This is a genomic window from Rhodococcus gordoniae, from assembly GCF_001646655.1.
Taxonomy (GTDB): domain Bacteria; phylum Actinomycetota; class Actinomycetes; order Mycobacteriales; family Mycobacteriaceae; genus Rhodococcus; species Rhodococcus gordoniae.
Genome location: NZ_LPZN01000019.1, coordinates 1 through 55,930, shown reverse-complemented (window position 1 = coordinate 55,930; position 55,930 = coordinate 1). Strand labels below are relative to the sequence as shown.

The 55,930-nt window shown below is 67.7% G+C and carries 55 protein-coding genes (1 of these 55 cut by a window edge); 26 read left to right on the top strand and 29 right to left on the bottom strand.

Annotated features, from left to right (window positions below; genetic code table 11):
* A protein-coding gene (locus A8G18_RS11230; RefSeq protein ID WP_064063938.1) for a PQQ-dependent sugar dehydrogenase crosses the window boundary here: on the top strand, positions 1-1,052 show its 3' portion. It extends 58 nt beyond the left edge of the window; 1,052 of the gene's 1,110 nt are visible here — the last part of the coding sequence; its start codon lies off the left edge, out of view; its stop codon occupies positions 1,050-1,052.
* A gap of 3 nt (positions 1,053-1,055) precedes the next feature.
* Here A8G18_RS11230 and A8G18_RS11225 read toward each other — a convergent pair whose 3' ends face one another.
* The 3 genes from A8G18_RS11225 to A8G18_RS11215 are packed head-to-tail and all read right to left on the bottom strand — an operon-like array spanning position 1,056 to position 3,461.
* Positions 1,056-1,508 carry a MaoC family dehydratase gene (locus tag A8G18_RS11225; RefSeq protein WP_064063937.1) on the bottom strand — a complete coding sequence of 151 codons (453 nt, stop codon included), beginning with the start codon at positions 1,506-1,508 and terminating at the stop codon, positions 1,056-1,058.
* Between the two features lie 28 nt (positions 1,509-1,536).
* Entirely contained in the window at positions 1,537-2,283 is a 747-nt protein-coding gene (locus A8G18_RS11220) for a GntR family transcriptional regulator (protein WP_064063936.1), read from the bottom strand.
* A gap of 26 nt (positions 2,284-2,309) precedes the next feature.
* Positions 2,310-3,461: an acyl-CoA dehydrogenase family protein gene (locus A8G18_RS11215; RefSeq protein WP_064063935.1), complete on the bottom strand. Its 1,152-nt coding sequence runs from the start codon at positions 3,459-3,461 to the stop codon at positions 2,310-2,312.
* Between the two features lie 240 nt (positions 3,462-3,701).
* On the opposite strand from A8G18_RS11215, the gene A8G18_RS11210 reads away from it, so the two are divergent.
* Both A8G18_RS11210 and A8G18_RS11205 read left to right on the top strand, forming a co-directional pair.
* Complete coding sequence (locus tag A8G18_RS11210; RefSeq protein ID WP_064063934.1) at positions 3,702-4,553, top strand: HpcH/HpaI aldolase/citrate lyase family protein; 852 nt, start codon at positions 3,702-3,704, stop codon at positions 4,551-4,553.
* A 5-nt stretch (positions 4,554-4,558) separates the two neighbouring features.
* Entirely contained in the window at positions 4,559-5,626 is a 1,068-nt protein-coding gene (locus tag A8G18_RS11205; RefSeq protein ID WP_064063933.1) for a MaoC family dehydratase, read from the top strand.
* A 69-nt stretch (positions 5,627-5,695) separates the two neighbouring features.
* Here A8G18_RS11205 and A8G18_RS11200 read toward each other — a convergent pair whose 3' ends face one another.
* A complete protein-coding gene (locus tag A8G18_RS11200; RefSeq protein WP_064063972.1) occupies positions 5,696-6,109 on the bottom strand; it encodes a hypothetical protein in 414 nt (137 codons plus the stop codon).
* Positions 6,110-6,152: 43 nt separating this feature from the next.
* The gene (locus A8G18_RS11195) at positions 6,153-7,202 is read right to left on the bottom strand and encodes an enoyl-CoA hydratase/isomerase family protein (RefSeq protein ID WP_026002749.1); all 1,050 of its coding nucleotides are present in this window, start codon (positions 7,200-7,202) and stop codon (positions 6,153-6,155) included.
* Between the two features lie 58 nt (positions 7,203-7,260).
* Between A8G18_RS11195 and A8G18_RS11190 the strand changes: the two genes are divergently transcribed.
* The 4 genes from A8G18_RS11190 (at position 7,261) to A8G18_RS11175 (ending at position 11,115) form a co-directional block, all read left to right on the top strand.
* Positions 7,261-8,484, top strand: coding sequence for a CoA transferase (locus tag A8G18_RS11190; RefSeq protein WP_064063932.1), 1,224 nt, complete (start codon positions 7,261-7,263; stop codon positions 8,482-8,484).
* Positions 8,481-9,875: an amidohydrolase family protein gene (locus A8G18_RS11185; RefSeq protein ID WP_064063931.1), complete on the top strand. Its 1,395-nt coding sequence runs from the start codon at positions 8,481-8,483 to the stop codon at positions 9,873-9,875. The genes A8G18_RS11190 and A8G18_RS11185 overlap by 4 nt, the downstream gene beginning before the upstream one ends.
* Before the next feature lie 113 nt (positions 9,876-9,988).
* Complete coding sequence (locus A8G18_RS11180) at positions 9,989-10,618, top strand: helix-turn-helix domain-containing protein (protein WP_064063930.1); 630 nt, start codon at positions 9,989-9,991, stop codon at positions 10,616-10,618.
* A 26-nt stretch (positions 10,619-10,644) separates the two neighbouring features.
* A complete protein-coding gene (locus A8G18_RS11175) occupies positions 10,645-11,115 on the top strand; it encodes a hotdog fold domain-containing protein (RefSeq protein ID WP_064063929.1) in 471 nt (156 codons plus the stop codon).
* A gap of 75 nt (positions 11,116-11,190) precedes the next feature.
* Here A8G18_RS11175 and A8G18_RS11170 read toward each other — a convergent pair whose 3' ends face one another.
* From A8G18_RS11170 to A8G18_RS11160, 3 genes are read right to left on the bottom strand one after another with little or no spacing between them, the layout of a single operon-like run.
* Entirely contained in the window at positions 11,191-12,261 is a 1,071-nt protein-coding gene (locus tag A8G18_RS11170; RefSeq protein ID WP_064063928.1) for a 2-oxoacid:ferredoxin oxidoreductase subunit beta, read from the bottom strand.
* Positions 12,258-14,192 (bottom strand): 2-oxoacid:acceptor oxidoreductase subunit alpha, encoded by a 1,935-nt coding sequence (locus A8G18_RS11165; protein WP_064063927.1) that lies wholly within the window; start codon positions 14,190-14,192, stop codon positions 12,258-12,260. Before A8G18_RS11165 ends, A8G18_RS11170 begins: the two co-directional genes overlap by 4 nt.
* Before the next feature lie 58 nt (positions 14,193-14,250).
* Positions 14,251-14,964, bottom strand: a complete 714-nt coding sequence (locus A8G18_RS11160) for a dienelactone hydrolase family protein (protein ID WP_064063926.1) — start codon at positions 14,962-14,964, stop codon at positions 14,251-14,253.
* 114 nt (positions 14,965-15,078) lie between these two features.
* On the opposite strand from A8G18_RS11160, the gene A8G18_RS11155 reads away from it, so the two are divergent.
* Positions 15,079-15,771: an SDR family NAD(P)-dependent oxidoreductase gene (locus A8G18_RS11155; RefSeq protein WP_064063925.1), complete on the top strand. Its 693-nt coding sequence runs from the start codon at positions 15,079-15,081 to the stop codon at positions 15,769-15,771.
* Positions 15,772-15,773: 2 nt separating this feature from the next.
* Here A8G18_RS11155 and A8G18_RS11150 read toward each other — a convergent pair whose 3' ends face one another.
* Together A8G18_RS11150 and A8G18_RS11145 are read right to left on the bottom strand one after the other, a co-directional pair.
* The gene (locus A8G18_RS11150; RefSeq protein ID WP_242496622.1) at positions 15,774-16,049 is read right to left on the bottom strand and encodes a WhiB family transcriptional regulator; all 276 of its coding nucleotides are present in this window, start codon (positions 16,047-16,049) and stop codon (positions 15,774-15,776) included.
* A 202-nt stretch (positions 16,050-16,251) separates the two neighbouring features.
* Positions 16,252-17,472 (bottom strand): CaiB/BaiF CoA transferase family protein, encoded by a 1,221-nt coding sequence (locus A8G18_RS11145; protein ID WP_064063924.1) that lies wholly within the window; start codon positions 17,470-17,472, stop codon positions 16,252-16,254.
* A 202-nt stretch (positions 17,473-17,674) separates the two neighbouring features.
* Here A8G18_RS11145 and A8G18_RS11140 point away from each other — a divergent pair, with 202 nt between their 5' ends.
* The gene (locus tag A8G18_RS11140) at positions 17,675-19,090 is read left to right on the top strand and encodes an MFS transporter (protein WP_064063923.1); all 1,416 of its coding nucleotides are present in this window, start codon (positions 17,675-17,677) and stop codon (positions 19,088-19,090) included.
* A 52-nt stretch (positions 19,091-19,142) separates the two neighbouring features.
* Here the strand turns inward: A8G18_RS11140 and A8G18_RS11135 are convergent, their stop codons facing one another.
* Positions 19,143-20,039: a LysR family transcriptional regulator gene (locus tag A8G18_RS11135; protein WP_064063922.1), complete on the bottom strand. Its 897-nt coding sequence runs from the start codon at positions 20,037-20,039 to the stop codon at positions 19,143-19,145.
* Positions 20,040-20,110: 71 nt separating this feature from the next.
* Here A8G18_RS11135 and A8G18_RS11130 point away from each other — a divergent pair, with 71 nt between their 5' ends.
* The 3 genes from A8G18_RS11130 (at position 20,111) to A8G18_RS11120 (ending at position 23,022) form a co-directional block, all read left to right on the top strand.
* On the top strand, positions 20,111-21,028 hold the full coding sequence (locus A8G18_RS11130) for a CoA transferase subunit A (RefSeq protein WP_064063921.1): 918 nt from the start codon (positions 20,111-20,113) through the stop codon (positions 21,026-21,028).
* Positions 21,025-21,801 carry a CoA-transferase subunit beta gene (locus A8G18_RS11125; protein ID WP_064063920.1) on the top strand — a complete coding sequence of 259 codons (777 nt, stop codon included), beginning with the start codon at positions 21,025-21,027 and terminating at the stop codon, positions 21,799-21,801. Before A8G18_RS11130 ends, A8G18_RS11125 begins: the two co-directional genes overlap by 4 nt.
* A 150-nt stretch (positions 21,802-21,951) precedes the next feature.
* The gene (locus A8G18_RS11120; RefSeq protein ID WP_064063919.1) at positions 21,952-23,022 is read left to right on the top strand and encodes a DICT sensory domain-containing protein; all 1,071 of its coding nucleotides are present in this window, start codon (positions 21,952-21,954) and stop codon (positions 23,020-23,022) included.
* 15 nt (positions 23,023-23,037) lie between these two features.
* Here A8G18_RS11120 and A8G18_RS11115 read toward each other — a convergent pair whose 3' ends face one another.
* Complete coding sequence (locus A8G18_RS11115) at positions 23,038-24,255, bottom strand: EAL domain-containing protein (protein ID WP_064063918.1); 1,218 nt, start codon at positions 24,253-24,255, stop codon at positions 23,038-23,040.
* Positions 24,256-24,529: 274 nt separating this feature from the next.
* Here A8G18_RS11115 and A8G18_RS11110 point away from each other — a divergent pair, with 274 nt between their 5' ends.
* Complete coding sequence (locus tag A8G18_RS11110) at positions 24,530-24,946, top strand: STAS domain-containing protein (protein ID WP_084421715.1); 417 nt, start codon at positions 24,530-24,532, stop codon at positions 24,944-24,946.
* Positions 24,947-24,959: 13 nt separating this feature from the next.
* Here the strand turns inward: A8G18_RS11110 and A8G18_RS11105 are convergent, their stop codons facing one another.
* The 7 genes from A8G18_RS11105 to A8G18_RS11075 form a co-directional block, all read right to left on the bottom strand.
* Positions 24,960-26,000 (bottom strand): acyl-CoA dehydrogenase family protein, encoded by a 1,041-nt coding sequence (locus A8G18_RS11105; RefSeq protein WP_064063917.1) that lies wholly within the window; start codon positions 25,998-26,000, stop codon positions 24,960-24,962.
* Entirely contained in the window at positions 25,997-27,142 is a 1,146-nt protein-coding gene (locus tag A8G18_RS11100; RefSeq protein ID WP_064063916.1) for an acyl-CoA dehydrogenase family protein, read from the bottom strand. The genes A8G18_RS11105 and A8G18_RS11100 overlap by 4 nt, the downstream gene beginning before the upstream one ends.
* Positions 27,139-27,747, bottom strand: a complete 609-nt coding sequence (locus tag A8G18_RS11095; protein ID WP_242496621.1) for a TetR/AcrR family transcriptional regulator — start codon at positions 27,745-27,747, stop codon at positions 27,139-27,141. The genes A8G18_RS11100 and A8G18_RS11095 overlap by 4 nt, the downstream gene beginning before the upstream one ends.
* Complete coding sequence (locus A8G18_RS11090; RefSeq protein WP_064063914.1) at positions 27,744-29,312, bottom strand: acyl-CoA synthetase; 1,569 nt, start codon at positions 29,310-29,312, stop codon at positions 27,744-27,746. The genes A8G18_RS11095 and A8G18_RS11090 overlap by 4 nt, the downstream gene beginning before the upstream one ends.
* Before the next feature lie 2 nt (positions 29,313-29,314).
* Entirely contained in the window at positions 29,315-30,472 is a 1,158-nt protein-coding gene (locus A8G18_RS11085) for an acyl-CoA dehydrogenase family protein (RefSeq protein WP_064063913.1), read from the bottom strand.
* A 31-nt stretch (positions 30,473-30,503) separates the two neighbouring features.
* Entirely contained in the window at positions 30,504-31,313 is an 810-nt protein-coding gene (locus tag A8G18_RS11080; RefSeq protein WP_064063912.1) for a crotonase/enoyl-CoA hydratase family protein, read from the bottom strand.
* Positions 31,314-31,424: 111 nt separating this feature from the next.
* Positions 31,425-32,924 (bottom strand): ABC1 kinase family protein, encoded by a 1,500-nt coding sequence (locus A8G18_RS11075; protein WP_064063911.1) that lies wholly within the window; start codon positions 32,922-32,924, stop codon positions 31,425-31,427.
* A 140-nt stretch (positions 32,925-33,064) separates the two neighbouring features.
* Between A8G18_RS11075 and A8G18_RS11070 the strand changes: the two genes are divergently transcribed.
* Complete coding sequence (locus tag A8G18_RS11070; RefSeq protein ID WP_064063910.1) at positions 33,065-34,084, top strand: sigma-70 family RNA polymerase sigma factor; 1,020 nt, start codon at positions 33,065-33,067, stop codon at positions 34,082-34,084.
* Positions 34,085-34,099: 15 nt separating this feature from the next.
* Here A8G18_RS11070 and A8G18_RS11065 read toward each other — a convergent pair whose 3' ends face one another.
* Together A8G18_RS11065 and A8G18_RS11060 are read right to left on the bottom strand one after the other, a co-directional pair.
* Entirely contained in the window at positions 34,100-34,564 is a 465-nt protein-coding gene (locus tag A8G18_RS11065) for a VOC family protein (RefSeq protein WP_064063909.1), read from the bottom strand.
* 117 nt (positions 34,565-34,681) lie between these two features.
* The gene (locus A8G18_RS11060; protein ID WP_064063908.1) at positions 34,682-35,215 is read right to left on the bottom strand and encodes a hypothetical protein; all 534 of its coding nucleotides are present in this window, start codon (positions 35,213-35,215) and stop codon (positions 34,682-34,684) included.
* 115 nt (positions 35,216-35,330) lie between these two features.
* On the opposite strand from A8G18_RS11060, the gene A8G18_RS11055 reads away from it, so the two are divergent.
* From A8G18_RS11055 to A8G18_RS11040, 4 genes are all read left to right on the top strand, one after another.
* Entirely contained in the window at positions 35,331-36,536 is a 1,206-nt protein-coding gene (locus A8G18_RS11055; protein WP_064063907.1) for a sensor histidine kinase, read from the top strand.
* Positions 36,533-37,189: a response regulator gene (locus A8G18_RS11050; protein ID WP_064063906.1), complete on the top strand. Its 657-nt coding sequence runs from the start codon at positions 36,533-36,535 to the stop codon at positions 37,187-37,189. The genes A8G18_RS11055 and A8G18_RS11050 overlap by 4 nt, the downstream gene beginning before the upstream one ends.
* Positions 37,190-37,241: 52 nt before the next feature.
* Positions 37,242-37,850, top strand: coding sequence for a DUF1707 SHOCT-like domain-containing protein (locus tag A8G18_RS11045; protein WP_016931679.1), 609 nt, complete (start codon positions 37,242-37,244; stop codon positions 37,848-37,850).
* Between the two features lie 77 nt (positions 37,851-37,927).
* Positions 37,928-38,851 (top strand): PaaI family thioesterase, encoded by a 924-nt coding sequence (locus A8G18_RS11040; RefSeq protein ID WP_016931678.1) that lies wholly within the window; start codon positions 37,928-37,930, stop codon positions 38,849-38,851.
* Between the two features lie 141 nt (positions 38,852-38,992).
* On the opposite strand, the gene A8G18_RS11035 is transcribed toward A8G18_RS11040, so the two are convergent.
* Positions 38,993-40,198, bottom strand: coding sequence for a serine hydrolase domain-containing protein (locus A8G18_RS11035; protein ID WP_064063905.1), 1,206 nt, complete (start codon positions 40,196-40,198; stop codon positions 38,993-38,995).
* Between the two features lie 111 nt (positions 40,199-40,309).
* On the opposite strand from A8G18_RS11035, the gene A8G18_RS11030 reads away from it, so the two are divergent.
* A complete protein-coding gene (locus A8G18_RS11030) occupies positions 40,310-42,280 on the top strand; it encodes a M13 family metallopeptidase (RefSeq protein ID WP_064063904.1) in 1,971 nt (656 codons plus the stop codon).
* 83 nt (positions 42,281-42,363) lie between these two features.
* Here the strand turns inward: A8G18_RS11030 and A8G18_RS11025 are convergent, their stop codons facing one another.
* Positions 42,364-43,086, bottom strand: coding sequence for a M23 family metallopeptidase (locus tag A8G18_RS11025; protein WP_064063903.1), 723 nt, complete (start codon positions 43,084-43,086; stop codon positions 42,364-42,366).
* A 335-nt stretch (positions 43,087-43,421) separates the two neighbouring features.
* Complete coding sequence (locus A8G18_RS11020; protein WP_064063902.1) at positions 43,422-44,756, bottom strand: cytochrome P450; 1,335 nt, start codon at positions 44,754-44,756, stop codon at positions 43,422-43,424.
* A 119-nt stretch (positions 44,757-44,875) separates the two neighbouring features.
* Here A8G18_RS11020 and A8G18_RS23660 point away from each other — a divergent pair, with 119 nt between their 5' ends.
* The 5 genes from A8G18_RS23660 to A8G18_RS10995 all read left to right on the top strand — a co-directional run bounded on the left by A8G18_RS23660 (position 44,876) and on the right by A8G18_RS10995 (position 48,760).
* Positions 44,876-45,283 (top strand): acyl-CoA synthetase family protein, encoded by a 408-nt coding sequence (locus tag A8G18_RS23660; RefSeq protein ID WP_064063901.1) that lies wholly within the window; start codon positions 44,876-44,878, stop codon positions 45,281-45,283.
* Positions 45,280-45,573, top strand: a complete 294-nt coding sequence (locus A8G18_RS11010; protein WP_064063900.1) for a DUF3263 domain-containing protein — start codon at positions 45,280-45,282, stop codon at positions 45,571-45,573. The genes A8G18_RS23660 and A8G18_RS11010 overlap by 4 nt, the downstream gene beginning before the upstream one ends.
* A 185-nt stretch (positions 45,574-45,758) precedes the next feature.
* On the top strand, positions 45,759-47,045 hold the full coding sequence (locus A8G18_RS11005) for an MFS transporter (protein WP_245207845.1): 1,287 nt from the start codon (positions 45,759-45,761) through the stop codon (positions 47,043-47,045).
* A gap of 237 nt (positions 47,046-47,282) precedes the next feature.
* Positions 47,283-48,575 (top strand): cytochrome P450, encoded by a 1,293-nt coding sequence (locus tag A8G18_RS11000; RefSeq protein WP_064063898.1) that lies wholly within the window; start codon positions 47,283-47,285, stop codon positions 48,573-48,575.
* Positions 48,572-48,760 carry a ferredoxin gene (locus A8G18_RS10995; RefSeq protein WP_016931668.1) on the top strand — a complete coding sequence of 63 codons (189 nt, stop codon included), beginning with the start codon at positions 48,572-48,574 and terminating at the stop codon, positions 48,758-48,760. The genes A8G18_RS11000 and A8G18_RS10995 overlap by 4 nt, the downstream gene beginning before the upstream one ends.
* A 72-nt stretch (positions 48,761-48,832) precedes the next feature.
* On the opposite strand, the gene A8G18_RS10990 is transcribed toward A8G18_RS10995, so the two are convergent.
* Positions 48,833-50,323, bottom strand: a complete 1,491-nt coding sequence (locus tag A8G18_RS10990) for an aminotransferase class I/II-fold pyridoxal phosphate-dependent enzyme (RefSeq protein ID WP_064063897.1) — start codon at positions 50,321-50,323, stop codon at positions 48,833-48,835.
* Between the two features lie 32 nt (positions 50,324-50,355).
* The gene (locus A8G18_RS10985; protein ID WP_064063896.1) at positions 50,356-50,796 is read right to left on the bottom strand and encodes a nuclear transport factor 2 family protein; all 441 of its coding nucleotides are present in this window, start codon (positions 50,794-50,796) and stop codon (positions 50,356-50,358) included.
* Positions 50,797-51,269: 473 nt separating this feature from the next.
* Here A8G18_RS10985 and A8G18_RS10980 point away from each other — a divergent pair, with 473 nt between their 5' ends.
* Positions 51,270-51,917 (top strand): TetR/AcrR family transcriptional regulator, encoded by a 648-nt coding sequence (locus A8G18_RS10980; protein ID WP_064063895.1) that lies wholly within the window; start codon positions 51,270-51,272, stop codon positions 51,915-51,917.
* A 235-nt stretch (positions 51,918-52,152) separates the two neighbouring features.
* Here the strand turns inward: A8G18_RS10980 and A8G18_RS10975 are convergent, their stop codons facing one another.
* On the bottom strand, positions 52,153-53,034 hold the full coding sequence (locus A8G18_RS10975; protein ID WP_084421711.1) for a DMT family transporter: 882 nt from the start codon (positions 53,032-53,034) through the stop codon (positions 52,153-52,155).
* Between the two features lie 37 nt (positions 53,035-53,071).
* Between A8G18_RS10975 and A8G18_RS10970 the strand changes: the two genes are divergently transcribed.
* Entirely contained in the window at positions 53,072-54,475 is a 1,404-nt protein-coding gene (locus tag A8G18_RS10970) for an aminotransferase-like domain-containing protein (protein WP_064063893.1), read from the top strand.
* A gap of 12 nt (positions 54,476-54,487) precedes the next feature.
* Here A8G18_RS10970 and A8G18_RS10965 read toward each other — a convergent pair whose 3' ends face one another.
* Together A8G18_RS10965 and pgi are read right to left on the bottom strand one after the other, a co-directional pair.
* Positions 54,488-54,787, bottom strand: a complete 300-nt coding sequence (locus A8G18_RS10965) for a WhiB family transcriptional regulator (RefSeq protein WP_064063892.1) — start codon at positions 54,785-54,787, stop codon at positions 54,488-54,490.
* Positions 54,788-54,791: 4 nt separating this feature from the next.
* Positions 54,792-55,930 (bottom strand): glucose-6-phosphate isomerase (gene pgi, locus A8G18_RS10960; RefSeq protein ID WP_064063891.1); only part of this gene is annotated, 1,139 nt, incomplete at its 5' end.

Here is a 55,930-nt window from a genome sequence, read left to right as displayed (position 1 = left end):
CATGCGCGTCCCCGTCGAGTCCGTCCGTCGACGAGGGCACCGCCCGAGTGAGCCGTACCGTCGCCGAGCCATCGACGCCCGGGGCGGGCACTCCGCGCGTGACCGGCATCGTCGCGTCCGGTCTCGACACTCCGTGGGGAGTTGCTTTTCTTCCCGGTGGTTCTGCACTGGTGACCGAACGCAACACCGGCCGGATCGTCGAGATCAGCGAGGGCGCGACCCGCGAGGTGGGCCGCATCGACGACACGCTCGCACAGGGCGAATCGGGACTGCTGGGGATCGCGGTCTCCCCGACCTTCGACACCGACCGATTCGTGTACCTGTATGTCACCACCGACAGCGACAACCGGGTACTGCGCACCACCTTCGACGGCACCGCCCTCGCAGAACCGGAGGTGATCCACGACGGCATCCCGGCCGGCCGGATCCACGACGGCGGGCGGATGATCTTCGGCCCCGACGGGATGCTGTACGTCGCCACCGGCGAAGCGGGCGAGCGCGAACTCGCCCAGGATCCGGAATCGCTGGGCGGCAAGATTCTTCGCATCACCGGCGACGGCGAGCCGGCACCCGGCAACCCCGATCCGGCGTCGCCGGTGTACTCGCTCGGCCACCGCAACGTGCAGGGACTCGCGTTCGACGACCGGGGACGGTTGTGGGCGTCGGAGTTCGGGCAGAACGACGTCGACGAGTTGAATCTCGTGACGGCCGGAGCGAACTACGGCTGGCCCGCGATCGAGGGAATGGGTGGCTCCGACGAATTCGTCGATCCGGTACTCACCTGGCCGGTCTCGGAAGCGTCCCCGTCCGGGCTGGCGTGGTTCGACGGCAGTCTGTGGATGGCGGGTCTGCGTGGAGAACGGTTGTGGCGGATCGGCGTCGGAGACGCCGGGGCAGAGACCGTCACCAGCCTTCTCCGCGGTGAATACGGGAGGCTGCGGACCGTCGTCGCCGCGCCGGACGGTTCTCTGTGGCTGACGACGTCCAACCGGGACGGTCGCGGCAGCCCGGCCGACGACGACGATCGCATCCTCCGGATCGAGATCTCCTGACGATCAGGGAACGAGAACGACGACCGTCTCGGCGACCAGCGCCGGACGCTCCCCACCCTCGATCTCGATGGTGTATCCGACCACGAGGTTCGCGCCCTTGGTGGTGCGCTCGAGCGACGTGAACTCCACACCGGCACGGATCCGCGAACCGACGGGGACCGGCGCGGGGTAACGAACCTTGTTGCTGCCGTAGTTGACCTTCATCTTCAGCCCTTCGAGGGAGAAGATCTGGGTGCCGAGGACCGGCAGCAGCGACAGGGTCAGGTAGCCGTGGGCGATGGTCCTGCCGTACGGGCCGTCCTCGGCACGCTCCGGGTCGACGTGGATCCACTGGTGATCGCCGGTGGCTTCGGCGAACAGGTCGATCCGCTTCTGGTCGATCTCGAGCCAGTCGCTGTGACCCAGGTGCTCGCCGACGGCCTTCTCGACCTCGTCGATTCCGTTGAAAACCCGCATTGTTGCTCCTGTCGATGTGCGGCGACGATCAGAGACCGGCTCGCCGGAGGGTGACGCGGTAGGTGTAGTGCTCGGGCAGAAAGTAACTCACCGACAGCTCGGTGAGGGCCCCGGCGTCGTCCGAGTACAACCGGTCGACGCGCAGTAGCGGATGCCCCACGGCACAGTTCAATTCCGTCGCCACCTGTTCGGTGGCGAGGGCGACCGTGATGGACTGTGCGGCTTCGACGATGGGACTGTCGAGATGGGGTTCGAGCAGGCCGATCATCGTGTTCCGGCTCGACGCGCCCGCGTGCAACTCGGGCGAATCGAGCACGTGTGCCGCGACGTGCTCGGGCAGATGAACGGTGGTGAGGACGAACGGGATTCCGTCGTGCAGACGCTTGAACACCGCGGTGTACAGCACGTCGGTGTCGAGGCGGAGCCGGCTCGCGGCATCGATGTCGACTCCGCGCCGCAACGGCGAGACGATCTGCATGACCGTATCGGCCGACAGAGCGAGCAGATCCTCGATCGAGCCGAGCTGGCGCCGATAGCGCCGGCCCGACTCGTTCGCGAAGGTGCCGCGTCCGGGCACGCGGTAGACGATGCCGTCGGCGACGAGATCCTGGAAGGCACGGCGCACCGTCTGCCGGCTCACCCCGTGTTCCTCGGCGAGTTCGGCTTCCGTGGGCAGCCGAGTGCCGTCGCTGTACCGTCCCGCCTCCACGGCCTCCCGGAGCAGGCGCGCGAGTTGCGCGTAGGCCGGTTCCGTTTCCCGCACCTTGTAGTCCATGACGGACCGATCCTAGCGGCCGGTCGTCACAGTCCGCCGCGTGCTACGAGCTGGCTCGCGATGACGTTGCGCTGGATCTCGTTGGTGCCCTCGCCGACGATCATCAGCGGTGCGTCGCGGAAGTAGCGCTCGACGTCGTACTCGGTGGAGTAGCCGTAACCGCCGTGGATGCGCACCGCGTTCAGGGCGATCTCCATCGCGATCTCCGAGCAGTACAGCTTGGCCATGCCGGCCTCCATGTCGCATCGCTCGCCGCTGTCGTACTTCTCCGCCGCGTAGCGCGCCAGCTGGCGGGCGGCAGTGAGCTTGGTGGCCATCTCGGCCAGGTAGTTGCCGATGGACTGGTGCTTCCAGATCGGCCGGCCGAAGCTCTCGCGCTGTTGCGCGTAGGCGAGCGAATCCTCGAGCGCGGCGGTTGCGACACCGAGGGCGCGGGAGGCAACCTGCAGGCGACCGGTCTCGAGGCCCTTCATCATGTGGGCGAAGCCCCTGCCGGGCTCGCCGCCGAGGATCGCGTCGGCGGAGATGCGGTAGTTGTCGAAGCTCAGCTCGCACGATTCGACGCCCTTGTAGCCGAGCTTGGGCAAATCGCGCGAGACGATCAATCCCGGACCGTGCTCGACGAGCACGACGGAGATGCCCTTGTGGCGCGGCTGCGCGGTCGGGTCGGTCTTGCACAACAACGCGATCAGCCCCGAGCGACGCGCATTGGTGATCCACGTCTTCGCACCGTTGATCACCAGTTCGTCGCCGTCCCGCTTGGCGGTGGTGGTCATCGCCTGCAGGTCCGAACCGCCGCCGGGCTCCGTGAGCGCCATCGTCGCGCGGATCTCGCCGGTGGCGAGCCGGGGCAGGTACTTGCTCTTCTGCTCCTCGGTGCCGAACAGGGTCAGCAGCTTGGCGACGACGGTGTGCCCGCCCATCGCACCCGACAGCGACATCCATCCGCGGGCGAGTTCCTCGGTGACCTGGACGTAGCAGGGCATCGACACCGGCGATCCGCCGTACTCCTCCGGCACGGCGAGCCCGTAGATGCCGATCTGCTTCATCTGCTCGATCCACTTCTCGGGGTACTCGCCTGCGTGCTCGACCTCCTGCACCGACGGCTTGACCTCCCGATCGATGAAGTCGCGGACTGTCTCGACCAGAAAGGTCTCTTCGTCGTTCAGGTAGCTCACGGGCGATCCTTCGCTGGGGACGGGCCACGCGGACCCGGGAAACTTTGTACGGCCATTTTGTGGACGAGGTTCCGGTGTTGTCAACGCGAACACCGCCATTCGACGCCGTGATTGCAGAGTTTTCGGTGATTCGAACGACTGCACCTTCCTATGACCACACCCTCCCGAGGGGTGGCATGTCACCAACAATGGCCGTACATTTAGCGCCGTCATTGCCGACCGAACTTCCCCGAGGTCCCCGTGTCTTCCGAGCAACACCTCCGCCGGCGCGCCGTTCTCGTCGCCCCCGGCTCCGACGAACGCAAAGCCGGTAAGGCCCTCGCCTCCGCCGCCGACGAGGTCGTCCTCGACCTCGAGGACGCCGTCACCACCGCACAGAAGGACGCCGCCCGCGAACTCGTGGCTCCACTGGTCCGCGAACACGGTGCCGCGCGCACTGTCTCCGTCCGCATCAACGGTCGCGGCACCCCCTGGTTCGAGGACGATCTGCGCGCCTGCGCCGCGCTCGGCGACGCCCTCTCCTCGATCGTGATCCCCAAGGTCGAGAGCGCCGACGATCTCGCCGAGGCCGACCGCATCCTCGGGACCGATTCGGCCGTCCCGGTGCAGGCCCTCATCGAGACACCCGCCGGCGTCCAGCGCATCGACGAGATCGTTGCCGGACCCCGGGTGGCCGGCGTGATCATCGGCTACGCCGACCTCGGCGCCTCCCTGGGCCGCGCCCGTACCGCCGCGCCCGAGCACTGGCTGTACGTGCAGGACCGCGTGTTGCACGCCGCGCGGGCCGCCGGCGTCCAGGCCATCGACGGACCGTTCCTCGGCATCGCCGACGACGACGCCTTCCGTCGTTCGGCGCAGTGGGTCGCCGATCTCGGATTCGACGGCAAGTGGGTCATTCATCCGGCGCAGATCACCTCCGCCGCAGCGGCCTTCACCCCCACGGACGATCAGGTCGACGCCGCCCGCAAGGTCCTCGCCGCACTCGAGGAAGCCGAGAACCGCGGCGCCGGAGCCGCTCGGCTCGACGGCCGGATGCTCGACGAGGCCGTCGCCGTCGCCGCCCGCCGCACCCTGTCGAAGATCGGAGCCTGACAACCATGACCACTTCGTACGTCGGCGGACCCTGCTTCGACGAACTGACCGTCGGACAGGTCTTCGACACCGCCCCCGCCGTGACACTCACCGACGGTCTCGCCGCCGCGCACCAGAGCATTCTCGGTGACCGCCTGCGCCTTCCGCTCGACAAGCACCTGTCCGCTGCCGTCGCGGGCGGACCGGTCGCCCATCCCGGCTTCGTCACCGACATCGCGATCGGCCAGTCCACGCTCGTCACGCACCACGTCAAGGCCAATCTCTTCTACCGCGGCCTGCGTTTCCATCGCTTCCCCCACATCGGCGACACCCTCTACACGACCACGGAAGTCGTGGGCCTGAAGGAGAATTCGGCGAAGCCCGGCCGGAAGCCCACCGGTCTTGCGGCGCTGCGCATGAACACCGTCGACCAGGACGGCCACACCGTCCTCGACTTCTACCGCTGCGCGATGCTGCCGCTGAGCGAGAATCCCGACCCCGACCGCGTCGTGTACTCCGACGATCTGTCGGCCATCGGACCCCAGGACGAGCCGCAGTGGTCGGCACCCGCCGACTGGGATCTGGGCGTCTACCGGTCGAAGGTGCCGGGCGAGCACTTCGACAAGGCCCTCGCCGGCGCCGTGCTGCAGTCCAGCGGCGACGTCGTCTCGAGCGCACCGGAACTCGCGCGCCTGAGCCTCAACATCGCGGCAACGCACCACGACGAGCGGGTCGGCGTGTCGGGTCGTCTCGTGTACGGCGGACACACCATCGGTCTGGCGTTCTCCCAGGCGACCCGCGCCCTGCCGAATCTCGTGACGGTGTTGGGCTGGAAGTCGTGCGACCACACCGGGCCGGTACAGGAGGGCGACACCCTCACCAGCGACCTGCACGTCGAATCCGCCGAACCCCTCGCCGAGGGTGGTGGCGTGTTGAACCTGCGGTCGCTCGTCTACGCGCACCGCGGCGGTGCCGCGAATGGTGACCGCGGCGGTGCCGCGAATGGTGACCGCGGCGGTGCCGCGAATGGTGACCGCGGCGGTGCCGAACCGGCACCGGTCCTGGATTGGCGGTTCACCGCACTCATGGCCTGACGGCCACAGTCGAGACCGACGTCGTGCGCGAAATCTTCCGGGAAATCGCACACCACGTCGGTGTCGTCGTTACGCATCGACGCGTTTGACGAGGCGCTCGTAGCGCTGCCGGGCAGCCTGAATGCTTCCCAGGCCGAGGCCGAACGCAATCTCCTGCCAGGTCATCCCACGCTCGCGCGCGATGCGGAGGATCAGCGCCTCGAGTTGGTCCATCTCGGCGCGCGCCTTGGGGACGAGGCCCAGCGCGGCGACGACGTCGGCATCGTCGACGTCGGGTTCGTCGGGACCGGGACTGTGCACGCCGCCCGCCAGTGCAGCGACGAGACGGATGGCGCCGAGCGGGTCGAGCATCTCGGGGTGCGACTGCCGTGCCCGTTGCTCGGGAGTGCTGCCGTGCCGTTCGGCGATCCGGAACAGCCCCGCGTACTCACGGTGGGCGCGTTCGCGACTCGGATTCGGTGGGGTGAAGCCGTCCTCGGGCATGATCCCAGGATGGCGTGTGAACAACTCATTGTCAACAATTTGTTCACATGCTGCGGATTTCGTCCACCAATCCCCAGTCGAGTGCACGGGAGACGTCGAGGGGCGCAGCCGTGACGAACAGGTGCAGCGACCGCCACCTGCCGATCCGTCGCGGAATGCTGACCGTTCCCCCGGCCCCGGGGATGAGGCCCATCGAGACCTCCGGGAGGCGGAAGACCGTGTCGGGAGTCGCGACCACCCGTCCCGCGAAGGCCGGGATCTCGATCCCCGCGCCGATGCAGTGACCGTGCAACCGCACCTCGATGCGACCGGCGAGCTGCGCGACGAGACGCCCCGCTCCCCCGCGTGTGCGGACGAAGTGCGCGAGCGTGATGTCGGGCGTGCGACCGAACTCGTCGAGATCACCGCCGGCGCAGAACGACGATCCCGCCCCGTCGAGCACCACCCGTTCGATGCTGTCGTCGAGGGTCGCGAGTCGCAATGCGTCGACCAGGGCGTCGCGCAGCACCGTTCCGTAGGCGTTGCGGCGCTCGGACCGGTTGAGCGTGATGTGCAAGAGGTCGCCGTCGCGCGCGATCAGCACCGGTTCGTCCGAGGGCGGCGGCAGGGGACGCGGGCCGCGTCCGGCGAGCCACGCGGCGAACTCTGGCCCGCCCTGCAGCGTCGAGTAGGCGAGCGACTCCACGTCGATCGCTTCCGGCACCGCGAGCGTCTCCGACGCCCGCACGACCTGCCGTGCCACCAGCGCGGCCTGCGGGTTCGCGGCGACCGCCTCGGCAAAGGCGGCGATGCTCGCATCCGGGTCCGGTGTCTCCACCACGCCACGGGATTGCGCGACCGGCGCGTAGGTGAGGTCGAGCGCGTCGATCAACGGACGAACCTCGGCGGGGATCTTGCGGGTCGCGCGGCCGACGAGGATCCGATCGGCCAGTGCGGCCTGTTCGACGGCACGTTCGATCAGGGGAACGCCTGCGTCGAGGTCGACGACGACCATCGGCCGGGACACGGCACCGCCCTCACCGAGAAGGGGCTCTCCCGCCACGCCGTTCGTCAGGTCCGCAGCAGAGACAAGCATCGCTCGTGCCGTATCCATGTGGTCCGTCCTTGTACTCCGCCAGGCCCCATCCGGCACGAAATGTAACATCACGGTCGTGGCCACCGACCTCGCCGCAGACCCGGCACGCGACTGGGCCCACAGCGGAATTGCCTCTCTGACCGGCAGAGTCGACGGTCCCCCACTGCTCCCTCCTGGCCGCGCCGCCACCGTCGCCCGCGAACGCTCCGCGTGGATCGCCACCGCCTCCGGTGGGGTCGTCGATGTCGACGGCGCGCGTCTGCTGTCCGAACGCGCAGCGTTCACCGGTCATCGTCGCGGCGGAGCGGTCTCCGCCGGAGGTGCGTGTCGCCTGTTGCCGACGATCGACGGCTGGGCGTCGGTCTCGTGCGCGCGTCCCGATGACCCGCTCCTGCTCGGCGCCCTGATCAGCGCGGAGATCCCCGACGATCCGTGGCCCGCTGTCGCTGACTGGCTCGTCGAACACACCGGGGCGGAGCTCGCCGAGCGAGCCGAACTGCTCGGGATCGCGGCGGGCCCGGTCGTCCACGGTGTGGCCGCTCCCCTGACGCCGGTGGAACCCCGCGCGGTCGACGGGTTGCTCGTCGTCGACTTCAGTGCGTTGTGGGCCGGCCCGCTGTGTGCGCACCTGCTCGGTCTTGCCGGTGCGCGCGTCGTCAAGGTCGAGACGCCGTCGCGGCCGGACGGTGCGCGTCGCGGCAATGCCGACTTCTACCGACTCCTGCACGGCGGGCACGAATCCGTCGTGCTCGACCCGAACGATGCCACACAGCGACGCGAACTCGCGGACCTGGTGGCAGCGGCCGACATCGTGGTCGAGGCGTCGCGACCGCGGGCGCTCGCCGGTTTCGGACTCGATGCTGCGAAGGCCGTGGACGACGGCACCACGTGGGTCTCGATCACCGCACACGGACGGGATTCGCACCGAGTGGGTTTCGGCGACGACATCGCCGCCTCCGCCGGATTGATCGCGTACGACGCGGAGGGTCCCGCCTTCGTCGGCGATGCGATCGCCGATCCCCTCACGGGTCTCACCGCCGCAGCTCTGGCCATGTCGACACCACCCGACGGACGCGGAAAGCTCTGGGACATCTCGATGTCCGCTGTCGTCGCGGCGACTCTCGACGAACCCACGACCATCTCGCAACCCGCCATCCGCGACGGCGAGCAGTGGGTGCTGCAGACAGCGGACGGTGTCGTTGCGGTCGCCGAACCGCAGAAGCGTGAAATCTCCGGTGAGGTCGCCGAATCCGGGCGCGATACCCAGCGAGTACTCGCCGATCTGGGCATCCGGCCGTGAGCGTCCTCGTTGTACGCGACCTCGAGGTCGACGGCGTCGGTGGAATCGATGTCCTCATCCGCGACGGAGTCGTCACAGCACTCGGGACGGACGTGCCGGTGCCCGTGTCTGCGGACGTCATCGACGGTCGTGGAGGCGCACTGCTTCCGGGCCTGCACGACCATCACATCCACCTGCACGCCCTCACGGCCGACCGCGCGTCGGTCCGCTGCGGTCCTCCTGCTGTCCGCACTGCCGACGACCTCGCCCGCGCACTCGCAACCGCGGCCGGCGGCGGATGGATCCGGGGTGTCGGGTACTCGGAAGATGTTGCGGGTCTGTTGGATCTGAATTCTCTCGACGCACTGCACGCCGAGTGTCCCGTGCGCATCCAACATCGAAGCGGCGCAGTGTGGTTCCTGAACTCCACCGCCGCCGCACTCACGAGCCTCGGAACGGCCGATCACCCCGGCGTAGAACGCGACGAGAAGGGACGGCCGACGGGGCGGGTGTGGCGCGCCGACACATGGCTCCGCGACCGGCTACCCGATACCGGCCCACCGTCGCTCGCAGATGTGGGCGCCGAACTGGCGTCCTACGGCATCACCGGCCTCACCGACGCGACACCCGACCTCACCCCGTCGACCCTCGAACACCTCCGCGCTTCCCACGTCGACGGATCAATCCCGCAACACATCCGACTTCTCGGTGCACCACTCGATTTCGCCGGATCCGAGACGTTCGCCGCAGGCCCGTACAAGATTGTGCTCGCCGACTCCGGGCTGCCCGACCTCGACGACCTCGCGGCGACGATCCACCGCGCCCACGCTGCGGGTCGCGCGGTGGCCGTGCACTGCGCCAGTCGCGAGGCGTTCGCGATCCTGCTCGCCGTCCTCATCGAGGTGGGCACCGTCCCCGGCGACCGCATCGAGCACGGCGCGCTCATCCCGGCCGAGTCGATCGACGACCTGTGTCGTCTCGGCCTGCAGGTGGTCACCCAGCCCGGCTTCCTCGCCGACCGCGGCGACGCCTATCTCCGCGACGTGCCCGCCGTCGACCTGCCCGACCTCTATCGCTGCCGAAGCCTCCTCGACGGCGACGTGCCGGTCGCGCTGTCCAGCGACGCCCCCTACGGCCCGGTCGACCCGTGGACGGTGATCTCCGCCGCGGCCTCCCGCGCGTGCCCGACCGGTGACGTCGTCGGAGTGGACGAACGCATCCCCGCCGCGACCGCCCTCGACCGGTATCTGGCCCCGCTCGACGACCCCGGTGGCGCTGCCCGTCGCGTGCGGGTCGGCGCGCCGGCCGATCTCGTCCTGCTCGCCCGCCCCCTGGTCGACGTCCTCGCAGCACCCACCGCAGAGATGGTCCGCGCGACCGTCATCGCCGGTCGCGTCGTCCACCACGCCTGACCCGCTACAACGTCGGTCATCCGCTACAACGATTGCCGTAGCGGATGACCAGGGCGGTAGCGGATCCACCTGTATCGTTATTCCAGAGCGCGCGCTCTGTTATTGTCTCGATCATGGCGCGCACACGCACCCACGACCTGGACCGACTGATGGATGCAGCCGAAGCGCTCGCGGTGGAGTCCGGCCCCACAGCCGTCACCGTCCGGGCACTCTCCGAGGCGACGTCGGTGTCCAACGGCGCGATCTACCACGCCTTCGGGTCGCGAGCAGGACTGATGGGGCACGTCTGGCTGCGCGCGGCCCGGCGCTTCCTCGATCTGCAACGAGACGCCGTCGACCGCGCACTCACAACCGGGTCGGCGCCGCAGAACGCAGTCGAGGCCGTCGTCGCCGCTGCGGATGCGCCCGCCGAGTATTCGATCCGCTACCCCGTCTCCGGACACTTCCTCCTCGCCGTACGTCGCGCGGACGTCCTCGGTTCCGGCGACGTCCCGAACGACGTCGCCACACAATTGAACGCCCTCGACGACGCACTCACGACCCTGTTCGTTCGACTCACCCGCGGCGTATGGGACCGCGCCGATCGCGAAGCGGTGGCGGTGATCCGCGACTGCGTCGTCGAGCTCCCCGCCGCCCTGCTCCTGCGGGGACGACGGGACCCCACTCCCGCCGTGCGCGACCGCCTCGCCGCGGCCGTCCGAGCCGTTCTCGCCCTCACCCCACCCGATCCGGCACCACGCTGATCACCCGACCGACAAGGACATCCGTCATGACGACCAACCTCGACATCTGGAACAGACTGCAGCGCGTGCCGTTCGGGAACTGGCTGTTCACCCAGGCAGTGTGTTTCAAGGCGCCCTACTTCCGCAGCATCCATCCCCTCATCCACGAACTGCGGCCGGGCCTGTGCCGGGTCACCGCACCGAATCGGCGCAGCGTGCACAACCACCTCGGCACCTATCACGCGATCGCGTCGTGCAACATGGCCGAGATCGCCGGCGGCATGATGACCGACGCCACCGTCCCCGCCACCCACCGCTGGATCCCCGTCGGGATGACCGTGGAGTACAAGTCGAAGGCGACCACCGCCGTCACCGCCGTCGCCCGGCTCGACGACGTCCCGGACTTCCCCGACGAGCCCACCGAACTCATCGTCCCCGTGGATGTCTCGGATGCCGACGGCAAGGTCTTCGTCACGGCGCGCATCACCATGAATGTCTCGCCGAAACCCCGCCGATAGACATCCGCTACAGCGTCGGTCATCCGCTACAACAATTGCCGTAGCGGATGACCGGGACGGTAGCGGATACAGGCCTCAGGGCACGGTCCACGTGTTGTCACCCCGCAGCAACTGCTGCAGGTCGGCGGTGCCGGACTCCTGCGCGGCCCGCACCCGGGCGCGCTCGGCGTCGTCGTAGGTCGTCCGCCCGACCTGCCGCACGATTCCCGTGACGACGTGGCGAAGACCCTGGTCCGACAGGCGCGACAGTGCGTACGCGTACTCGGGGTCGTCGGTGTGCGCGTCGTGCACGACGATGTCGTCGGCGGCGACCTCGGCGCGCTGCGCCACCCGCACGCCGAAACCTCTTCTGACGACGCACAGCTCGTCGTCGGTTCCGAAGATGATGGGTTCGCCGTGTCGCAGCGGGATGAGGTGCGACCGTGCTTCGTCCTTGCGCAGCACGTCGAACGATCCGTCGTTGAAGATCGGGCAGTCCTGCAGGATCTCGACGAAAGCCGCACCGCGGTGGTGTGCCGCCGCGCGCAGCACGTCCGTCAGACCGGCACGATCGGAATCCAGGGCGCGTGCCACGAAGCTCGCCTCGGCACCGAGTGCGAGCGACAAGGTGTTGAACGGAGCGTCGACCGAGCCCGAGGGCGACGACTTGGTGACCTTGCCGACCTCCGAGGTCGGCGAGTACTGGCCCTTGGTGAGTCCGTAGATCCGGTTGTTGAACAACAGAATCCGCATGTTCACGTTGCGGCGTAAGGCGTGGACGAGGTGGTTGCCGCCGATCGACAGGGCGTCGCCGTCGCCGGTCACGACCCAGACCGACAGATCCGGGCGGGTGACCGCGAGTCCGGTCGCGAGCGTCGGCGCGCGTCCGTGGATCGAGTGCACACCGTAGGTGTCGAGATAATAGGGGAACCGCGACGAGCATCCGATGCCGGAGACGAACACGAGATTCTCACGCCGGACACCCAATTCGGGAAGCAGACTCCGCACCGTCGCGAGGATGACGTAGTCGCCGCAGCCCGGACACCACCGCACCTCCTGATCGGACGTGAAGTCCTTCGCCTTCTGCGGGTCGTCGGTGCGGGGCACACCCTCGAGCGCGTCGATGTGCGGGCGGAGTCCGAGATCGTGGCCGACGAGTCCGGTCATGCTCGTGCCCTCTCTGCTGTGGGGTCGAGTTTCGTCGACGAGGCGACCGCGTCCGGCGTCCGGGATCGTTCGGTGTCGGCGAGCGTTCCGGCGAATTCGGCTTCGATGGCGTCGTGGAGCTCGTCGGCGCGGAACGCCATGCCCGATACCTTCGTCACCGGCTGGATGTCGGCGTCGAACCGAGACCGCAGCAGGAACGACAGCTGACCCAGGTTCATCTCCGGGACGAGCACGCGCCGGTAGCGGCCGAGCACGTCACCGAGGTTCTTCGGCATCGGCGCCAGATGACGTAGGTGCGCTCGGGCCACCCGGTGCCCGGCCCGTCGGGCACGGCGCACCGCCTCCCCGATCGGCCCGTACGACGATCCCCAGCCGAGCACCAGCACCTCGGCGTCACCGGTGGGGTCGTCGACCCCGAGATCCGGGACGTCGATGCCGGCCACCCGCGCGACCCGCAGCCGGGTCATCAACTCGTGGTTGGTGTGGTGGTACGAGATGTCGCCCGTTCCGTCGGCCTTCTCGAGACCGCCGATCCGGTGCTCACGACCTGCGGTTCCGGGAATCGCCCAGTCGCGGGCGAGGGTGTCGGCACGGCGGGCGTAGGGCAGGTAGCCGGGGTCGTCGTCCTCCGGCGACTGTGCGAAGCGCGGGTCGATGCGCGGCAGATCGTCGATGTCGGGGATCCGCCACGGTTCGGATCCGTTGGCGATCGCGCCGTCGGACAACACCATGACCGGGGTGCGGTAGGTGATCGCGATGCGCGCGGCCTCGAGCGCCGCGTCGAAGCAGTCGGCGGGCGATTGCGGGGCGACGATCGCGACGGGCGATTCGCCGTTGCGCCCGAACATCGCCTGCATCAGGTCGGCCTGTTCGGTTTTCGTCGGCAGTCCCGTGGACGGTCCGCCGCGCTGGACGTCGACGACGATCAGCGGCAGTTCGGTCATCACCGCCAGGCCGATGGCCTCGGATTGCAGCGCGATTCCCGGACCGGAGGTGCTGGTGACGCCGAGCGCCCCGCCGTAGGACGCGCCGATCGCGGCACCGATGCCTGCGATCTCGTCCTCGGCCTGGAAGGTGTGCACACCGAAGTGTTCGAGCTTGCTCAGTTCGTGGAGGATGTCGGAGGCCGGGGTGATCGGATAGGTGCCGAGGAAGACGTCCATCGCCGCCGCGCGACCTGCCGCGACGAGACCGTAGGCGAGCGCGGTGTTGCCGGTGATCTGCCGGTATGTCCCGGACGGCAGCGACGCGCGCGCCACCTCGTAGGTCGTGGCGAACGCCTCGGTGGTCTCCCCGTAGTTCCATCCGGCACGCAGCGCGAGGACGTTCGCGTGGGCGATGTCGGGTTTCGACGCGAACTTGCGCTCGAGGAACGTCTCGACCGGCGCGATCGGACGCCCGTACATCCACGACAGGAGACCGAGCGCGAACATGTTCTTCGAGCGCTGCGCGTCCTTCTTGCCGACGCCGGCGGGTTCGACGGCACCGGCGGTGAGCGTGCTCATGGGCAGGGCATGGACGGTCAGATGCTCCACAGCGTCGGTGCCGAGCGGATCGGCGGCGTAACCCGCCTTGTTCAGGTTCCGTTTGGTGAATTCGTCGCTGTCGACGATGACGGTGCCACCCCGGGGCAGGTCGCCGACGTTGGCCTCGAAGGCCGCCGGGTTCATCGCGACCAGCACGTCGGGCCGGTCGCCGGCGGTGAGGATGTCGTGGTCGGCGATCTGGATCTGGAAGCTCGAGACTCCGGGAAGGGTGCCCCGGGGTGCGCGGATCTCGGCGGGGAAGTTGGGCTGGGTGGCCAGGTCGTTGCCGAAGGCGGCCGCCTCGGCGGTGAACCGGTCACCGGCGAGTTGCATGCCGTCGCCGGAGTCGCCGGCGATGCGGATGACGACCTGTTCGAGTTTCGCGCTCGACGCCATGCGCTCCATCGTGGCCCTCACGCGCCCATGTGCAACCGTTTCTCCCGAAAAATTCTGCCCATTCGCGTCAGGAGCGGACGGTATCCCCGATGAAGCTCAGCGCCTGGGGCCACGACACGGCGTAGGCATCGGCATTGACGGGATTGCCGTGCCGGCCACGGGAGGAGAAGCCGTGTTCGGCGCCCGGATAGACGTGAGTGAGGGTCGCGCCGGTCTCGCGCTGCTGCAGCGTCGCCTGCAGATTCGCGAAGGTCTCGGCGCTCATGATCGTGTCGGCGCCGGCGTGCAGCACCATGACGGGTGCCGCGACGCGACCTGCCTGCTCGACGGCGTCGATCGTGTGATTCGGGGCGGGCGGCACCGTGATCGACGGGTGGTAGGCCACCACGTTCGTGACTCGCGTGTCGCGGGCGCCGAGGATGAGGGCGAGGCGTCCGCCGAGGCACCATCCGATCACGCCGACCTTCTCCAGTCGGAGTTCACCGAACGCGTGGTCGAGCAGGGTCGCCATCTCCTCGAGGCTCTTCTCGTCGTCGAGACCACGCATCGACTCCGCGAGCGCCTCGCGCGAGGTGTCGTCGGCGCTCGGTCCGTGCCACGGGTCCCAGACGAGTGCGGTCACGCCGGTTCCGGCGATGTCGTGCGCATATTCGCGAACCTGGGCGTCGATGCCGGTGATCATGGGCAGCAGCAGCATTCCTCCGGTGGCACCGCCGAGCGGCCTGGCCAGATAGGCACGCAGGCCTGCGATGTGAACGAATTCCGCCTCGATGTCGTCCATCGGCCGTCCTTCCCCTTCCTCCGATTGTTCGTCATGATCTTCGTACGAAGCCGTCTCTCGTGCGGCGGGTTTTCGGAGCACGACAGACGGCACGCTCGAAAGGGATACAGGCACATGGCTCGCACCGTATTGGTCAGTGGTGGCACCGGCGGCCTCGGCAGCGCCGTGACGAAACATCTCCTCGACACCGGATGGCGGGTCGTGGTGCCGTGGCTGGTCCGCGACGAGCTCGAGCGCGTGGGCACGCATCCGAACCTGCGGCTCGTGCAGGCCGACCTCTCCGACGAGCAGCAGCTCGGGGACGCCCTGAACCTGGCGTGCGACGACCCCGACGCTCCCCTGTTCGGCGTCGTCAACCTCGTCGGCGGATTCACGTCCGGCCCGCGGGTGCACGAGACCCCGATCGAGGTGCTCGACTCCCAGCTCGATCTCAACCTGCGCACCGCCTATTCCGTCAGCCAGGCCGCACTGCCCCACCTGATCCACCGCGGCGGTGGATCGATCGTCTGTATCTCCACCGCCGCGACGCTCAGCCCCTTCCCGGGCGGCGCGTCCTACATCGCCTCGAAGGCTGCGGTCTCGGCGCTCGTCGAGACGATGGCACTCGAGTACCGCGACAACCACATCCGCGTCAACGCGCTGCTGCCCGTCGTCATCGACACCCCCGCCAATCGCGCCGCGATGCCCGACGCCGACACGAGCCGTTGGTCCAAACCGGCCGACATCGCGAAGGTCATCGAGTTCCTGATCTCCGATGCGGGTGCCTCGATCACCGGCGCCCTGATCCCCGTCACCAACGTCGGCTGAGCTCAGACCGACTGGAGACGACCGAGTTTCACCGCGCGTTCGAACGCTCGCCGTTCGGCGTAGTTCATGCCACCCCACACGCCGTGCGTCTCTCCGGTACGCACGGCATGCGTCAGGCACGCGTCGATCACCGGGCAGGAGCGACAGACCTCCTTCGCCTGCCGCTCGGCCCGGAGTACCGCACCGCGGCCGTCCTCGGGCCGAGGGAAGAACATCGCCGTGTCCACCCCGCGGCACCGCGCCGCGACCACCCAGTCGCGGTCGCCGGATCCGTACATCGCCGCCTCCTTGCCCATCGGGCCATCGCCGACCCGCACTCGTCGAACGAGTATTTGTACGGCCATTTTTCGATACCCGGCGGGGATCGTCAATCGTTGAGCAGCGCGGATCCATCAGAATCGGCGATGGCAGTCGCTTCGGATACCTATAAGCACCGGAAGCTATGGCCGCACATTTGACGAGCGGCCGACGTGGAGCGGATCAGCCGACGATGCCGGCCCTCTTCAGGCCCGCGATCTGCTCGTCCGTGAGGCCGAGATCGGCGAGCACCGCCTCGGTGTGCTGACCGAGCCCCGGCACCGCGCCCATCGGCAATTCGACGTCGCGGAAGTTCATCGGCGGCAGGATGCCGCGCACCGGACCCGCCTCCGTCTGCACCTCGCGCCAGCGGTCGCGCGCCGCGAGTTGAGGATGCTCGATGAGCCCGCGCAGATCCCGCAGCTGCGCGGCCGGCACCCCGGCGTCGGCGAGCTTCTCGTCGAGCTCCGCGCTGGTGAACTGCTTGGTGGCCCGAGCGACCAGCGCATCGACCTCCTCGCGGTGACGCACCCGCTCGAGATTGGTGGTGAAGCGCGGATCGTCGCCCCGCTCGGGAATGCCGAGGACCTCGGTGAGCGTGCGCCAGCCCCGATCGTTCTGGACGCCGATGAGGATCTCCCCGTCCGCGGTGGGGTACTTGTCGTACGGCGCGATCGACGTGTGCGACAGGCCCATTCGCGGCACCTGCCGCCCCTGATACATCTGCAGGTACATCGGATAACCGAGCCATTCGGCGGTCGCGTCGAACATCGACACGTCGATCGTCGCGCCGACGCCCGTGCGGTGCCGGCGCAACAGCGCCGCCTGGATGGAGGTGAGCGCATACATGCCCGCGGCGATGTCCGAGGTGGGGATGCCCGTCTTCACCGCAGTCTCGGGCGTACCGGTGATCGAGCACAGGCCGGTCTCCGACTGCACGAGCATGTCGTAGGCCTTGCGGTCGCGCATCGGCCCGTCGGTGCCGTAACCGGACATGTTGACCACCACCAGTTCCGGGTGGTCCGCACGCAGGTCGTCGGCGCCGAGCCCGAGTCGCTCCACCGCGCCGGGGGCGAGATTCTGCAAGAAGACGTCCGCACCGCGGATCAGCGCCTTCACCGCATCGATGCCCTCGGGAGCCTTGAGATCCACCGCGAACGATTCCTTGCCGCGGTTGAGCCAGACGAAGTGTGCGGCCAGGCCGTGCACGGCACCGTCGTAGGCGCGCGCGAAGTCGCCGTCGCCGACACGTTCGACCTTGACGACACGGGCTCCGAGGTCTGCGAGATGGCGCGTCGCGAGGGGTGCGGCAACCGCCTGTTCGAGGCTCACCACGGTGATGCCCTCCAGCGGCAGGCCGGCAGAAACCTCCACCTCGGTCCGATCGGTTCGGTCGCTCGTCACCTGATGTCCTTTCGCGTTCGCGGTTCCCCCATCCGGCGTCGCTGCATGTCTACCAGGACGAACACGGACTCCCCAGTAATACCTCTGCGGTATCGATTCGGGTCCTATTAGGTATTGGACTGTAAAGCCGAGCCCTGACACCCTCTGCTGAGACGCAGACCACATTCCCCCGCCCCATCGGGGCGTAGCAGACGGAGGGCGCATGAGTTCGTCCACACCCACCGATCAGGAGATCGCAAAGAAGGCCCGCAAGGCCGGCATCGCCTCCTTCATCGGCACCACCATCGAGTGGTACGACTTCTACATCTACGGCACGGCCGCCGCACTGGTGTTCGGCCAGGTCTTCTTCTCGGACGAACTCTCGAGCGGTGTCGCGACCCTCCTCGCGTTCGTCACCCTGTGGGCAGGCTTCCTCGCCCGTCCGCTCGGCGGCGTCATCTTCGGCCACCTCGGCGACCGGATCGGCCGCAAGAACACACTCGTCATCACACTCGTCATGATGGGCATCGCCACGGTGGGTATCGGCCTGCTCCCCACCTACGCGCAGATCGGCATGTGGGCGCCGGTCCTGCTGGTCTTCCTGCGCATCGTGCAGGGTGTCGCGGTCGGCGGTGAATGGGGCGGCGCGGTCCTCATCGCCAGCGAGAACGCACCCAAAGGCAAGGGAATCATGTATTCGGCGTTCGCACAGCAGGGTTCGCCCGCCGGCAACCTACTGTCGACGATGGCGTTCTTCTTCCTCGCAGCACTGCCCACTCCGCAGTTCCTGATGTGGGGCTGGCGCATCCCGTTCCTGTTCTCGGCGCTGCTCGTCATCGTCGGTATGGTCATCCGGCTCAGGCTCGAAGAATCGGATGCCATGAAAGCCGTTCTGGCACGCAAGAAGACCGTCAAGTTGCCGATCAAGGAAGTGCTGCGCAAGCACTGGGTCCTGGTCCTGCTCGGCGCCGGCGCGCTGCCTCTCGCCCAGGTGACCTATTTCAAGAACACCTTCGCCCTGTCGTGGGCGACGAGCGAACTCGGTTACGAGCGTGGCACCTTCCTCGCGATCATCGCGATCGCCCTCGTCGTGCAGTTCATCGTGCAGCCATTCGGTGCCGTCCTCGTGTCGAGGATCGACATGCGCAAGGCAATGCTCCTGATGATCGTCCCGGAGCTGTTCCTCATGCCCGCCATGTTCTACGCCATCCGCACCGAGACCTTCGCGATCGCCGTGATCGGCATGTGTCTCGCGACGATTCCGCACTCGATGTTCTACGGCGCCATCGCCGGCATCCTGGCCCGGGCCTTCCCCGCGAACATCCGGTACTCGGGCCTGTCGCTGGCCTACCAGCTGTGCTCGCTGATCGTCGGTGGTGGCACACCGGTGCTCGCGCAGTACCTGCTCAACTCGTCCGGGGACGTCACCGGCGTGGCCATCGCGGCCGGTTGCTACGCCGCGGTCTCCCTCGTGTGCACCCTGGCCCTGCTCGAGCGCACCGGGTACGACCCGAAGGCACCCTCGGTCGCCGAACAGTCCGACGCCGAGGAACTCGCCCTCGAACAGTCCGAAACAGCCGAGCGCGACCGCCGTACTCCGGGAACCTACGACACCCCACGAGATCGCGTCCATGCCTAGGACGGATCGCTCGCACTCGGGGCCGGCCGGCGCAGTCGCCGGCCGGCCCCGGTCACTCCGGAGTGGGCAGTGCTTCCTCGGAGAGGCGGAGGACCTCTCGCAGCGCGGCACTGTCGTCGTCCTCCCGCCACACCAGCCGCACGTCGAGCGGCTCGGGGTGGTCGGCGAGGGGAACGAACACGACCTCGGGGTTGATGACGTTCGCCGCGACCGACGAGACCGTCAGCGAACATCCCACTCCGGCCGACACCAGGGCGATCAACGACAGCGAATCCGGGGCACTCTGAACGATTCTGGGTGTGAATCCGACGTCGTGGGCGAGCCGGAGCAGCAGTTCGCGCAACATGGATCCGGGTTCGGCGGGCAGCATCACCCACGCCTCGTTCGCGAGATCCTCCAACCGGACGCTCTCCCGGTCGGCGAGCGGGTGCTCCTTGGGCAGCGCCACGACGAGGTTCTCACGGGCCACCACACGCGACGCGATACCCGGCGGGAAGAACAACAGTCGCACGATGCCGATGTCGAGTCTGCTCGCCGCGAGCTTGTTGAGCGCCTCGCTCGCGTAGGCCGAACTGTCGAGCACGAACTCGATACCGGGATGAGTGCGCCGCACGAGCTTCGCCCAGCGACCCACCAGATAGTGCGAGGACGAACCGGCGAAACCGATACGGACCCGGCCGGTCCGGCCCGAGCCCGCAGCGGTCACCGCCATCTCCGCCGATCGGCAGGCGTCGAGGATGTTCCGGGCCGGTTCCACGAGCGCCCGTCCGCTCTCCGTCAACCGCACACTGCGGGTGTTGCGTTCGAAGAGTTCGGCACCGAGCTCCTTCTCGAGTCTGCGGATCGTGCGGCTGAGCGGCGGCTGGGCCATGTGCAACCTCTGCGCCGCCCGACCGAAATGCAGTTCCTCCGCCACCGCCAGGAACGCCTTCACCTGCTGGATCTCCACCCGTCGATTATCACGCCTGCAGGCGCCGGACACCCGACACCGCATCACCGACCACACGGAGGACGACCGGTATGCCGGACAAACTCATGACCATGCGCGAGGCGATCGCCACCTATGTCGAGGACGGGACGACCGTTGCCCTCGAGGGTTTCTCGCACCTCATCCCGTTCGCGGCGGCGCACGAGATCATCCGGCAGGGCAGGCGCGATCTGACGTTGTGCCGCATGACCCCCGACATCATCTCCGACCAGCTCATCGCCGCCGACTGCGTATCGAAACTCGTCGCGTCGTTCTTCGCGAGCGGCTCGGCGGGGTCGCTGTACGAGATCCGCCGGCGCATCGAGAACCACGACCCCGTCGCACTGGAGGTCGAGGAGTACAGCCACTACGGCATGGTCTGCCGCTACCAGGCCGGGGCGGCCGGGCTGCCTTTCTTCCCCCTGAGATCGTATGCGGGCAGCGACCTGCCGAAGATCAACCCGGACATCCGGCCGGTGGACGATCCCTTCGGCGGCGGCAGCGTGTACGTCGTCCCTCCGCTCAACCCGGACGTGACGATCATCCACGCCCAACGCGCCGACCGCGCCGGGAACGTCCAGATCTGGGGGATCGCCGGTGTCCAGCAGGAAGCGGTGTACGCGGCGAAGAAGGCCATCGTGGTGGTCGAGGAGATCGTCGACGACGACGTGATCCGCTCCGACCCGAGCCGCACGCTCGTCCCGTCGCACGCCGTGGACGCGGTCGTGCTGTGCCCGCGCGGAGCACACCCCTCCTATGCGCAGGGCTACTACGACCGTGACTGTGCGTTCTACCGCCGATGGACCGCGATCAGCAAGGACCCCCAGCAGCTGCGCACCTGGTTGAAGGAATGGGTCCTCACCACCGCCGATCACGCCGAATACCTCGAGAAACTGGGCGAGGAGTACTGGGCCGCCCTCGAGGTCGCGCCGCGCCCCTCCGGGACCGTCGACTACGGGAGCCGAAAGTGACTGCCACCGAAACCTTCTCCACCACCGAACTGATCGTCTCCGTCGCCGCGCGGGCCCTGGCCGGCAAGGCCCGGGTCTTCGCCGGGGTGGGCCTGCCGACCCTCGCCGTCGACCTCGCCGCCCGCACCTCGAACCCCGACGTCGAGCTGATCTACGAATCCGGCGTCTGCGGCGCGCACCCCGAGGCGATGGCCGAAGGAATCGCCGACTCCGTCGTGGTCTCCGGCGCCGAATCCGTGGTGTCCATGGCATCGCTGTTCGGGTACGTGCTGCAAGGCGGCAACGTCGACGTCGGCTTCCTCGGTGCGGCGCAGATCGACCGCTACGGCAGCCTCAACACCAGCGTCATCGGCGACTGGGACAAGCCCACCGTGCGTCTGCCGGGCGGCGGCGGAGCCGTCGAGATCATGCCCAACGCCGGCGAGGTGTTCGTGATCATGCGACGCCACGATCCGAGCGCTTTTCCCGCCGAACTGGACTTCTGCACGTCGCCGAGCCCGGTGCGCGCCCGCCAGGCCGGCGTCGGCATCATGCCGCGCGGCCGCGGGGTGACGAAGGTGTTCACGAGCCTGGGTGTGTTGTCCCGGCAGGATCCGTCCGGCGAACTCGTACTGACCAGCATCCACCGCGGTGTCACAGTGGACGAGGTTCGCGCGGCGACGGGCTGGGATCTGACGGTCTCCGACGACCTCACGCGCACCGAGGATCCCACCGCCGAGGAGATCGACCTGCTGCGCAACGAGATCGACAAGGTACGCCTGTATCTGCGGTGATCCCACCGGAGGTCGTCGACTGCGCCCACGCGGTGGCTGGCAGGATGTCCGCAACGGACGACGCACCGGACCCTGCCTTCGGCGGCCCGGCGTACGTCCCTGTGATGCCCGGCGGACCCACCGCCGCGTGATGCGGGAAGGCGGCACGTCATGCACGCGAGCGCGATCCACGACCTGGTGGACGGCACCGTGGTTGCTACCGCAGTGTCGTCGATCGCGGCGGATCCCGGTGCAGATCGGCACATCCCCGTCCTGGCCCCGTTGATCGAGCTCACCCACGGTGCGGCGGAGAATGCGTCCGTGCGTGATGCCGTCGCACTCGTCGACGAGGACGAGGTGTTCGCCGATCCGGCGGTGGTCCTGCGCCGGATCGCTGCCGTGCGCGAACGCGGAGTCGCCGTGGCCGTGCGCGTCGCGGAATCGGCGCCACGCGCCACGGTCGTCCTGGCACTGGTGGAACCGGAGGTGGTCGTCGTGCCGGCGGAGGCGCTCGTCACATCCGATGCGCGTGCCGCCACGACCCTGTTGTCCTTGCGGGCACACTGCGAGCGCACGAACTCGGTCGTCGTCGCCGAGGGCATCGACTCCGATCTGCATCGCCAGGCCGCGCTCGCTCACGGCATCGGCTTCGGATGCGGCGCAGCACTGTCTGTCCCGGAGGACGGCACAGAACCTTCGTCGCGGTGCAACCGGTTGTTCCGGGAGCCCACCTGGAGCGCGCCGCTCGACGCCGCAACCGCGTCCCCTTTCCGCATCCTGTCGGCGGGGCGGGAGTGCGTGCGGAGCGGGAAAGGTCTGTTGGTCTCCATGAGCGCTGATCTCGAGGCCCGAGCCACAGAGGCCGGTGCCGACGTGATCGCGCTGGGCACCTTCCAGCACCGCGACCATTTCACCGGAGCGGCGAGGAGACGCTGGATGTCGATGGCCGGCGCCCTCGCGCACGTCGCGGTCTTCGCGGTCGGCTTCGGCGCGGGCATGTCGGGCACGAACCTCGTTCCGATCGAGCCGCACGATCCCCTCGTCGACGAGTGGAACGTCATCCTGCTGGGAGCGTCGTTCGCGTGTGCGCTCTCCGCCCTCGACCTGCACCGTCGATCGGCGGATGGTGAGCGGGAGTTCGAGTACGTCGTCTCCTACGATCGCGGGGCCGTCGCCCGCGCGGCGCGCGCGACCCTGGTCCGTCCCCGGACGGCACCCGCCGAGGCCCCGCCGCCGTCCTGAACCGTGCCTCGCGGGTCACCCTTCGAAGCGCGCCAGAATGCTGTGGGCGCACCGGATGACGGTGCCACGGTCGTAAGACAGGACGTACTGGAATTCACGGTCGAGATCTGCTGCCTCGGTGTGCATGTCGAACGCGGCGAGCACACACGCGAAGTGCGGGCCGAGGACGACGACGTTCCATTCGTCGACCATCGGATCGTCCGGATCCAACGGCGCGTGGTGCACTGCGGAGTCGACGTAGGGATCGATCCCGACGCCGTAGACCCCGGTGTAGGCGACCTGTTCGGCGAGCTGCGCCCATCGCGCCCGTGAGGTCGGCGTGAAGTGCTCGGCGCGCTGGAAGGTGCCGAGGACGATCGTCTCCGGTCCGGCTCCCACCGCATTGGTCTCGAGCAGCTTGCTCATCGACACCAGCAACCGCTTGAAGCTGCTTGTGCGCCTGCGCCCTTCGGATGCCAGAGCGAAAGGAGTGAGTGCGGGATCGTCCGCGACACCCGGACGTGGATGCAGCGGCAGGGGATCGATATCCGAATCCGGGTGCGCAGCATCTCTGTTCGTCGCGCGCACCCGATACAGCTGCCCCATACCGTATCGGGCCGCCAATCCGAGAGCGCGGCGGCGATGCAGTTCCGAGTCGACGCCCTGCGCGATCACGACCGCATTGCTGGACTCGATATAGGCGGCGACGGCGTGCGCGACTCTCGCCGTCGAGGCGTCGGCGGCACGGCCGATCAACGCGGGCGACGTGATGATCACGTCCGGTTCGACGAGCGGCAGCAGCGCCAGCGCCTGGGCTCGCGCCCCCACCCCGTCCACCGCGACGAGCATGCCCGCCGTGCGCGCTGCGGCGATGGCGCGCAGCGTCCTGGCAGGGCTTGCGATCAGCGACTGCTCGGTGATCAGCACGACCCTCGCCGGTTCCGGGCGATCGCCGAGCTCGCCGAGCTCGTCGAGGGAATCGAGATCGACGGTGACCAGATGCGGCACCGCCGAGTCGGGGTACCTGCCGGCCCGCTGCCATTTGATGCGGTCCAGCACCGACTTCTCGTGCATGGCCCGGGCGGTCTCACTCAAAGCTGTCGCGTCGTGCAACGACGAACCTTCGGGACCCCGCAGCTGCACTTCGACGGCAGACAGGGCGCCATTGTCGAGCCGGTGGATCGGGGCGAACTCCGTCTCGACGACGAGGCCGCCGAACGCGGTCTCCGCGTCGGCGGCAGGAACAGCGCTCATCGGTCCAGCATCCCACCTCCGGGCACGGATCGCCCGCGCGGGCCGACGAATCTTACGTTCTCCATTGTTTCTGCAGTTCGGGGGGGATTAGTTATCGAACAGTGATCTTTCGTTACCATTCCGTTATGGAATGGATCGTAGGGAAGCAACATCCATCGGACAGTCTCTGTGCAAGCCCGACGCGAGTTCTCACCCCGACCCCCAGCAGGCCGCCCGCCTGCTCAGGATCCAGCCCGCACCGGACGGCACGAATCCACGCCGACAGGAGACCGCAGTGAGCACACGTACGAGCACCACCCGCCGGATCGTCACCCCGCCCGGCGCACTCTCACGAGCCGCTGCAGCGACCGTCGCCCGCGCGCCGCGCTACCGCCTCGACGTTCACTCGCCGTCCCGTCGCTGCAGTGTCCTGCGCGCGAAGGGCGATCTCGATATGACCGCTCGGGCGGAGTTCGCCGCGACGCTCTGCGACCTCGCGCACTCGGGCGATCACGTCGTCGTCGACCTGTCCGAGGTGACCTTCATGTACTCCGAGGTGGCCTCGACGCTGGCCGATGCCGGCCATACTCGCCCCGGCCTCTTCCGGATCGTCGCCCCCACCCGTCAGGTGCGCATGCTGCTCGACATCCTGGCCCCCGGTCTCGACGTCACGGACCGCGCCGAGAACGACACCGCGGGCCACGCCGCCTGATCCCGCACGATCGTCAGCGTGCCGGGCCACCCGTGATGAGGGCCCACACGTCCCCGGCCTCACCGGCCGCAGCGAGCAGTTCGGAATCCCACGCGGCGACGGTGCCGAATTCACTGCGCCACGACAGGATACGGTTGGCATGCCGGTGCAGTTCGTGTTCCATCGTGAAACCGATCGCACCGAGCGCCTGATGCGCGTTGCGGGCGACCACCGACGCCGCGTGACCTGCGCACGACGCCGCGGCAGCGATCGCGAAACGCGTCGACGCCTCCCCGAATCCTCCGGCGAGAACGGCATCGACCGCAGCGTCGGCGGCGGCGTGCGCGAGCGAGACCTCGGTGGCGATGTCGGCGACAAGCGCCTGCACGGCCTGGAACTTTCCCAGCGGGCGACCGAACTGCACTCGCGCCGTGGTGTGTTCGACGACGAGCTCGAGGATCCGGTCCATCGCGCCCGCGGAGGCGAGCGCCCGGGCCAGCGCGCCGCGGTAGCGGAACTCGTCGGCGACACCTGCCGGAACGTCACGCCCGGTGAGTGTGGAGAAGTCGACGCACAGGTGGTCGCGGGGCTCCGCCGCCAGATTCACGGCCTCGACGAGTTCGACGTCTCCGCGCGCGACCTCGGCGACCTGCCATCCCTGCGGCGACTCCCACAGCACGACGATGGAGTCCGCGAACCGGGCCCACGGCACGTGACGTGCCCGGCCGTCGGCGTCGAGGACCGCCGCGGTACGCACACCCGGCGTGACCTCGAGTCCGGCGGTCTCGAGCAACCACCCCGCGAGCAGGTCGTTCTCGGCCGTCGGTACGGCAGCAGCCGCACCGCCGGCGGCGTCGAGCAGCAGGGCGGCCTCGAGCCAGCCCGCACCGCTTCCGCCGTGCTCCTCCGAACCGGTGAGCCGATCGAGGCCGAGCTCGGTGAGGGTGTTCCACAGGGCACGATCGAGTTCGACGACCTCACCGATGCGGTGGTCGTCACCCGAGGTGAACACCCCGGACAGCATCTGTGCGAAGTCACGCAGTTCCGTCGACTGCAGTGCGTCCTGCCCGCTCATCTCATCCCCAATCCTCGTGCGATGACCCCGCGGAGGATCTCGCTCGTGCCGCCGCGCAGCGTGAAGCCCGGTCGTTGCATGACGCCGGACCGGACGAGCTCGGCCAGGTGCGCGTCGGCCGTGGTGTACCCCGCGATCTCGTCGGCGAGATCGGCGAGATCGCCCTCCGTCTTCGTGCCGAGCACCTTCACGACCGACGCCGCGAGCTCGGCGTTCTCGCCGCGCTCGAGTGATTCGGAGACCGCGGTGGACATGCGATGCATTCCCGCGATGCGTCCGATGGCCGCCCCGATACGGGTGTCCGGTTCGACGCTGCCGTCCACCACACCGTGCACGAGGGACTCGAGCACCCCGAAGGTCGACAGGAAACGTTCGGGACCGCTGCGCTCGTAGCCGAGTTCGCTCGTCACCTGCTCCCAGCCGGCGCCGATCTGCCCGAGCACCAGATCGTCCGGGACGAAGACGTCGTCGAGCAGCACCTCGTTGAAATGGTGGTCGCCGGACATCGACAGGATCGGCCTGATGGTCACACCGGGCGAGTCGAGCAGGACGATGAACTGGCTCAGTCCGTCGTGTCGGTGCGCCGGATCGAGCGGGGCGGAGCGGGCGAGACCGAAGAAGGCGTCGGCGTGGTGCGCCCCGGACGTCCACAGCTTGGTGCCGGAGATCCGCCACCCACCGTCGATGCGGGTCGCCTTCGTCTTCACACTCGCGAGGTCGGAACCGGAGTCGGGTTCGGACATGCCGATGGCCCAGCAGATCTCACCCGCCGCGATGCCCGGTAGGAACCGCTGCTTCTGCTCCTCTGTACCGTACTTCAGCAACGACGGAGCGGCCTGGCGATCGGCGACCCACTGGGCGGCGACCGGCGCTCCCACCGCGAGCAACTCCTCGGTGACGACGAACCGCTCCATGAAAGTTCGTCCGTGCCCGCCGTATTCGACGGGAATCGTCATGCCGACCCAGCCGCGGGCGGCCAGCGCACGCGTGAACTCGGGGTTCCATCGGGTCAACCAGGTGTCGATGCCCGGAGTGAACACTCCCGCGTCGATCTGTTCCTTCAGGAACGCCCGTACCTCGGCGCGGAGTTCGGTCAGTGCCGGGTCGGGGGTGCCCGCCCTCGGTACCGGTCGTGCACTCATCGTGAACCTCCTTCTCCACCGGTGACGGTGGGACACAGCAGCGCCAGCGACAGGTCCGCATAGCGTTCTGCGATCTCGTCCGAGGTGTCCGGCCCGGCAGGGTCGTACCAGTTGGCGATCGCCGAGACCATCGCCAGGATCGACCGGCGGCAGTCGTCGGGATACTTCGTGGTGAAGACGCCCTGTGCCACACCACGATCGATGATGTCGCGGATCCGCTTCCGACCGGCACGCCGGCGCTCCTCGTACAGGTGCGCACCCTCGGGTTCGAGGTTGCGCACCTCGGTGGCGATCATGCGTCCTTGTTCGGGGAACTGCGTGCGGAAGACGACGTTTCCCTTGACGAACGCACGGATCTGCTCGACCGGATGGTCGCCGACACGGGCAAGTTCTGCCTCGCAGACGGCATCGTAGGTGTCGACGCCGTCGAGCAGGATCGCCAGCAGCAGATCCTGTTTGTTCTTGTAGTGGTAGTACAAGGCGGACAGGCTCACGCCCGCCTCCTGCGCGATCGTACGGATCGACGACGAACCGTATCCGTTGCGCACGAATTCCTTCCGTCCCGCCTCGATGAAGACGCGTTGTTTCGGCGACAGCACTCTCACGACGACGCTCCCGTATCGGCGTACTGCGCGATCAGATCGCCGAGCCTGCCCATGACCATCTTGCCCGTCGGCGTGCGCGGCAGTTCGTCGACGAATCGCACGTGCCGGGGACACTTGAAGCGCGAGAGTCGCTCCCGGCAGAATTCGACGACGGCCTCTTCGAGCTCGTCGGATCCCTCTGCACCGGGGACGAGTTGCACGAATGCTTCGACGCGTTCGCCGCGGTCCGCATCCGGCACGCCGACCACCGCGACGTCGGCGATCGACGGGTGCAGCGCGAGGACGCTCTCGGTCTCCTGCGGGTAGATGTTCACCCCACCCGAGATGATCGTGAACTTGTCCCTCCCGGTGAGGAACAGATAATCGCCCTCGTCGAGATATCCGATGTCGCCGGTGGTGTACCAGTTCTCCTCGAAGGGGTGCCGCGTGGACGCCGTCTTCTCCGGATCCTTGTGGTACTCGAACGAGAAGTCGTCCCGTTCGAAGTAGACGGTGCCGATCTCGCCGGTGGGCAACCGGTTGCCACGCTCGTCACAGATCCGTGCGAGACCGAGAGTGCCGGGACCACCGGTCTTCCCGACCGTTCCGGGCTTGTCGAGCCATTCCTGCGGCGTGACGAGGGTATTGCCGATCGCCTCGGTCGCGGAGTAGTACTCGTAGACGATCTCGCCCCACCACCGCATGATCTCCTGCTTGACCTCGACGGGGCACGGCGCGGCCGAATGCAACGCGCACCGCATCGACGACAGGTCGTAGCGATCCCGGACCTCACGCGGCAGTTTCAGCAGACGCACGAAATGCGTCGGTACCCATTGGCTGTGGGTCACGCGGTAGTGCTCGATGCACTCGAGGCTGCGCTCGGGATCGAACCGGTCCATGAGCACGACCGTGCCGCCGAGCGCCTGCGTCGACACGCCGTACCGCAGGGGCGCGGCGTGGTAGATCGGTGCCGGCGACAGGTACACGGTGTTCTCGTCGAAACCGAACCGGCGCACCTGCTTCAGCAGAGGAGGACCGGGCTCGTCACCGACCTGGGCCCCGGAGAGAGCCGGCTCGATGCCCTTGGGGCGGCCGGTCGTGCCCGAGGAGTACAACATGTCGCTGCCGCGCGGCTGGTCCGCCGTCGGGGTGACCGGAAGGCCCGCTACCTCCTCCTCGTACACCAGATGTCCGGGCACCTCTCCCCCGAATGCGATGCGGTGCGCCACCTTCGGGGTGAGCGGCACGATCGCCTCGGCGAGGTCGGCGAGGGGTGACGAGACCACGAGCACCTTCGCGTCGCAGTCGTCGACGATGTACGCGGCCTCGGCCGGAGCGAGATGCGTATTGACGAAGGTGACATACACGCCCGACCTCACTGCACCCCAGTACAGTTCGAACGCCGTGGCGTCGTTGACGGTGACGACCGCGATATGGTCGCCCTTCCCGACGTCGTGTGCGCGCAGCCAGTGCGCGAACCGGACGGACGCGTCCTCGAGCTCTCGGTAGGTGAGCGTCCGACCGGTCGCGGCCTCGTGCACCGCGGGCCGGTCCGGGGCGACGGCGGCGTAACGTCCCGGGTACACCCCTACAGCCCCAGATCCTTGGAGATGATCGTCTTCATGACCTCACTGGTGCCGCCGTAGATCCGGGTCACCCGGGTGTCGGCGTACAGGCGGGCGATGGGGTACTCGGTGATGTAGCCGTAGCCGCCGTGCAATTGGAGGCACTTGTCGATCACGCGTCCGGCGACCTCGGTGCAGAACAGTTTCGCGCGAGCCGCGTCGGCGACGGTCAGCTCCTTGCGGTCGAGCAGTTCGAGGCAGTGGTCGACGTACACCCGCGCCGCCTGGGTCTCGGCGGAGCACTCGGCGAGCACGAACTTGGTGTTCTGGAAGGAAGCGACCGGCTTTCCGAACACCTTGCGTTCCTTGGTGTATGCGATCGCGTGGGCGATCGCGGCCTCGGCGAAACCGACCTGGTTCAGAGCGATGCTCAGACGCTCCTGTGGCAGATTGTGGGTGAGATAGTCGAAGCCCGCACCCTCCTCGCCGAGGAGGTTCTCGACCGGCACCTTCACATCGGTGTACGACAGTTCGGCGGTGTCCTGCTGGTGCAGGCCGATCTTGTCGAGCTTGCGGCCCACCGCGAAGCCCTCGCTGTCGGTGGGCACCGCGATGATCGACAGTCCGCCGCGGCGGTTCTCGGGATCGAACGGACTGGTGCGGCACACCGTCAGGATGAGGTCGGCGGTGACGCCGCCGGTGATGAAGGTCTTGGCGCCGTTGAGGATGTAGTGCGAGCCGTCCTCGGACAGCTTCGCCGAGGTGGCGATATTCGCGAGATCGGACCCGGTGCCGGGCTCGGTCATCGCGATCGCCGTCATGATCGAGCCGTCGGCGAAGCCGGGCAGCCAGCGGCGCTTCTGCTCCTCGGTCGCATATTCGAGCAGGTACGGCAGGATGAGGCAGGCGTGCACGGTGTAGGAGCCGAACGAGACTCCTGCGCGCGCAACCTCTTCGAAGACGATGGCGTCGAACTTGAAGCTCGACTCGCCACCACCGCCGTATTCCTCGGGCACCTGGATCCCGAGAATTCCCAATTCGCCGAGACGACGGAAGAACTCGCGAGGCGGACGGCCCATCTCGTCCCATTCCTCACGATGTGGCACGACCTCACGTTCGATGAAGTCGCGCACCATCTTCCGGAACTGCTCGTGTTCTTCGGTGAAGATCGTCCGCTGCATGGCGTGTCCTCGGGTTCTTGGGGATGAAATGTCAGTTGCCGGTGAAGTCGCCGGTGCGTCGTTCGAGGAACGCCGAGAGGGCTTCGCGGTGGTCCTCGCTGTGGTGCGAGAGGGCCTGGAGAGAAGCCGACAGCTCGAGGAGCGTGTCGAGGTCGACGCGCTGGCCCTCGCGCAGCAGCTTCTTCGTCATGCGCAGTGCGTTCGGGGGATTGACGGCGACACGCGCGGCGAGCGCGTTCGCGGCGTCGAGGAGCTGCTCGGGTTCGACGACCTGCGAGACCATGCCCCAGTCGAGGGCCGTCGCGGCATCGACACGATCGCCGGTGAAGGCCATCTCGGCGGCCCGCGCCGCACCGATCGCGCGCGGCAGCAGCCAGGCGCCGCCGTCGCCGGGGATGATGCCGAGCTTGACGAAACTCTCCGCGAAGAACGCCGTCGTCGAGGCGATCCGCATGTCGCACATCATCGCGAGGTCGCAACCGGCACCCACGGCAGGTCCGTTGACGGCGGCGATGATCGGCACCTCGCAGTGGTAGATGGCGCGGGGCAGGCGCTGGATGCCGCGGCGGTAACCCTCCCGCAGGGCGTGGGGTGCGCCGCCGAACATGCCGCGACGCTCGTCCATGTCCTTGACGTTGCCGCCGGCGGAAAAGGCCGATCCGGCGCCGGTGAGGATCACGACGCGGGTGTCGATGTCGCGGTCGGCCTCCTCGACGAGCTCGACGAGGCGGTCGACCACGGCGTCACCCGAGATCGGGTTGCGCGCCTCCGGAAGGTTGATCGTCCAGGTCACGACATTTCCGTCGCGCGTGCTCAGTACGACGTCCTGCGAAGTTGCCATTGAGGTCGCGGTCCTTCCGGTAGCCAGTGTGGCTCGCACCATAATTAGGTCGAACGATCGTTCAAATTACGGGGCGCGACGGATCCTGTAAAGGCCGAACGGGGTTCTGCCTCAGTCGGGCAGGCTCACGTTCGATTCGGCGATTCTTATGGCGACTTCCTCCGGGAAGATGTTCCGGAAGACGAACGGATCGCGGCCGAGCACCCAACCGGGCGCCAGCGCGGTCGCGTAACGCTCGAAGTATCCGAGCTGCTTCCCGAACAACACGAGTTCCTCGGGAGTGGACGTGTTCCATTTGCGTCCGAGCGAGACGAGCGCGCCGATCAGCTCACTGAGCCGCAACTCCCCCACGTCCTGGCCGAGCAGCGGGCCGAAGATCTCGGCGACCTGCCGTCCGACCGCCGCGTCGTCGACGTCGAGATCGGCAGCGACCCCGAGGGCGCGCACACTCTGCGCGACCGCCGTGAAGTTCCCGTCGAGCAGCGCGGCGCGGAACAACGCCCGCAACAGCGCGCGCCACTCGTCGGGCAGTTCGCCGACGATGCCGAAGTCGAGCAGCGCTACGCGCCCGTCGTCGAGCAGCCACAGATTGCCCGCGTGCACGTCACCGTGGAACGGACCGTGACACAGCACCGCCTCCATCCACACCTTCACCCCGCGGCGCACCAGCAGGGAGGTGTCGAGATCGTCCTGGCCCGGCACCACCCGGTCGACCGGCTTGCCCTGCAGTCGCTCCATGCAGATCACCCGCGGTCCGCACCATTGCCAGTACACCTCGGGCACCGTGACGTAACGGTTGTCGTCGAAGGCGGAGATGTTGCGGCGGAAGCGATCCTGACGATCCGCTTCGACGGCCGCGTTGAGTTCGGTCATCGTCGCATTGTGGAGATCGCGGATGATTCCGGGGGTGTTCGCGATGCGGAAGAATTCGAAGATCTGCAGCATTTTCGCGCCCACGTAAGCGGCCCGCAGGTCGACGAGCATGCGGTGCGCGATCCCCGGTCGCTGCACCTTCACGACCGCCCGGCGGCCGTCGCGTAGCACGCAACCGTGCACCTGTGCGACCGACGCCGCGGCGAGCGGCACGTCGTCGAACGACTCGAACATCTCGTCGATGCGATGTCCGAGATCCTCCTCGATCACCGCGCGGGCCTGCTCGGACGGGAAGGTGGGAACGTCGTCGAGCATGCGCAGGCACGCATCGGCGAGGGGGGCGGGGAACAATCCGGGCGACGACGCGATGAGCTGACCCAGCTTCACGAAGGTCGGTCCGAGATGTTCGAAGGCATCGACGGTGCCGTGCGCGGCCGCTTCGACGATGCTGTGCTGCCGGGGCCGGACGGTCCACCGCAGCACCGCCCACACCACGAAGGCGATCAGGACGGCGGCGACGACCACGGCCCGCCCGAGCTCGGCCGGCCCGAATCGGTCGAGCGCGGGTCGTTCGACGTCCAGGGCGCCGGGCGGGAGGCCGTTCGCGTACGGTCCGACCGGTCCGGTGCAGTCGGGTCCACTGTGGTCCTGTCCGCTGTGGCCCTGTCCGTCCGATACGCCCTCGCGCAGCGTGTACTCGTGCACGACCTGTCCCCACTCCGTCCACCACGCGCTCACCTCGGCGCGACTGCGTGCACGGTACCTGCATCCGGCGCCCCGATCGAGACCCCGTGATTATCGCTGTCGCCTGTCGGTACCCCCGACTACTCTCTGACGGGTAGCGGATTCGGGTCCGACCAGCCGGGGGTATCGCGCTCATGACCGAACAACTGCTCGAGGAATCAACCGGCTCGACATCGACGTCGACCGATTTCATGGAGCTCGCCGAGCCGTTCCGCCGAGAACTGCTCGCACACTGTTACCGCATGAGCGGGTCGCTGCACGATGCGGAAGACCTGGTCCAGGAAACCTACCTGCGCGCCTGGCGCGGGTACGAGAACTTCGGCGGCCGCTCCTCACTGCGCACGTGGCTCCACCGGATTGCCACCAACGTGTGCCTGACGGCGCTCGAAGGTCGCAGTCGCCGGCCGTTGCCCACCGGGCTCGGTGCGCCGAGTTCCGATCCCACCGAGGATCTGGTCACCCGTCCCGAGGTGCCCTGGCTCGAACCGTTCCCCGCCGGGTACACCACCGACGATCCGTCGGATCCTGCCACCATCGCCGCCTCCCGCGATTCCGTGCGTCTCGCGTTCGTCGCGGCCCTGCAGCATCTCTCCGCTCGCCAGCGGGCGGTCCTGCTGCTCCGCGAAGTCCTGCAGTGGCGCGCCACCGAGGTCGCGGCCGCGCTCGACACGTCGACGGCCGCGGTCAACAGCCTCCTGCAGCGGGCACGCGCGCAGCTGAAGGACGCCCGTGTCCGCGACGACGAGCTCGCCGAACCCGACAGCGCCGAGACCAAGGCGTTGCTGCAGCGCTGGGTCGACGGCTTCGAGAAGTACGACATCGACTCGCTCGTCGAGATGCTCACCCAGGACGCCGTCTGGGAGATGCCTCCCTTCGAGGGCTGGTACCGGGGTCCCGACGCGATCGTCACCCTCATCAAGAAGAACTGTCCCGCGAAGGGCCCCGGCGACCAGGTGCTGCTTCCCGCCGTGGCGAACGGCCAACCGGCGTTCGGGCTGTACATGCGAGGGGAGGACGGCCGCCACCACCCTTTCCAACTGCAAGTGCTCGACATCGTCGACGGTAGAGTCACGCACGCCACCGTCTTCTTCTCCGACGACACCACTGCGTTGTTCGCCCGATTCGGGCTGCCGGAGGACCCGGCAGCCCGCTGAACCGCACGGTCGGCCTTACGCGGTGGCGTTCTCCTCGGCGTCATCCGGTGCCCACGCCTGCGCTGCGGCCGACATATCCATCCACATGACCTCCCAGACGTGGCCGTCGAGGTCCAGGAAGGCCCGCTGATGGGCGAAGTCCCCCATCTCCTCCTGCGCCTTCTGCCCGCCGGACGTCACCCATTCGCTGCCACCCGCGGCGACGGCACCGTCTACGAGCGCATCGACGGCCTCGCGAGTGTCGGCCGACACGCACATCAGCGCCTCGCGGGCCTTCGTGGTGTCGCAGATGTCGTCGTTGATGAAGTCGCGAAAACGCGGCTTCTCGAGCAACATCACGTAGGTCTGCTCGTTGATCTCCAGGCACGCGGTGTTCTCGTCGCAGAACATGTCGTTGAAAGTGAATCCGAGCTGGTCGAAGAATTCTCGGGAGGCGGCGACGTTCTCGACGGCGAGGTTGACGAACAGCATGCGCGACATGGTTTCTCCTGTGTTCGATCGTCCCTGTGCGGGACGCGGTGAGGTGTCACGGATACAGACCGAGCACTCGGCGAGAACTCATCACGCACCCGGAAATTTCTCGGTACGACGTCTTCGTCACTGCTTCCCGAGCACCCATACCGGTCCCGTGATCAGCCAGATCACCGTGATCACGCCCAGGGTGGGAAAGATTCCGTACAGTGCCGAGGCCTGGTCGGTGTTCGCGACCGTCGAGCCGAGCCCGAGAACGGCGCCCCCGCTGATTCCGGCCGCGATCAGCCACCGCCCGAAATCCGCACATTCCTTACGGAAGGCTTCCGGTCCTTCCTTCGGAGCGGGTTCCGGTTTCGCACCGCCCGCGAAGTGATAGGCGAACCGGCGATCGGCCCAGCGGACGATGCTCGGCCCGAATGCGACACTCACGCCGAGATAGATACCCGCCACGCGGTGGACCCATCCGACCTCCGTCCCGTTGTGCAGATCCACAGCGACGGCCGCGAGCAGGACGACGTCGATCAACGGAATCAGGGTGAGCAGGACCGCGCCTGTCCTCCTGAGCCGGAGTAGGTACCGGAACACGAGCCCGGCCGCGAGTACTACCCAGAACGCGATCTCGCATCCGACGATGAAGGCGGTGATGTGGCTGAACATGACCCCAGAGTCGCGCGTACCTCCCGCGCTCGCGTCGCCCGATGGGCGGTCGCCGCCTCATCACTTCGGGTGACCTGGACCCTGATCCCCGCACAGCTGTGGTCGAATCGTTCCTGTGGACAATCGTGAATCCGAGATTCGAGTGGGATTCGTGAACCCGCGCTACAACTCGCTGCTCGTCGCGCTCGCGTACTTCGGGGGCGGCGCACTGTTGTACGCCCTGAATCTCGGTGTGCTCGTCGAGGACCGCCCGCCTCGACCGTTGTGGGTGTGGCTCGTTCTACTCGCCTGCGTGTGCACACCGATGACGATGCGCCGAACGCGACCGCTTCTCGCGCTCGGGCTGGGCACCGTCCCGGTGCTGGTCGACCTCGTCGTCGGCCCCTCCCTGCCCGTCTGGATCGCGTACGGCGACCTGCTGTATGCGGCAGCGTTGTTCGGCTCGGCGCGGACCAGCCTCGTCCTCGAACGTGCACCCGTGGTCCCGATCGTCGTCGGCGCTGTCGCGCTCGGTGTGTACTCCGGAGACTTGCGCATCGCTGTGTGGGCCGTCTCGATCGCCGTGCTCGTGATCGTCGTCCCGATCTGGTGGGCCCGATCGGTCCGTTCTCACCGCGACGCCGCCGAGATCGAACGGGCACGCGTCCAAGCGCTCACGCGCGTCGCGGAACTGGACCGGCACGCCGCCATCACCACCGAGCGGCAGCGCCTGGCCCGCGACCTGCACGACGTGGTGGCGGGACACCTGTCGTCCATCGCGATTCAGAGCGAGGCCGCGCTCCGCCTCCGCGAATCCGATCCGGACCGAGCACTGACCGTGCTCGAGTCCGTGCGGTCCGGCAGTGTGGCCGCCCTGCAGGAGATGCAATCGCTGGTGCGCCTGTTACGCAGCGACGACACCGACGACGAGATCACCACGGCGGGTCGCCTCGCCGATCTCGAACCGCTCACCGTGTCCGCACGCGCCGCCGGCACCTCGGTCCGGATCGATGGTCGTCCACCCACCGGTCTCGACGCGGAGGTCGATCTCACGGCCTACCGCATCGTCCAGGAAACCCTGACGAATGCGGTGAAGCACGCACCGGAACAGCCGGTGACACTTCGTTTCGACGGCGTCGACGGTCGGTTGGGCATCGAAGTGGTGAATCCGATCGGCACGGCGGACGCCGCGGAGCCGTCACTGGCCCGCAGCACCGGGCACGGCCTGCGGAACATCGCCGAACGCGCCGCCGCGGTGGGCGGACAGGCCCGCTCCGGTCGCGAGGGGAACGAATGGAGGACATACGTGCAACTGCCACTGGCGAAGAGGCCTGTGACGTGACGATCAGAGTGTTGCTCGCCGACGACCACGGCGCCATCCGCGCGGGACTGCGACTCCTGCTCGACACGAGCGAGGACATCGGGGTGGTGGGTGAAGCCGCCGACGGCGCCGTCGCGGTGTCCCAGGCCCGTGCGCTCGACCCGGATGTCGTCCTCATGGACATCCGGATGCCGCATGTCGACGGGATCGCCGCGACCCGCACCATCACTCGGGAAACGAGAGCCCGGGTGCTGGTGCTGACAAGCTTCGAGATCGACGAGTACGTCTTCGAGAGTCTGCGTGCCGGGGCCGCCGGATATCTTCTCAAGACCGCGTCGGCGGACGCCATGCTCGATGCGATCCGAGCGGTGTACGTAGGCGAGTCCGTACTCTCTCCGCAGATCACCCGGACGGTGATCGACGCGTTCGTCTCCAATCCACCTCGGCAGGAAGACCTTCCGGACGGACCGGATATCGATGCCCTCACCGCTCGCGAACAGGAGGTCTTCGCCTGCCTCGGCGAGGGCCTGTCCAACCGCCAGATCGCAACCCGTCTCACCATCGGTGAGAACACGACGAAGACACACGTCGCCCGGGTGCTCCACAAACTGGGTGTGCAGTCGCGGATCCAGGCGGCCATCATCGCCCGGGACACGCCCGGTCGCCGGCTCTAGGATCAGGGATGAACGAGGACTCGACAACCGACTCCGAAAGCGCGGGAAAGAAATGACCGGCAACTCCGATCACGACGACCTGCTGCTCAGCGACGCCGAACGCATGCACGCGTTGAACGCGCTCGGCGAGCACTACGCCGCGGGCCGCCTCGACAGCGCCGAGTTCTACGAACGGTCCGGGGAGATATCCTCCGCGCGAACGTTTTCGGCGTTGCTCCCCTCCTTCCGGGGGCTGCCCGGCGGGGCGCCTCTCGAGCAGGTCGACGGCCACATCCGGATGATCCCCGACGTCTCGGCCCCGGCGGTTCGCCGCGACACCTCTCCTGCGGCGCCGCAGTCGGCGGAGGACGAACTGGCATCGCTCCGCGACCGCGGAAGTACGGTCGAGACACTGGACTGGATCATCATCGGCATCACCCTGGTGACCTTCCTCGTCCTGCAGATCGTCCTCGACTGGAGTTACGCGTGGATCGTATGGCCGTCGCTGATCGTCACGCTCAGCGTTCCGCGTCTGATCCTGAAGTACAGCGACGACGACGAGAAGGTCTACGAGGAGCTGAAGAAGTCGGAGGCTGCGGAGAGGAAGAAGCGGCTCGAGGAGGCGTCGAAGCGGATCCGGGAACTCGAGGGCCGTCGCGGTCCCGAGACGCCGCAGAGCTGAGCCCGGGGGCGATCCTGCACCGGGGCGAACCACTCCCCGCCCGGTCTCGTCCGCGCCGTCCCTGATAGAAGCAAGGTATGGCAATCGAGACCGCACAATTCTCCGTCGACCGTCCCGGTCGTGTGATGGGCGTCGACATCGAGATCGCCGACGACGCGTCGGTCTCGATCACCCAAGCCGTCGGACCGCACTTGTTCGACCACCGCGGGCAGACCACCCTCGCCTCCGTCGGTGTCTTCACCGACTTCGCCGCGGGCGTACCCGCCGGCATCGCCCGGTTCGCGGAGACCGGTGAGCGACCGCAGGGTGTGCTGTCGCACGTGACGGCGACGCTCGCACACCCCTTCCCGTCCTCGGGCCTCCTCGTCGGCCGCGGCAGCAGCCTGTACTACGACGACTCGACCGCGGTGTCGCGCACCGACGTGCACGACGAGCAGGGCGTTCTCGTTGCGCACCTGGTCGGCCGATCCATCGTCGTCGGGCGTACACCGACGGAACTCGGCCCGGACGCGGCGGAGACCGTGCCGGAACGCGGTGAGCCGGAACCGTGGTCGGATGCGGCGATCCTGGCCGAACTGCCCGGCCTCGACATCGTCACGGGCATCTCCACCGGGACTCTTCCCCGCGGACCGCTCGCCGGCCTGCTCGGACTCGAGGTGACGGCCGCCGAGCACGGAGTCGTGCAGGCCCGCTTGTCGCCGCGCGAATGGATGGCCAACGTGATCGGTTCGGTGCAGGGAGGTGTGCTCGTATCGATGGCGGAGGCCGTCACCGGTCTGGCCGCACAGACGCTGACCGGCATCGGTCAGGACTATCGCGTGCTGGAGATCGGCCTCGATTACCTCCGCTCGCCCGCTGTCCCCGGGCCCGTCGTCGAACTGCGGTCCGAAGCGGTGCGGGCCGGACGGCGCCTCGCGTCCTTCGAGACGACGCTGTGCGCCGCCGACGGCACCGTCTACGTGCGCGCGCATGCCAATGTCCGGCTGTTCCCCCGCGCATAACTGATTCGCAGGGATCTCCCAGCTCTCTCATACCGAGCATCGAGCGTCCGGCCGCCCGATCCACGACCCGGCGGCGCCACGGTCACCGTGCGTCGGAGCGACCGGGTCCTCGCGGCGATCGACGTGGCCGGGGAGGTCCGATCACGCTGCGCGGCGCGCAGCGGTGACGGCCGCCGCGCCGAGCCTCGGGAACCGTCCGTCGGAGATCGTGGTGAAGGTGTTGCCCATGCGGTTGGTGACGAATGCGACCGACAGCCCGGTCTCCGGATCGGCGAACGCTCCCGAGCCGCCGAATCCGAAGTGTCCGACAGAGCGCAGCGGCTGCTCGCGCAGCGCGACCCATCCGGGGTGGTAGCCCAGCCGCCAGTTGGGCCGGATACCGAGCACGTAGTCCCGCCGCCGGGTCTGCACTTCGAGCAACTGCTGAACGGTGTCCTCTTTCAGCAGGCGGACACCGCCGATCGTTCCTTCGTTCGCAATCGCCGCGTACATGCGAGCGAGAGCACGTGCGGTGAACACACCGTTCCATCCGGGCATGACGGCGTCGTGAGCCGACGGACTGCGCATCAATTCGTCGAATCCCTCTGCCATGCCCGCTTCGACCAGCCCCCGCACTCCGGGTGCGCGCGACAACACCGCCGCAGATGTCGTCCACGGCGCCGGCAGGAAGTTGACCTTCGGGAACACCCGGGCGATGCGGTGCCGTTGGTCCTCGGGCACGCGGTACCAGAACTCGTCCATGCCGAGCGGCTCGGCGATCTCGGTGCGCACGAGCTCCTGGAAGGGCACCCCCGACACTCGCGACGCGACCTCGGCGACGAGGTTTCCGTAGGTGACGGCGTGATAGCCCGGTCCGTGGAATCGGCGAGGATCGGGCGGTGACGCGGCGAGCGCGGCGGCTACCGCCTCGGAGTCGAGCAGACCCTCGCGGCCGGGCACGAGACCTCGCGATTTGTGCAGTCCGGCGCGATGCGACATGAGTTGCCGCAGCGTGATCGTCTCCTTGCCGGCCGCAGCGAACTCCGGCCAGTACTCGGCCACGGCGGCGTCGTAGTCGAGCAACCCGCGTTCGGCGAGACGGTGCACCACCGTGCTGGCCACCCCTTTGCCGGTGGAGAACGACAGCACGACGGTGTCGCGCGTCCAGCGCTTGTCGCGCGCGGCCCAGCCCGCCCAGATGTCGAGCACGGGTTCACCGTGCAGATAGCACGCGAGAGCGCCACCACCCTGGCTCGGCTTGTAGAACATTCGGAAGAACAGATCCGCGACGGGCATGAAGCGAGGATCGACCAGCATCTGTGTCGGCGGGGTCGCCGCGGGCGGCTCCGCCATGGAACCTTCGGTCATGTGCCCGATGCTAGGAGCCTGCGCCCGGCCGCGTGCGTGTTCGCCCACTTCCACAGATATCTGCACGTCGGTGTCTGCACGCCGGGCGAATCGAGTGTAAGGATGTGAGGCATGACCCTCGCGCAGAATTCGGAGATCCGCTCCGGCATCGACCTCGGACACGTCGACGAGCGGGTCCGCCCTCAGGACGACCTGTTCGAACACGTCAACGGCCGGTGGCTCGCCGAACACGAGATCCCTGCCGATCGCGCACTCGACGGCGCGTTCCGTACGCTCGCCGACAAGGCCGAGGTCGACGTCCGGGCCATCATCGAGGAAGCCGCGGCGTCCGGCGCCGGACCGGGCACCGACGCTCAGAAGATCGGCGACCTGTACACCTCGTTCATGGACACCGCGGCGATCGAGGCCGCCGGTCTCGACCCGATCCGTGACGAACTCCGAGCGGTATCCGACGCTACGGACCGTGCTGCGCTCGCGGCGGTGCTCGGACGCTTGCAGCGCGCCGGCGTGACGGGCGCGATCGCGCACTACGTCGACACCGATTCGAAGAACTCCGAGCGGTATCTCGTGCACGTCTCGCAGGGCGGGCTCGGCCTGCCCGACGAGTCGTACTATCGCGAGGACCGCTACGCCGAGATCCGTGAGCAGTACACCGCACACGTCGGCCGGATGTTCGCGCTCGCCGATCTGCCCTACGACGCGGCGAATGTGGTCGCGCTCGAGACGAAGCTGGCCGCAGGCCACTGGGATGTGGTCAAGCGTCGCGACGCCGACCTGAGTTACAACCTGCTCACGCTCGACTCGCTGCTCACCGATCTCCCGCAGTTCGACTGGGCAGGCTGGATCACCGCTACCGGCGCGGCCACCGGACAGTGGGCCGAGATCGTGGTGCGTCAGCCGAGTTTCCTCGAGACGTTCGCCGCGCTGTGGGCCGGCGAGGACCTCGACGACTGGAAGGCGTGGGCCGTGTGGCGGGTGCTGCGCGCGCGAGCCCCGTACCTGTCCGATGTCTTCGTCGAGGAGAACTTCGCCTTCTACGGGCGCACGCTCACCGGTACGCAGGAGATCCGCGACCGCTGGAAGCGCGGCGTGTCGCTCGTGCAGGACCTGCTCGGCGAGGCCGTCGGCAAGCTCTACGTCGAACGGCACTTCCCCGCGGAGGCGAAGACGCGGATGCAGGTGCTCGTCGACAACCTCACCGAGGCGTACCGGCAGTCCATCACCGACCTCGAATGGATGAGCCCGGCCACCCGTGAGGCGGCCCTGCGCAAGCTCGAGAAGTTCACACCCAAGGTGGGTTATCCCGACACCTGGCGCGACTACTCCGCCGTCACGATCGCGCCCGACGACGTGGTGGGCAACTACCGCAGCGGGTACGCCGCCGAGTACGACCGCGATCTCGGCAAACTCGGTGGCCCGGTGGATCGCGGCGAATGGTTCATGACCCCGCAGACGGTCAATGCCTACTACAACCCGGGGATGAACGAGATCGTTTTTCCCGCAGCGATTCTCCAGCCTCCGTTCTTCGACCTGCATGCCGACGACGCTGCGAACTACGGCGGAATCGGCGCGGTCATCGGACACGAGATCGGCCACGGCTTCGACGATCAGGGCGCGAAGTACGACGGCGACGGCAACCTCGAGAACTGGTGGACCGATTCGGACCGCGAGGAATTCGGCAAGCGTACCGCGGCACTCATCGCGCAGTACGACGAGTTCGAACCGAAAGCCCTTCCCGGACAGCGTGTCAACGGCAGTTTCACGATCGGTGAGAACATCGGAGATCTCGGTGGCCTGTCGATCGCGTTGAAGGCCTACGAGATCGCGCTCGACGGTAAGCCGGCGCCGGTCATCGACGGGCTGACCGGACTGCAGCGCGTGTTCTTCGGATGGGCTCAGGTGTGGCGCACGAAGGTTCGTGACGAGGAGGCGTCCCGCCGACTCGCGGTCGACCCGCATTCGCCGCCGGAGTTCCGCTGCAACGGCGTGATCCGCAACATCGACGCGTTCTACGACGCGTTCGACGTCCACGAGGGCGACGAACTGTATCTCGACCCTTCGAAGCGCGTGCGCATCTGGTAGCTGCGAGAACGACACTGCCCCGACGCGGAATGCGCCGGGGCAGTGTTCGCTTCAGGCTTCGTTCACGGCTGTCGAGTACCGGATCAGCCCAGGTGCGAGCTGGGCACGGGAACGCCGCGCGCGTGGAACCACGGGATGGGATCGATCTTGGCGCCACCCGGCTGCCACACCTCGTAGTGCAGGTGTGGTCCGGTGGACTGGCCGCGGTTGCCCATCGTGGCGATCTGCTGGCCGGCGCGCACGTGCTGGCCGACCGACACGAGGGACTGGTCGATGTGACCGTACACGCCGGTCGTACCGTCGTCCTGGGCGATGCGCACCCACAGGCCGAAGCCCGAGGCCGGACCGGACTCGATCACGACGCCGTCGGTGACCGAGACGATAGGGGTGCCGATGGAGTTGGCGACATCGATGCCGTTGTGGTTCGTACCCCAGCGCGGACCGTAGCCCGAGGTGAGGGTGCCGGCGGCCGGGAATGCGAGGGCAGGACGACGAGCGGCTTCTTCGCGAGCTGCCTGCTCGGCGGCCTCACGGGCGATCCGCTCGGCCTCTTCCCGCTGCGCTGCTTCCTGCGCGGCGACCTCCTCGGCGACGCGCTGCGCTTCACGGTCGGCGGCGCGACGGAGCTTCTCGGTGTAGTGCGATGCGTCGACATCGGCAACCTTCAGCACCTGGGGTGCCGTGGACAGGTTCTCACCGGCACCGGTCCATGCCGTACCGGACTCGGTGTGGATCTGGTCGCCCGCAGCGTTCGCGACCGTCGTGCCACCGACCGTCACTGCGCTCGCAAGGACCGCGACGGCCATCCACCTGCCGGTACGTGCTGCACGGCGACGGATGTCGGTGGTTTCTCGGATGGGAGTGGATTCAGAATTTCGGCTCACAACAGTTCCTCTGGGACAGGCCCTCGGTAACGATAGGGTCACGATTCCATCACAGAGTACTTCGATGTTTGACTACGCCAGCGTGTCGGGTTGACAGAAAACCGACCGGTACCGGACAAAAACTGCCCGTTTTGCCCCACTGGAGTCACATGGACACCATCGCTCTCACCTGTTCGGGGCAGAACAGGGCCGAACAGTGAGCGACGTCATGGCAGAGGGTGTCGTGGAGACGGCGCCGAGTGGGTACCGGAAGGGGTTCACCGCACCGCGAAACGCAACCCGAAATTGTCGAACGTAGCGGGCAAGGGACCCGTCGGATCGGGCTTCACGTTCGACACCACCGTGAAGTCCGCGGAGCGGAGCAGATACGCGAGGAAGGTGCTCGCCGTGAAGAGGACGATGCTGCGTCCGGGGCACACCGTCGGGCCGGCACTGAACGGCACGAGCGCCGGATGACGTTCGGCTCGGCCGTCCAGCCAGATCTCGGGTTCGAAGGTGTCGGCGAACGGGAGGTGGTCGGCGCGATGGAAGGCCGAGGAGAGGATCACGAAGCCCGTCCCCGCCGGGATGGTCGCGGTGCCGCCGGCACCGTCGCTCCATGTGGTCTCCTCCACGGAGTCCCGAAGGATCACCGGGGTGGTCGGCCACAGGCGGGTCGTGTCCAGTACACAGGCCCGCAGGTATTCGTAGACCTGCGGTGTCCCGGCTTCGGTGCCCGCCAGTTCCGCCTCGACGCGCAGGCGCTGTTCGGAGTGCGTGGACAGCACGGCGAGGGTGCGGGCGCCCACCATGCCCGCGGCGTCGAACGCGAACAGCCAGTGCGGCATCTGCCCGATCGGGTCGACGGACGCCGGTGCTGCGAGGTCTCGGACCACACCGGCCAGACTCTCGGACGGAGCCGCAGTGACGTGGTGGTGCAGGTTCTGGGTGAACCGATCGCGCAGGCGGTGCCGAAGGGGATGCGCGAACGACCAGTTCCCGTTCGAGCGGAGCGTCCACAGCTGGTCGGTGATGCTCTCGTCGTCACGAGCGGCGTCGCCGAACGCGAGTCGCCGGACCAGCCGCCACCAGGCCCGCACGAAATCCGGGGCGTCGAGTTCACCGCGCGACCTCGCCTGATCGAGCAGCCCCTGCGCCTCCTGCTCGATCACGGGGACCCAGTCGCCGGCGAGGCGGTGCAGGGCGTGTTCCGGTTCGAGCACCGACTCGTTGAAGGCACGTCGCTGGGCGCGGATGTCACCTCGGGAGATGAGCACACCGTTGGGCTGGAACGGGCTGAGCGCAGCCACCTTCTCCTTGTTGGCCGCGGTGAACGACGCCGTGTCGGTACGCAGGATCCGATCCACATCGTCCGACGTCAGGACGATCGCGAGCGTGCGTCCGGGGATCGGCACGACGAGCGGCCCGTCACCGTGCCGCTCACGCAGATCCGCGACCAAACGGACCACGCGGGCGTCCGACTGGTTCTTCTCGAGCAGCTTCATGGCCCACCGTCGCCGAGCGATCGGTCCCACAGCCACGAACGGCACGGCCACCTGTCCGAGGAGCCGAACGGCGTCGGTGGGCGAAACGGTCGCGGTCGTTGCAGGCACAGGCGCTCCCGGCGTCGAGGGGACAGGACCATTGAAGGATCCCCGCGGAGAGCGCATCCAAACGTCCCGGAGCGAGCAGGCTCACGCACCCTGCGGACAGACCCCCCGCTCGGAAAAGTGTGCAGCCGTCCTCAGGACACGCACACGTCCGGCGATGCAGCGACGACGGGAGCCGGGAAGCGCGCGATCCGGTCGTCGCGTCGTTCGCCCGGGGCGCCACGACGATTCCCGTCCCGGTCTTCGAGACGGACGCCGTCCTCGACCTGATCGAGCGAGAGAGTGTGACCATGCTGCCCGGTCCACCCACCTCCCGTCGTGGCGCCACTGTCGAACAGATCGCCACCACGAGTGGAAAACCCTGTGCCGGAGCGGAAGTGAGCATCGCCGACGACGGCGATGTGCTCGGCCGGGTGAGCAAGGCGTTCGTCGCCTCGCCCGCTCCCGTCCCCGCCGAGGAATTGATCGCCTGGAGCCGCACCGCATGGCGGGATTCGAGCTCCCCCTACCGAACAGGAGTTCCGTCATGACCGACGAAGCTGCGACGCTCGATTTCGCCGTCAAGTGGCGGCACTGGAACGGCGGGCCCGATGAGGACATCTGGGTCACGTTCGGGATCGCCCCCGAGGAGTACTTCCATCGCCTGCGTGGTCTGCTGACCGCGCACCGGTGGAACCGATTCGAACCGCATATACTCGAGCAACTCGTGCGCATCTGCGACGAGCGGCTCGGCACCGTCGACATCGACTCCGCGGTGGACCGCCGTGGTCGAGTGCGGTACACCTCGTCGGCGCACCCGCTCAGCGCACTGTCCGCCTGAGTCCGGCCTCGAGGAATCTCTGCCGGCGTCGGTTTCACGGTCCTCCCACCCGGGTACGCACGGGGGCACCGATCTCGATCTCTCGATCGAAGGGAACGACCGTGGATACCGGTTCCGCCACCCCGACGCCGGAGGCCTCGTCTGCGCCCCCGGAACAGGTGCGACGCGCCATCGGCGCATCGGCCATGGGTAATTTCACCGAGTGGTTCGACTACGGCGTCTACGCATACACGGCCACCTATATCGCCGATTCGTTCTTCCCCGGCGATCTCGAGTCCGCGACACTGCTCACGCTGGGTGTCTTCGCAGTCTCCTTCGTCATGCGTCCGCTGGGCGGTTTCGTATGGGGCCCGCTCGGCGACCGGTTGGGGCGCCGGCAGATCCTGGCACTGACCATCCTGCTGATGGGTGGTTCGACAGTATTGCTCGGTGCTGTTCCGTCGTACGAATCGATCGGGTTCTGGGCGCCTGTGCTGCTTGTGCTGTTGCGCATGCTCCAGGGGTTCTCCACCGGTGGTGAATACGGCGGGGCGGCAACGTTCATGGCCGAATATTCCCCCGACCGCAAACGCGGCTTCTACGGCAGCTTCCTCGAGTTCGGCACGCTGGGCGGTTTCTCGGCCGGCGCGTGCCTCGTCCTGATCATCGATCTGCTGTCGACGGACGCGTTCATGGCGACGTGGGGCTGGCGTCTTCCGTTCTTCGTCGCCGGTCCCCTCGCGCTCGTCGGTCTCTACCTGCGTTCGAAGCTCGACGAGACCCCGGTCTTCAAGGAGCTCGAGCGTGCGCACGAGGAGGAGAGCAGCGTCGGCGCCGAGTTCAAGGACCTGCTCACGAAATATTGGCGGCCGATCGTCGAACTGATGGGGCTGGTCGTCGCGCTGAACGTGTGCAACTACACGCTGCTGAGCTACATGCCCACCTATCTCGAGAACCGGATCGGATTGACCGGCACCGCGCCCCTGGTCCTGGTATTGATCGGCCAGCTCGCGATGATGGCGGTCATTCCCTTCGCCGGCGCGCTGTCGGACCGGATCGGTCGCAAACCGCTCTGGGCGGCATCGTTGACCGGCCTGTTCGTTCTCGCCATCCCGATGTACATGCTGATGTCCGTGGGCTTCGGATGGGCAGTCGTGGGCTTCACCGTCCTCGGCCTGCTCTACGTGATGCAGCTGTCGACCATCTCGGCGACCTTCCCCGCGATGTTCCCCACGCACGTTCGGTTCGCCGGTTTCGCGATCTCCTACAACGTGTCGACATCGCTGTTCGGCGGCACGGCGCCGGCGATCAACGAATGGTTGGTGGAACGAACCGGGAACGACCTCGTCCCGGCCTTCTACATGATGGGCGCGTGCGCGGTCGGGCTCGTCGCGCTGTATTTCGTGGCGGAGACGGCAGGCGCGTCGCTGCGCGGACGCGGCATCCCGGGAGTCGACACCGAAGCGCACCCCACCGCCCTGTCCCGCAGCTGACACCGCCCGCCGCGTTGTTGTTTCCACGCTTCGACGGTCCGACATTTCAAGATCGAATACAGATTCACGATGGCTGTCACGTTATCGGCCACAAGTCCGAAATGCGCGAAACATCCCCTCGCGCCGGATTTTCCATGCCGTGGTTGGATGTGCGGGCGAGACACGGCTTCGCGCGCGGGACGGCCGCGGGGCGAGGTCGAACTCCGCACCAGCCCACAGCCCGGCCCGGGAGGAACCATGACCGACATCGAGACGAAGAACTTCTTCACCGATCCGGACCTCGTCCAGGACCCGTACCCCTACTACGACGCCCTCCGCGAGGGATGCCCGGTCGGTCGCGAACCCCATCACGACGTCATGATGGTCACCGGATACGAAGAGGCGATCCAGGTCCTGAGCGACGAGCAGACGTTCTCGTCGTGCATCTCGGTGACCGGCCCGTTCTCCGGACTCCCGGCCTGCCCCGAGAGCGACGACATCACCGACTTCATCGAGGAGCACCGCCCCTCGCTGCCGATGAACGACCAGCTCCCCACGATGGACCCCCCTCAGCACACCGACCATCGCGGCCTTCTGATGCGGCTCATCACCCCCAAGCGTCTCGAGGAGAACGAGGCGTTCATCGAACGCATCGCCGACCGGCTCCTCGACGACCTGCTGGCCCGGGGCGAGGGCGATTACATCACCGGCTTCGCCGCGCCGTTCGCGATGCTCGTCATCGCCGACCTGCTGGGCGTCCCGGAAAGCGACCACCAGGAATTCATCGAGGGCCTGAACATCCAGGTGGAGAAGGGATTCTCGCTCGGCAGCACCGAGGGTGAAGCCCTGAAGCTCAACCCCCTCGAGTTCCTGTACAAGAAGTTCGGTGCGTACATCGAGGACCGCCGGGCGCACCCGACCGGCGACGTGCTGACGGGTCTCGCCACCGCGACCTTCCCCGACGGCACCCTCCCGCCGGTCGACGACGTCCTCCGCATCGCCGCGAACGTGTTCTCCGCCGGTCAGGAAACCACCGTACGTCTGCTGAGCTCCGCGATGCGGATCATCGCCGAACAGCCCGAACTCCAGAAGACTCTGCGGAACGAACCCGATCGCATCGCGAACTTCATCGAGGAGACGCTGCGCTTCGAGAGCCCGATCAAGGGCGACTTCCGGCTCACGAAGACCTCCACCACCGTAGGCGGGGTCGACGTCTCGGCCGGCACGATCATGATGCTGGTCAACGGCGCCGCCAACCGCGATCCGCGCCAGTTCTCCGATCCGAACGAGTTCGACCTCGACCGCCGGAACGCCCGTACCCACATCGCGTTCGGCCGCGGCGTGCACACGTGCCCGGGTGCTCCGCTCGCCCGCACGGAAAGTCGCGTGGGCATCGCGCGCCTGCTCGAGCGCACCAGCGAGATCCGGATCTCCGAGAAGGTGCACGGCCCCGAGGACGACCGGAAGTTCGGTTACCTGCCGACCTTCATCCTGCGCGGCCTGCTCGCACTACACCTCGAGTACACGCCCGCCGAAGGTGAGGCGGAGTGAAGGTCTTCGTCGACGACGATGCCTGCCGTGGACACGGTGTCTGCCTCGCCGCCTGCCCGGAGGTCTTCGATCTGAGCGACGGCGGGTACGCCGTCACACTCGTGTCCGAGGTACCGGCCGAGCACGAGGAGTCCGTGCGGGAGGCCACGGCGGGTTGTCCCGAAAGGGCGATCCGGCTCGGCTGAGTCACCGATCGAAGCTGCGCACCGGCGTGGGCCCGGACCGAAAGGTCCTGGCCCACCCTATTTTTCGTTTCGTCACCGCGAGTCGATCGACGCCGTCGCCGTGTCGACGACCACCCGGAACTCGTCGAGGGCACCGTCGGTCGCGTCGGGCACGTTCATCCCGGCGCCCACACCGCTGCGGAGATAGTCCACGACCGCCCGGTCGAGTCGCTCCCCCGGCACCACCGCGGGGATGCCCGGCGGATACGGGGTGAGCTGTTCCGCCGCGATGCGGCCGGCAGCGCGGTCTGCCGGCACCATCTCGGTCCGGCCGAAGAACGCGTCACGCGGGGACATCACGGATTCGAGCTGCAGTTCGTCCGGACTCGGCAGATCGATCCGCGGCGGCGCATCGAAGGACTCCGCCGCCCGGGACAACGCCTCGAGTGATTCGACGAGCCGATCGGCGGTGTCCTCGTCGTCGGCCATGGACATCGTGGCGAGGATCCTGCGGTGATCGGTCATGCCGACGTCGACATGGCAATGTTCGCGCAGCCAGTCGGCACACTGATATCCGGAGACCCCGAGTTCGTCGAGGTCCATGAGGATCTGCATCCGGTCCAGGTCGTGCGAGGCCTCGTCGCCGAGCAGCCGGTCGTCGAGGACCGAGATCCCGTCGATCCCTTGGATCCTGACCCGAGTGCTCCGGGCCAGGTCGAGGGCCTTGTCGAGCAATTCGGTGCCGTGCTCGACCATCTGGCGCCGCCATCCGTCGATCGCCGAGTAGATCAGCACGTTCGGGCTGGTGGTCATGAGGAGGTCGGCGCACGCCGAGAGGTGTGCGGCGTCGACCAGATCGCCCTGGACGTGGTACACCGAGCCCTGCTCGAAACCGGCACCCATCTTGTGCACACTCACCACGCAGACATCGGCTCCGGCGTCCATCGCCCAGGTCGGCAGGTCGTCGTGGAAGGGCAGGTGCGCTCCCCACGCCTCGTCGACGATGAGCGGCTTGCCACGTTCGTGGCAGACATCGGCGATACCCCCGATATCGGCGCACGTCCCGTAGGGGCTGGGACTGACGATCAGCGCCCCTGCTGCGTCGGGGTACTCGTCCCACATCCGACGAACCTGTTGTGGCGACGGCGGATGGGAGAAGTGCATCTCCTCGTCCCATCGCGGGGTGATCCAGCGCGGGGTGACACCGCTGAAGATCAGTCCGGCGACGATCGACTTGTGCGAGTCGCGGCCGAGCAGCAACCCTCCGGGATCGTTGCCGGCGACCGCCATCATGGCAGCCTTGACCGACAACGAACTGCCGCAGGTCGAGAAGAAGGCCTGCTCGGCTCCGACTGCTTCGGCCATGAGTTCTTCGGCTCTGCTGAGATAACCGTTGCGCGACAGCCGGTCGTCGAGGCCGCCCGAAGCGAGGACATCCGCTCGGAAGGGATCCCTTCCGAGCACGTGCGCGACCCGGTCGTCCACGCCGCGGCCCTGCCGGTGTCCCGGCGGGGAGTAGCCGTATCGGTCGAGCCGATGGTACTGCGCGAGAGCATCGAGCAACGGGGCTTCCGACTGGTCCATGCCGGTCGGTTACCCCGGTCGACGATCGGCAATCAGCGCACCTGGTTCTTCGCCGGGTCGGGATGGTTGGAGAACCACAGGCTCTCTTCGATGAGGCGGCAACTCTTCCAGCCGTCTTCCGTTCGCACGACCTCGTGGTGATAGTTGCCCCCGCAATAGGTCAGGCCGTCGACGCCGGGGAGTTGCATCGGGTTGTAGAACATCGCTCGCACCGTCGCCCGGTCGCCGTCGAGATCGACCTCGACGTTGGTGATGAAATGCTGCGACATCGGCAGGTACGACAGTGCCTTCTGCAACTCCGCCAGCACGTCGTCCCTCGGTCCGGGCGAAAAACCCACGGAGCTGTAGTCCAGATGGGCGTCCTCGGTGAAGACCGACGTCATCTTCTTCCAGTCCTTGGTGTCCACCGCCGTCGCATAGCGGTAGAGGAGTTCGGTGATGGCGTACTTGTCGCACAGCTCGTCGGGCGTCATGGTGCTCCTTCGATCTCGTCCGGAATTTTATTCTTTCAGAAGAGAACCTTCCTTCCAAGACCTCGTTCCGGTGCACGTCCGTATATGGGACAACGTGATTCACTCCACGATCCGAGCGGGAAAATCACGTCGGACATACACGTTTCCGGGCTGCCCCTCCGCTACCGGAATCGTTGTCCGCTACCGAAATTGCCGCAGCGAACGACGATTCCGGTAGCGAATACCCCACGCGCCGAAGGATGCAGGTCCGGACCTTACAGCTGTGGTCGACGAGGTGATCGCCGTCGCACACCGTCCGACTGCCTCCTTTCCCGGCGCCGAGCCCCGGTAGACGCGACAGAATAACACTCTCTCCTGGCGAGAGGATTATCCTCGAATCGGTGCGGGAACGGGAGGTCGGTCCCGCTGTACGCCCCTGCGCTCCGGTACAGTGCTCCTATGTCCACCCCCCGCGACACAGGGCGATCCCGGCAGTGACGGGCCCCAGGGAAGAACCGGCCTGGAAGCAACGCGCAGTCGAGCGCTCCCTCCGGACAGCCAAACTGCGCGCCGAGCAGCGCGTTCAGCGCTTCCTCGACGCCGCGCAGGCGATCATCACGGAAAAAGGCAGCACCGACTTCACGGTCCAGGAGGTCGTCGACCGCTCCAAGCAGTCGCTTCGCAGCTTCTACCTGCAGTTCGACGGTAAGCACGAGCTGCTGCTCGCCCTCTTCGAGGACGCCTTGAGCCGCTCTGCCGACCAGATCCGCGCCGCTGCCGCCGGCGAGAAGGCACCTCTCGACCAGCTCCGTGTCGCGGTGGAGTTGTTGTTCGAGTCGTCCCGGCCCGATCCCACGGCTCAGCGACCGCTGTTCACCGACTTCGCGGCGCAGCTGCTGCTCACCCATCCTGCAGAGGTCAAGGTCGCGCACGCCTCCATGCTCGCGCTGTTCACAGAACTGATGGAGAAGGTCGATGCCGAGGGCAGTCTGCGCGAAGGGTCGAACCCGAAGCGGATGGCCACCATGACGATGCAGACCGTGATGTTCATCGCTCAGTCCAGCGGGGGCGACGACAGCACGAACCGTCCCATCACGGCCGATGAGGTCTGGGACTTCTGCTCGCAGGGATTCACCGCGTAGGGGGAGAACGTCATTCTCTGATGGGAGTAGTTCACTTACGTTCGGCTCGTGACCGAGTTGCGGAACGATCTCCCCGCCTGTCTCGACGTGCACCCGACGCTGAAGGGAACAGTGCACGGTCGACATGCCCCACCGGCCGGCGCCCACCCCTCGTACACGCTGTCGAAGTACGGAATGTCGCTGTTCACTTCGGGATTCGCGACGGGATTTCTTCCTCGACAAGGACTGACGCACCTCAGGTGCGGCGGACGCGAACAGCGGTGCCGGCACACAGCACGACGGCGGCACCGCACGCAACGACCGCCCAGGTCAGCGGTTCTCCCAGCAGCCACGCGGCCCAGCCGACCGTCATGATCGGCTGAGTGAGCTGAACCTGACCGACCCGCGCCATCGGCCCGATCGCCAGACCTCGATACCACGCGAAGAAGCCGAGGAACATGCTGACGACGCCGAGATACGCGAACGACGCCCAGTGCGTCACATCGCCTTGCGGTAGCCCGGCGGTGAACGAGACGAGGGTGAGCGACACCATGAGCGGCGACGCCAGAACCAGTGCCCACGAGATCGTCTGCCACGCACCGATCTCCCGTGCCAGCAGACCGCCTTCGGCGTAACCGAGGGCGGCGGCCACCACCGCACCGAGCAACAGCAGATCGGCTCGGCCGAAGCCCTCGAAGCCTCCATCGCGTAGGCCGGCAAAGACCATGACGGCGAGCGTCCCCGCAGCTGCCGCGACCCAGAACGGCGCCGGGGGTCGTTCGCGGGCACGCAGTACCGCGACCACCGCGGTCGCTGCGGGGAGGATTGCGATGACGATCGCGCTGCGGTTCGCCGGTGCCGTGGTCAGGGCGTACGAGGTGAGCAGGGGAAATCCGATTACCACGCCGCCCGCGACGACGGCGATTCTGCCCCACTGATGTCCGTGCGGGAGTCGTTGTCCCGTGAACGCGAGCGCGAGAGCGGCGAGAACCGCTGCGACGACCGCGCGACCGGCGGCGACGAACAGCGGTGACATCACCCCGCTCTCGACGGTGATTCGGGTGAGGGGCACTGTCAGGGAGAAGCCTGCGACGCCGAGAAGACCCCAGGCCAGCCCGCGAGGATCGGGGGATAGCACTGGCCGGTCCGGAATGATAGCGCTACTCTGTACTCTCATGTCGAACAGTAGCAGTTCGCAACTCGTCGCGGAACTGACCCGGTGGCTCGCCACCGCTGCGCCCGGCGCCCGACTGCCCTCGACGAGGTCGCTCGTCGCGCAGTACGGCGTCGGTCCCGTCACGGTGCAGAAGGCACTGCGAACGCTCCAGGCCCGGGGGCTCGTGGAGAGCCGCTCCGGTGTCGGCACCTTCGTACGGCAGATCCGCATGTCGAACACGATCGATCACAGTTGGCAGACGGAAGCGCTCGGAACAGCTCCCCCGCTTGCCCGCGCCTCTGCTGCCCTGCGCACGGTGGCCAACGACGTGGTTGCACTCCACTCCGGTTACCCCGACCGCACACTGCTTCCCGAACGTCTCGTCCGCGGAGCGTATTCGCGGGCATCCCGCAGCAATGCCGCCGTCGAACGGACCCCTGCCGCGGGACTTCCCGAACTGCAGGCATGGTTCGCCACGGAACTGACGGAAGCGACGAACGCGCGCACCGCCCCACCGTTCGCGGGCGACGTGATCATCACACCCGGCAGCCAGAGCGGCCTCGGTTCGATCTTCCGCGCACTCGTCGGCGCCGGCAATCCCCTCGTGGTGGAGTCACCCACCTATTGGGGAGCGATCCTCGCCGCCACGAAGGCGGGCGTACAACTCGTGCCCGTCTCGAGCGGTCCCAACGGACCCGATCCCGACGAAGTGGCCCGCGCGTTCGACCGGACACGGGCGCGCGCCTTCTACGCGCAACCGAACTTCGCGAATCCCACAGGGTCGCAATGGTCGTCGTCGATCGGCGAGCGGGTCCTCGACGCGGTGCGCGATGCGGGAGCGTTCGTCATCGAGGACGACTGGGCCCACGACTTCGGGATCTCCACCCCGTCCGTCCCACTGTTCGCACGCGACGACTCCGGCCACGTCGTCTATATCCGCTCGCTGACCAAGAGCGTCGCACCGTCGGTGCGGGTCGCGGCGATCGTGGCGCGAGGACCCGCTCGCGAACGCATCCTCGCCGACGTGCAGGCCGAATCCGTCTACGTGAGCGGCGTTCTCCAGACCGTCGCGCTCGACGTCGTCACCCAGCCCGCGTGGCAGACCCACCTGCGGGCAGTCCGTCGCGAACTCGAATCCCGCCGCAACCTCCTCGCGAGCGAATTCCGTGAGCACGCACCCGAGGTGGAATTCGACGGACTACCGCCCGGTGGGCTCAACCTGTGGGGCAGGCTCCCCGACGACACCGACGCCCAGGCAGTCGCGCGCGACTGCGAGGCCGCCGGGGTGCTCGTCGCGGCGGGCGACGAGTGGTTCCCGGCAGAACCCACCGGCCAGTACCTCCGGCTCAACTTCGCCGGCCCGAATCCGGCGGCCTTCCGAGAGGCCGCCCGGGTCATCGGACGAGTCGTCGCGGACAGGTGACGACGGTCGGTGTCACCGACTGGTGTGGCGCCGGCGGGCACTTCTCACCCGGGCGCGTTCGTCCTCCGTGAGCCCGCCCCAGATCCCGTAGCGTTCACCGGAATCGAAGGCGTACTGCAAGCACTTCTGCCGCACCGGACAACGAGCGCACACCTTCTTGGCCGAGGCCATGCGGTTCTCCCTCGCGTCGCCCCGCTCGTTGTCCGGGTGGAAGAACAACGAGCCGTCCACGTCGCGACAAGCCGCGTCCATCTGCCAATCCCACTCCTCGGCAACGGGAGGCGGCAGATAGAGCAACTTCGGCGCGGGCATGTCCTTACTTCCCTCCGTCGCGCAGGGTTCGGTAGGTCTCGATCAGGTGGTCGGTGGAGGCATCGCCGGTGTCGGGGGTCTCCTCGCCGGCGAGCACCGCCTGCAGGGCGGTGGCCTGGGTCTTGCCGAGTTCGACCCCCCACTGATCGAACGAATCGATCCCCCAGATCACCCCTTGGACGAAGGTCTGATGCTCGTAGAAGGCGATGATCTGCCCGAGCACCGACGGCGTCAACTCGGGGGCCAGGATCGTCGTCGACGGCCGATCGCCGGGCATCACCTTGTGCGCCACCAACGCCTCCGGCACACCTTCGGCGCGGACCTCGTCGGCCTCACGCCCGAACGCCAACACCTTGGCCTGGGCGAACATGTTCGCCAGCACCAACACCTGCATCGAGGTGGTGCCGTCGCGGGCGGGCAGGTCGTCCCCACTGCGGGCCAGGCCCAGGAAATCGACCGGCACGATCTCGGTGCCCTGATGCAACAACTGGAAGAAGGCATGCTGACCGTTGGTGCCGGGCTCACCCCAGAACACCTCCCCGGTCGGGCAGCGCACCGCGGTGCCGTCCGCGCGCACCGACTTGCCGTTCGATTCCATGGTCAACTGCTGCAGATAGGCCGGCAACCGCGCCAGATCCTGCGCATAGGGCACCACCGCCCGCGACCGGTGGCCGAGGACACTCGCGTTCCACACCCCGATCACCCCGGCCAGCAACGGCGCATTGCGCGCCGGTTCGGCGGTGGCGAAATGTTCGTCGATGGCGTGCATGCCGGCGAGGAACTCACCGAACCGCTGCCGTCCGATCGCGCACATCACCGCCAGCCCGATCGCCGAACCCACCGAATAGCGGCCCCCCACCCAGTCCCAGAACTCGAACATGTGCGCCGGGTCGATACCGAACTCGCGTACCCGCTGCGTGTGCGTCGACACCGCCACGAAATGCTGGGCGACGGCGTCCTCGCCGAGGGCGTCGACGAGCCAGCGGCGGGCGGCGGTGGCATTGGACAGCGTTTCGAGGGGGGGGAAGGGCTTCGACGCCACGACGAACACCGTCGGCGCCGGGGCCAGGTCGGCCAGCGCGGCGGTCAGAACCGCCGGGGGGGCGTTGGTGACGAACCTGCTTCTTACACACAACTCCGCGC

Excerpts from the sequence above, each read along its gene's own strand:
- A8G18_RS11225 (WP_064063937.1), bottom strand. The coding sequence starts at position 1,508 with ATGCGGGTTTTCAACGGAATCGACGAGGTCGAGAAGGCCGTCGGCGAG.
- A8G18_RS11220 (WP_064063936.1), bottom strand. The coding sequence starts at position 2,283 with ATGGACTACAAGGTGCGGGAAACGGAACCGGCCTACGCGCAACTCGCG.
- A8G18_RS11205 (WP_064063933.1), top strand. The coding sequence starts at position 4,559 with ATGACCACTTCGTACGTCGGCGGACCCTGCTTCGACGAACTGACCGTC.
- A8G18_RS11200 (WP_064063972.1), bottom strand. The coding sequence starts at position 6,109 with ATGCCCGAGGACGGCTTCACCCCACCGAATCCGAGTCGCGAACGCGCC.
- A8G18_RS11195 (WP_026002749.1), bottom strand. The coding sequence starts at position 7,202 with ATGGATACGGCACGAGCGATGCTTGTCTCTGCTGCGGACCTGACGAAC.
- A8G18_RS11180 (WP_064063930.1), top strand. The coding sequence starts at position 9,989 with ATGGCGCGCACACGCACCCACGACCTGGACCGACTGATGGATGCAGCC.
- A8G18_RS11175 (WP_064063929.1), top strand. The coding sequence starts at position 10,645 with ATGACGACCAACCTCGACATCTGGAACAGACTGCAGCGCGTGCCGTTC.
- A8G18_RS11170 (WP_064063928.1), bottom strand. The coding sequence starts at position 12,261 with ATGACCGGACTCGTCGGCCACGATCTCGGACTCCGCCCGCACATCGAC.
- A8G18_RS11165 (WP_064063927.1), bottom strand. The coding sequence starts at position 14,192 with ATGGAGCGCATGGCGTCGAGCGCGAAACTCGAACAGGTCGTCATCCGC.
- A8G18_RS11160 (WP_064063926.1), bottom strand. The coding sequence starts at position 14,964 with ATGGACGACATCGAGGCGGAATTCGTTCACATCGCAGGCCTGCGTGCC.
- A8G18_RS11155 (WP_064063925.1), top strand. The coding sequence starts at position 15,079 with ATGGCTCGCACCGTATTGGTCAGTGGTGGCACCGGCGGCCTCGGCAGC.
- A8G18_RS11150 (WP_242496622.1), bottom strand. The coding sequence starts at position 16,049 with ATGTACGGATCCGGCGACCGCGACTGGGTGGTCGCGGCGCGGTGCCGC.
- A8G18_RS11140 (WP_064063923.1), top strand. The coding sequence starts at position 17,675 with ATGAGTTCGTCCACACCCACCGATCAGGAGATCGCAAAGAAGGCCCGC.
- A8G18_RS11130 (WP_064063921.1), top strand. The coding sequence starts at position 20,111 with ATGCCGGACAAACTCATGACCATGCGCGAGGCGATCGCCACCTATGTC.
- A8G18_RS11120 (WP_064063919.1), top strand. The coding sequence starts at position 21,952 with ATGCACGCGAGCGCGATCCACGACCTGGTGGACGGCACCGTGGTTGCT.
- A8G18_RS11115 (WP_064063918.1), bottom strand. The coding sequence starts at position 24,255 with ATGAGCGCTGTTCCTGCCGCCGACGCGGAGACCGCGTTCGGCGGCCTC.
- A8G18_RS11105 (WP_064063917.1), bottom strand. The coding sequence starts at position 26,000 with ATGAGCGGGCAGGACGCACTGCAGTCGACGGAACTGCGTGACTTCGCA.
- A8G18_RS11100 (WP_064063916.1), bottom strand. The coding sequence starts at position 27,142 with ATGAGTGCACGACCGGTACCGAGGGCGGGCACCCCCGACCCGGCACTG.
- A8G18_RS11085 (WP_064063913.1), bottom strand. The coding sequence starts at position 30,472 with ATGCAGCGGACGATCTTCACCGAAGAACACGAGCAGTTCCGGAAGATG.
- A8G18_RS11080 (WP_064063912.1), bottom strand. The coding sequence starts at position 31,313 with ATGGCAACTTCGCAGGACGTCGTACTGAGCACGCGCGACGGAAATGTC.
- A8G18_RS11070 (WP_064063910.1), top strand. The coding sequence starts at position 33,065 with ATGACCGAACAACTGCTCGAGGAATCAACCGGCTCGACATCGACGTCG.
- A8G18_RS11065 (WP_064063909.1), bottom strand. The coding sequence starts at position 34,564 with ATGTCGCGCATGCTGTTCGTCAACCTCGCCGTCGAGAACGTCGCCGCC.
- A8G18_RS11060 (WP_064063908.1), bottom strand. The coding sequence starts at position 35,215 with ATGTTCAGCCACATCACCGCCTTCATCGTCGGATGCGAGATCGCGTTC.
- A8G18_RS11045 (WP_016931679.1), top strand. The coding sequence starts at position 37,242 with ATGACCGGCAACTCCGATCACGACGACCTGCTGCTCAGCGACGCCGAA.
- A8G18_RS11040 (WP_016931678.1), top strand. The coding sequence starts at position 37,928 with ATGGCAATCGAGACCGCACAATTCTCCGTCGACCGTCCCGGTCGTGTG.
- A8G18_RS11035 (WP_064063905.1), bottom strand. The coding sequence starts at position 40,198 with ATGACCGAAGGTTCCATGGCGGAGCCGCCCGCGGCGACCCCGCCGACA.
- A8G18_RS11030 (WP_064063904.1), top strand. The coding sequence starts at position 40,310 with ATGACCCTCGCGCAGAATTCGGAGATCCGCTCCGGCATCGACCTCGGA.
- A8G18_RS11025 (WP_064063903.1), bottom strand. The coding sequence starts at position 43,086 with ATGGCCGTCGCGGTCCTTGCGAGCGCAGTGACGGTCGGTGGCACGACG.
- A8G18_RS11010 (WP_064063900.1), top strand. The coding sequence starts at position 45,280 with ATGACCGACGAAGCTGCGACGCTCGATTTCGCCGTCAAGTGGCGGCAC.
- A8G18_RS11005 (WP_245207845.1), top strand. The coding sequence starts at position 45,759 with ATGGGTAATTTCACCGAGTGGTTCGACTACGGCGTCTACGCATACACG.
- A8G18_RS11000 (WP_064063898.1), top strand. The coding sequence starts at position 47,283 with ATGACCGACATCGAGACGAAGAACTTCTTCACCGATCCGGACCTCGTC.
- A8G18_RS10990 (WP_064063897.1), bottom strand. The coding sequence starts at position 50,323 with ATGGACCAGTCGGAAGCCCCGTTGCTCGATGCTCTCGCGCAGTACCAT.
- A8G18_RS10985 (WP_064063896.1), bottom strand. The coding sequence starts at position 50,796 with ATGACGCCCGACGAGCTGTGCGACAAGTACGCCATCACCGAACTCCTC.
- A8G18_RS10970 (WP_064063893.1), top strand. The coding sequence starts at position 53,072 with ATGTCGAACAGTAGCAGTTCGCAACTCGTCGCGGAACTGACCCGGTGG.
- A8G18_RS10965 (WP_064063892.1), bottom strand. The coding sequence starts at position 54,787 with ATGCCCGCGCCGAAGTTGCTCTATCTGCCGCCTCCCGTTGCCGAGGAG.